Here is a 57,671-nt window from a genome sequence, read left to right on the forward strand (position 1 = left end):
AAAGGGTACCGGAATCATAGAGCTGAACGTCAAAGCGACCAGGCACTTTCTTTTCCAACTCTTCCTTGAAGACATGCATTGCTTTGGTATGCAGGTCCGAAGGAACCGAAGCCGTGGTGTATTTGATGGTGAGCTTGTCTTGAGCCACAGCAGGTGCAGCAATGAAAGTGCAGCAGAGGAGAGCAGCCGCGATACCACGTGAAATCATGTTTGTGTCCTCCCGAACATAGAATGGTCACACACCAGAACCCTCCAGCCCCGGTGTATAGGAATAGCTCCACGAGAAACTGTAGCGTGAAGAAATTTGTTTGACTAGCTGATATTAACACTTATTGTATCAGTTATCAAATCGAGTATACTACATTCGACTGAAATTTTTATGGGAGGCTGCACCTGATGTTGGAAAATTCCGACCTTAAGGGTGTCGTCGGCGCGGCGATTACGCCGTTCACCGAGGATTATGAAGTAGATATCGAACAACTGAAACGGCATTGCGATGCCCTGCTTGAAGCTGGGTGTGCCTATACGTCCGTTTTTGGAACAACAGGGGAAGGGCCCTCGTTGTCGGTGCGCCAAAAGCTTGAAGCGCTGCGCAAACTCGCCGACATGGGCGCGGATATGTCACGCCAGATCCCTGGCGTTATGACATCATCACTTGATGACGCTGTTTCCATGTATGTGGAAGCCCACAAGCTGGGATGTCGGGCGGCCCTCATTATTCCACCATTCTACTACCGCAGTGCCGGAGTAGAAGGCGTTGTGGATTATTATGAAGCCCTTGTCAAGAAAGCGGGCAACCCCGGCCTCGACATCGTTCTTTACAATTTCCCGCATTTCAGCGGCATTCCGTTCAGCGTTGAGCAGGTCAAGGCCGTTCAGAAACGCATCGGGTCTCTTGTGGTTGGCATTAAGGACTCCACGGGAGATCTGCCCGGTGGTCTTGAACTGATCAAGGCATTCCCTGAGCTTTCCATTTTCACCGGCAGCGACGCAATTCTGCGCGACATGGTGGAGGCCGGTGGCGCAGGCATGATCGGCGGCATGACAAACCCGTTTGCAAAGGACTGCGTGCAGCTGTATCTTGGTGGCGTTTCGGAAGGCTTCGTGAAACGCGCCACAATGCGTATTGAGACAGTGGACGGAAATGGTGGTCTGAATGTGCTGAAAGCTTTGATGGCCAAGGTTTATGGCAACCCTGCTTTCGCTCGCACCATGCCCCCTATGGAGCCCCTGTCTTCCGACAAGTTGGCAGCCATTGAAGCTGCATTGGCGGAGGCTGAAAAGGCTCTATAGAAACGCCGTGGTGAAAGGAAATTGAAGTGATAGCAGGTCGCGCGATGACAGAACACGCCGATACTTCTCGCAGTGTCAAGGAAACAGCCTATGAACTCTTTCAGGCTGCCCTCTTTGATGGCAAGTTGAAATCCGGTCAGCTTGTTAGCCAGAAGGATCTGGTCAAGCTAATGAATTTGTCGATTGGCGCATTGCGCGAACTGCTACCACGTCTGGAATCGGAAGGTCTTATAACCGTCGTTCCCCAGCGAGGAATCCAGATCACGGCCATTGATCTCCCGATGATACGCGATGCATTCCAGATGCGCGCGGCTCTAGAGCGCGAAGCGGTCATGCATGCGGTCAAGAAGATGCCGGATAGCGTTCTGGAAGAGCAGCGCCAAGCCCATCTCAACATTGTAAAAGCTGTGGAGACCGGGCTTTCCGAGGCCGTTTTGAAACGTGGGCAGCAGATCGACACTGATTTCCACAATATATTGATCCGCCTGACCAACAATGAGATTCTCATTCAGGCCTACAATATCAACGCAATCCGCATCAGGTTGATCCGCCACGATCGAATCAGCTTGACCGAACTGCTGTTGCCTCACACCTTCACCGACCACCTGGCTATTATTGACGCCATCGCCAAGCGCGACACAGCGGCTGCCATTGAGGCGATGGATATTCACATCTCTCATGCTCGACAGAGGGCGACGGAGCTTTAGGTGACTTTACCAATTATCGGGCAAGACGGATCGCTGCTTGCCACAAACCTGCGATGCCAGCATCTCGCGCGCGTGTCAGGGTTGAACAGCCGCCCGCCATTCTTCGGCTGGGCGCTTGAGTGTGCACATTCGGCTCAGAGCCCTTCGCACCAGACAGCATGGCGACTTGTTATCGGCCAATCTGAAAAGAGCGTGCGCGAAGGTGGCGACCTCTTCTGGGATTCGGGCAAATGCGTCGGGGAAGACAATTTCGTTTATGCCGATGAGACACTGATTTTCCCGCCAGACGCCCATCTTTGGTGGAGCGTTCAGGTTTGGGATCAAGACGACAAACCCGGTGCTTTGGCCGAACCGGCAGAGCTATTCACAGGTCTAGCGGAGGATCAGTGGCAGGCTCACTGGATCGGGCGCTATTTCGTGTTGCCTGCCGGACGGGATGTGCCGCAAGACAATCTGTACGACAATCGCTTTCAGGCGCGTCCCGCCGACTATTTGCGCCGCGAGATTGCCCTATCGGACCGCCCCGTGCGGGCAACTGCCTATCTTTCCGCGCTCGGCCTTTATGAATTCTATATCAATGGCGTACGCATCGGCGAAGATGTCATGGCCCCCGGCTGGACGGACTATCACACCCGTGTCGAATACCAGACCCACAATGTGACCGATCAGCTCAACGCCGGCGAAAACTGCCTTGGCGCCATTATCGGTGAAGGCTGGTATTCGGGCCGAATCGGACATAATCAGCGCCGCGCGGGCAACCATTATGGCGGACGCCCTGCTTTTCTGTGCCAGCTTCAACTGGAATATGCAGACGGACGCGTCGAGACGATCATTTCCGACGAACACTGGATGACCCGTCAGGGGCCGATTTGCTATTCCGATTTTCTGGCCGGAGAAATGGTTGACGCCCGATTGGAGCTGGATGACTGGTGTCAGTGCGGCATCGACACGACCTATTGGCAACCGGTGGAAGAAATCATTCCCGAACCGGGTCTGCCACAAATCGATGCGGCGCGCTGCCAACCAGCCCGAGAAGTCGCACGGTTAGAGCCCAAATCCCTGTTTGTTCAAGGCACGCAGACGACCATCTTTGACTTTGGCCAGAATCTGACAGGCTATGTCGAAATGCATGTGGAAGCCCCCGAAGGCACCCGCTTCCTGTTGCGCCATGGCGAGATGCTCGATGCAGAAGGCAGGCTCTATACTGAGAATCTGCGCTATGCCGTATCTGAGGACATTTATATTGCCAGCGGCAAGGGCAACGAGATTTTCCACCCCAAATTCACCTTCCACGGTTTCCAGTATGTGGAACTCACCGTCGAAGGAGAAACCTATGCTCAACCCGAGCTGACCGCAATCGCCATCCAGACGGACACGCCGGTTGTTGGCCAAATGAAAACCGGCCACCCGATGGTCAATCAGCTTTTGTCCAACATCTTCTGGAGCCAGAGAGACAATTTTCTCTCTGTTCCCACAGATTGCCCCCAGCGCGACGAGCGCTATGGCTGGGCGGCGGATGCGCAGGTTTTCTGGCGTACGGCCGGCTATTTCATGGATATCTCGGCCTTTCTGACCAAGTGGATGGAAGATCTGATCGACGGCCAGTCGGATGAGGGTGTCTTCCCCGACGTCGCGCCAACCAAACCGCTCAATCCTTATCGGCTGACGCCGCAGCCGGGCGCACCCGCTTGGGGGGATGCTCCGATCATCATGGGTTGGATGCATTACCAGCGCTATGGCGACAAGGACTTGCTGAATCGCTGCTGGCAGCCTTTCGTCAGCTGGATGGACTATATCGAGCGATGCAACCCCGATGGCATCCGCCGCAATCAGGTTCACAACAACTATGGTGACTGGCTCAGCGTTGGACCGGCGACAGATCGTGAGTTGGTCAACACAGCCTATTGGATCTATATCGCAGACCTGATGGTTGATATCGCGGCGGCACTGGAGCGAGAGGCCGTGCCATGGATCGCACTTGGCACGCGCTTGCGGGCAGCCTTTACAAAAGCCTTTCTGGCAGAAGATGGCCGATTGAAGGGCGACACGCAGACCGCCTACCTTCTCGCCCTTGATTTCGACATCTTACCTGAAGAAGCCAAAGAACGCGCAGCGCAGCGCCTGGTAGAGCTGATCGAGCAGGCTGGCGGACATCTGCAAACCGGCTTTCTGGGCGTGCGGCATCTTTGCCCTGTGCTCAGCGACAATGGCGCAGAGGAACTGGCCGTTTCGCTTCTGCTGAAAGACACATATCCAAGCTGGGGCTTTTCCATCAAGCACGGCGCCACATCCATTTGGGAACGCTGGGACGGCTGGACTGAGGAAAAAGGCTTCCAGAGCAAGGCCATGAACAGCTTCAACCACTATGCTTACGGCTCGGTTGGCGAATGGATCTGGTCGCGCCTTGCCGGCATTGACTGGAATAAAAGCGCGCCCGGCTACCGCTCTGTCGTCATGCGGCCAATTTTCGATAAACGCATCGGATTTGTTGAAGCAACGCACGATGCCCATACCGGCCGTATCACGAGCAACTGGCATTTTGAGGAGAATGAAATTCACTGGGAGGTTGCCCTGCCACCAAGCGTTAGCGCCAAGGTGACACTTCCCGGGGACATGACGTCCGATCTCGGTTCCGAGTTCACGCTGGAACCAGGTCATCATGTCATACGGGCTTACCCGCTATAAATTGAAATCAGCACTATAGATACCTTTCTAGGCCTTGGGGGCAAAGAAAGGGTCTGGGAGGACAATCTATGTATTATATCGGTATTGATGTCGGTTCTGCGAGCGCGCGAACCGGAGTGTATGACGCAACGGGCACCCGTCTTGCCTTTGCGACCCGTGCTATCAAACAGTTTCACCCCAAGGCCAATTTTGTCGAGCAATCATCGGACAATATTTGGTCGATGATTTGTGAAGCCACCAAGGAAGCCGTTGAGAAGGCAGGAATTGACGCCACGAAAGTACGCTCAATCGGCTTTGATGCGACCTGCTCACTGGTTGCGCTTGACAAAAACGGCTCCTCCATTTCGGTCTCCGAAAGTGGAGAAGCCGAGCAAGACATCATCATGTGGATGGACCACCGCTCTGATGTGGAAACCGCTGCAATCAATGCAACCGGCCACGACGCGCTCAAATATGTCGGCGGCGAGGTTTCCATCGAAATGGAGCTGCCCAAGATCTTGTGGCTGAAGACCAATTTCCCGGATCGCTATGATGCCGTCTGGCGTTTTTATGATCTGGCAGATTATCTGGTCTGGCGCTGCACTGAAGTGGATGCAGCCAGCACATGCACATTGACCTGCAAATGGAATTATCTGGCGCACGAAGGGCGTTTCCCCACCGATATGCTTGACGCTGTGGGCCTTGGCGATCTGACAGGCAAAGTCCCGACAGATGTTCTGCCGCTGGGCGATGCCGCTGGTACTTTGTGCAAAGCTGCCGCAGAGCAACTGGGCTTGCCTCAAGGCATTACCATAGCAGCTGGCATCATCGATGCCCATGCTGGCGGTCTGGCTCTCATTGGCGCCAAGCCCGAAGGCGGTCTGGCCCTTATTTCCGGTACGTCCAACTGCCACATGATCGTCAACCAGAATCCAGTCATGGTACCCGGCGTCTGGGGCCCCTATTTTGGCGCCATGCTGCCAGGCTTCTGGCTTGGCGAAGGGGGACAGAGCGCGGCCGGTTCTTTGGTTGAATGGACCATCCACCAGTGCGAGGCATGGCCTCAGCTACAGGAAGAAGCCAAAGCGGCTGACAAGCATCCGATTGCTTTGCTCAACGAGTGGGTCGCCGATCTTGAAGCCCGCGAAGCCAATCCGACCGCTGCCCTTCATGTTCTTGGTGACCATCATGGCAACCGCTCTCCACGCGCCAACCCGCATGCACGCGGTGTCGTCTCCGGCCTGACGCTGGAAACCGGCCGTGACCAGTTGGCCCGGCTCTATCTGGCCACCTTGCAGGCTGTTGCCTATGGCACGCGTCACATCATCGAGGAAATGAGCAAGGCCGGGCATACCATCACGACGCTTTATGTTTGTGGCGGGGCGACCAAAAACCCACTCTGGCTGAGAGAATATGCCAACATCACCGGCCGTGAAATCCAGATGGCCAGTGAAGAGGATGTTGTCACCCTCGGCGCCGCAATCCTAGGTGCTGTGGCATCAGGCGACTTTGAAACTATTCCGACCGCAAGCGCAGCCCTCGTCCAGCCGGGCGACAGCGTCAAGGCCGATCCATCTACTGCCGCTTTCCATGCGGCAAAATATCAAGTCTATCTCAATCTCTATGAAAACCGCGAACATCACAATGCGCTGATGGCTCCGGTCCTTTGATTTGCAATATTCGGGAGTTGAACCATGTTGAAATTGCCTGAACCGGCCGAGCTGATCACAGCTGGCGACAAGGAAATCCTCGTCGTCACCAACGCCGACCTGCGCGAAAGCGCCAACGTGCCTTGCTGGCCTGTTTACCAGAGCTTCTCCGAAGCGCTGGAAAAGGAGCTGAATGCGCAGGGCTACAAAATGAAGCGCGCTCACCCTTATCATGAAGACCGCAAACACGGCTTCATTTCTTCCCAGAAGGAAGGCTCCGAGCTGTTCTCCCGCATCGATCCGGACGCACCGCTGATCGTTCTGCTGACCGCTTGGCAATATTCCCATCACATCGCACCGTCGCTTTCCAAGCATCGCGGTCCGATCCTGTTGATGGCGAACTTCGATGGCACCTGGCCGGGTCTTGTTGGCATGCTCTGCATGGCTGGCACGCTGACCTCTCTTGGAGTTTCCTATTCCCGTCTGTGGTCGGAAAAATGCGAAGATGACTTCTTCAAGCAGGGTCTGGCCAGATGGCTAAAGGACGGCAAGCTTGATCAAGACACCAGCTATCTCAGCGACGTGACAGCCGATCATCCGCTGATGAAGAGCGAAGCCGGACAGGATGGCATCAAGGTTGGTGAATATATCCTCAAGCACAAGGCCATTCTTGGCCTGCATGACACCTTCTGCATGGGCATGATGAACGGCTTCTTCCCTGTGAAGGCCCTCTCCGACATCGGCATGCCGCTTGAATCCCTCTCCCAGTCGGCCCTCCTGGTCGAAATGGAAAAGGTTCCCGCCGAGCTGCGCGAAGCCTGCCTCAAATTCTATGAAGATCGCGGCATGCAGTTCCAGTGGGGCAGCGACAGCGCAACCGAGCTGACCCGAGAACAGGTGCTCGAACAGTGCGCCATGATGATCGCCATGGCACGCATCGTCACCCGCTTCGGTCTCACTGCGGTTGGTGTCCAATATCAGCAGGGTCTCAAGGATTGCTGTGCAGCTTCTGACTTTGCCGAAGGCGCCATCGGCTCCACCGAACGCTTCCCGATCCCGGACGAAGACGGCTCTATCATCTGCGAAGGTAAACCGATCCCGTGCATCAACGAAGTGGATATGGGCACCGCCATTCCACAGGCCATGCTGTTCCGTCTGCTCGATGCCATGGGGCTGCCATCCGAAACGACCCTGCATGATGTCCGCTGGGGCAGCGAATATGAAGGCACTTTCTACTGGGACTTCGAAATTTCCGGCGCTGTTCCGTTCGAGCATATCAAGGGCGGCATCGCTGGCTCCAAAGGCTATCGCCAGCCAGCCATGTTCTTCCCCAAGGGCGGTTCAACCATCGCCGGTCAAGGCAAGGCAGGCACCTTCGTTTGGGCGCGCGCCCATTATGAAGGCACCGATGTCTTCATGCATATCGGCACCGGCATGGCCCATGAACTACCAGAAGCCGAATGGACCCGCCGCAGTCAGGCAACCAACGCCGAATGGCCGCTGATGAACGCCACTCTTGACGGCTTGGGCCGGGATGATCTGATGGCTGGGCACCAGTCCAACCACATCACGATTGCCTATGTGCCGGAAGACAAACTGGCCTATGTTCTGAAGGCCTTTGTCGCCCAAGCCCTGACGCAAGGCATCAAGGTGAAGATCGCAGGCACTGCCAAAGACATGCTCTGATCGGTCAGATATTGCATAATCAAACAAAGCGGGAGACGTGGTCGGCACGTCTCCCGTTTTTTTGAAAGAACGAGTGCAAAACGCAATGAAGCCTTTGAAAAGGAGCTGACAACATGGCACCATTGATCTGCTAATCTTATGTAAAATCAATGGAAAATGGACTTTTATGTACTGCTTACCTCTGGTCAAATCCGGTAGCCTTGTGCTTGTTCTTTTGGCATCCTTCGTAACGGGTGCGCAGTCCGGCGCACTTGATCAGGGTGCACAGCTCTATGCAGACCGGTGCGCCAATTGTCATGGAGAACGAGGAGAGAAAAAGGCTCTGGGCCGGAGCCGCAAGTTAACCGATATGACAGCCGCCCAGATAGAAGAGACTTTGCAGCCCTATCAGTTGGGCTTACCTGCCAAGACTATGAAGGAGCGGATGAAGTCTGGACTGACAGGTGAGCAGATCGAAGCGCTGGCTGCATATGCGACTCAAAGGGAGCCCTAAGGCTCCCTCGTTTTGAGGCTTATAAGAGCCTTTGGACTTTCTGCTCCAGCTGTTCTCTGGTCAGCGGACCATAAATGACTTCTTGCAGAACACCCTTTCGATCAATCAAAAAGGATGTCGGTGCGGCCTGCACACCATATCGGGTAGAGGCAATCTTTAGCTGATCGGACAGCAGCGGATAGCTGACCTTGAGTCTTCGGTTGATATTTCTGATCACCTCAGGGCTCTGCCCGAAATTGACAGCAAAGACAGAGAAATCCTGATCCCCGATTGCGTGGTAGGCTTCATCAATAGCGGGCATCTCGGCCAGACAGGGGCCACAGCCTGCCCACCAGAAATTCACGAAAACCACCTTGCCTTCCAGAGAGGCCAGAGCCACCGGCTCTCCATCTGGTGTCATGGCTGAAATAGCGGGTGCGGGCGCGCCCACGCGCACAGGCTCGTTATCCTGACATCCCGCCAAAACCAGCAAACTCAACAATAATGCGGAAATGATGCGTGTCATGGTGATCTCAGCTCTCCAGATGCCCATGGCGCAGACGGATAGTCCTGTCGGCCATGGCTCCTATTTCAGGGTTATGGGTGACCAGCGCAATGGTTCGGCCATCCTTGTTGAGACGTTTGAAAAGATCGATAATCAACGCTTCGTTTTCTTCATCAAGGTTCCCCGTCGGCTCATCAGCAAAAATGATGGCGGGCTCGTTGACCAGAGCGCGCGCCACACAGACCCTTTGCTGCTCGCCGCCGGAAAGTTGCGAGGGCAGATGACTGGCGCGGCCGCCCAAGCCCACGGATTCCAAAATTGCCTGTGCCTCCCCCGCATCGGCGATGCTGTGATAATGCTGTGCCAGCATGACATTCTCTAGTGCGCTGAGATAGGGGATCAGATGGAATTGCTGGAAGACAAGGCCGATTTTCTCGCGTCGTACCACGGCGCGGTCTGCCTCGGACATGTCCGAGACATTGGTACCATCCAGCAGATAACGCCCTGCGGTGGGAACATCGAGGCAGGAAAGAATATTGAGCAGCGTCGTTTTGCCCGAACCGGACGGCCCCATGATGGAAACGAATTCGCCCTTGGAGATGGAGATATCGATCTGATCGAGCGCCTTCACGGTGTTGAAATGCTTGCTGAGCCCCTCGGTCTTGATGACGTGATCCTCCTGGACAGCAAAGTGCCCCGCGGAGGCCGTGGCAGGGGTCGTGTCTGACATCTGATCCATATTACTCTCCTTTGAGAACCAGCGCCGGTAGAATGCGCACCGCGCGCCTGATCGGAATAATCGCCGCGATCATGGCGGCTATTAGTGAGACCCCTAAAGTCAGTGGAATCACGATAAAGCGGACGGAAACCCAAGCGTTGAAAACGGTCTGCCCGAGAATCTGGGCAACGCCAAAGCCGAGCACCAGCCCCAGCATCACACCGATTAGCGCGATGAGCAGAGTTTCGGTAACGAACTGTTTGATAATGGCGCCATCATCAGCGCCAAGAGCCTTCTGCAGGCCGATCTCGCGATTGCGTTCGACCACCATCGCCGACAAGATGGCATTGACGCACAGGCTGGTGATGATCAGAATGATCCCGGCGACCAGTGCCATGAAGCCTTGAATCTTGTCCAGAATTTTACCATCGGACTGAGCGATCTTGCGGATCGGCTTGGCTTCCAGTTGTGGATGTGCCTGATTGATCTTTGTTGCCAGATCTTCGGCGCCCTTCCCTGTTGTCACGATGCTGAGCATCGCCAGATCAATGGTGTCAGGGCGATCCAGAAGGGCGCGTGCCACTGGCAAATTGACCAGTATCTGATTGTCCTGCGCTTCCCCTGTTTCTATAATACCCTTGACGCGCAGTGTAATCTGCTTGCCGCTGTCCCGACCGATCAGATCGAAACTGCTGCCTACGTCAAGTTCCATGGTGTCGGCCAACGTGCGTCCTATCATGGCGTTGCGATCGTCAAAGTCCACATTGATCCAGCTGCCTTCGAGTTGCCAGTTGGGATAGATCTTTTGCAATCCCTTGAAATTGACACCCGCCAGCACCGCATCACCAAGCTTCAGTTTGACAATGCCATAAAGAAACGGGCTGGCGCCGGTCAGTCTATCCGCATCGATGGAAGACAAGACGGCCTGATAGTCAGCTTCCGCGATGTGAGGCGGGTTGGCTTGATCGCTGGGACCGAGAAAGAAATTGGCCCCATAGGCGCGCAATTCATGGCTCATCTTTTCGGAGACATCGAAATAGAGGCTCGTGAGGGCGGTCACTACCGTAGCGCCAACCATGATAGAGGCAATGGCAACCAGCACCCTGCCCTTGCTCACAGCCAGCGATTTGAGCAGCATCAGCAGGCCAAATCCCAGCTTCGTCTTTTTATTTGCGGCCATAAAGCACCTCCACCGGCATCAGCCGGGCAATGGAACGAGACGGCACGATAGAGCCGACAAAGGCAATGGCAATTGACACCAGCAGCACCACGGGAATGATGATCGGATGGAACGCGAGGGCCGAGCCGAAGACCGTCCAGCCGACGATCTGCGACAAGCCAGACCCGAGCATGAGACCGAGCAGCCCCCCGATGAGCCCGATAAGCATCGCCTCGGATTGGAACAGGAGGAGGATTTGCCATTTCGCGGCTCCCAGTGCCTTCAACAGCCCAATCTCTGCGGCGCGTTCCATGACAGAGGTGTTGATGAGCGAGGAGACGCCCATCGCCGAGGAGACGAAGGCTGCCAGCGTGACCACAAGCATCAGCACCTGCAGTTTGCCAATGATTGCCCCTTCGGCATTGGCCACCTGCCAGACCGGATTGGCCGATGCATCAGGCAACGCCTCGTTGAGCTGGTGGGCAATGGAACTGACAAAGGCGCTGCAGTACCACACGTCATATTCAGAGCTAGACAGGGAATCCGGATCACGTTGTGCTTTGCGCGAGAGATTATTCTCCGGAATGGTCAAAGCGCTGACACTCACCCTCTGCACCTTGCCCTCAAGACCGGCAAAGCCTTGAACCACCGATAGTGGAGCAAGGATGGCGTCATCCTCTGTCTCGCCGGTTGACAGGATGCCTGTCACCGTCACGGTCAGTGGACCTGCGGATTCTTCATCCCTCTCAGCTGCGACCAGAGGCAGTTCATTACCGACCGCAAGATCCAGTCTTCTCGCCAGAGACTTGCCGACCAGAACCTCGTTTGCCGACTCGTCGTCAGGCCATGCACCGCTCACGTCCCAATAAGGGTGGGTCAGGGTCGCTCCGGTGCGATAGAGCTCGTCACTGGGTAGCGGAAAAGACTTGTCGAAATAGGTGCCGATCAATGGCAGGCGTGTGTCTTGGCCTTTAAGTTCTACCGGCACTTGCAAAAAGGGCGTGAAGCCGACGATATTGTTGCTCCAGAAAATATCCTTGATATTGGCTAGGTTCTTCTCCCGCAAATAGTCGCGGCCCTTGAGCGGATTGAAATCAATGCCGCCAATCTTGAGCGGAATGGATTCACTCTTGGGCACGATGGAAATATTGGAGCCGTAAGCCTTCAATTCCTTTGCCATCTTGTCGCCGACATCGACGGACAGATCCAAAAGGGTGGTAATCAGGCTGGCCGCAAGCGCAACGGTCATGATCGCTATGACCTTGCGTCTGCGCGCTTCGAGAAAAGATCGACGGATCATTCTGAAAAACATGGTGGTGTCCTCACAGCGTCACGCGACCCTGAGCGGGTCGAACTTGGGCTTTAAGGGATGCGGCATAGCTTTCGGGGGCTTCGCGAAATGTCTCGTAGGACTCCTTGGAGCCGAAGAAGAATGTCTTGCCCTTGAAATCATACTGGTAAGGCGCTTCAAGATTGATGAGCTTTTCCTTGGTGACGGGGTCGATGACCTCGATGGCGACCACTTCGGAGAAATAGCGCGCCCCGTGTTCCAGCTCGGATGCGGCGATGACGATGTCGCCCTGGTCTTCGCGATGTTGAAGCGGGATCGGATTGCAGCCTCCGGCCTTGCCGATGGATGGGATGAAGATGCGCACATTGCAGGCGACGCAAATGACGTCATTGCCCTTCTGGATATAACCCGCATCACCGCAGATCATGCAGGCGTCATAGACCACACCGATCTTTACATGCTGCTCGTCATAACGGTTGATCAGGAAGAAGCGCACCCGGTGGCCATCCTCGGCAATATAGGCATAGCGATGAAGGTTGCCGTCTTTGACCGCGTCAATGGCTATGTGGATTTCGCCCTGTTCATCGGGCACGGCATCCGCTGCGGCGGATAGAGTGGGCGGGCGCGAGGCGTAGAGATCCTGATAGATCAGACTGACGAAGCTAAACACGATAAGGGCAAGGCTACCTGCCAGCCACCGCAGCGCATTCAACCGCGCAGCCCTGTATTTGCGACAATCTGCCCTTGTCAGATCGGCTTTTGTTGTAGCGGTCGAGGTCTGGGGCCTTTTGGTGCCGGATAGCAAAAAGCCGACAGACAGAATGAAAAGCAGGGCAAGCAGCAGATAGGATTTGAACTGCGCGTAATTGGTCACCTTGGCGACAACGGAGACGCGCGCCGATGTGACGCCCAGAAGACCCATCTGCATGGCCCCAAGCAACGCCTCGCACAGCCAGATGATAGCAAACGCAAGGATGGAAACACAAAGAACCATAAAGACAAGCCGTCTTGAACGGCTGCCGATATGCGCGATGACGATGGGCAAGAAAATCATCAGGGCTGAGGCAACAACAACCGCAGCGCTGTTAAGAAAGAGTTCCGTGTTGAGCACAGACGTTGCCGTAAAGCTCTGATCTGCAAGCAGAACGCGCACGTCAAATGCGCCTTGCAGGGCAAGCATTGCGATCACATAGCGGATACCGAGCCGGACGAGCAAGGTCGGGCCAGTATCTGTGCTCTTATCTGGCCGCTTGTTTGCCCCCTTGGCCGAGGGCATAAGCAATAGCAGGCCGCTCACCAGCAAGGCGCTTACGCTCAAAAGCCTTAAAAGGGTGCGCACGCGTGGCTCGATCCCAATGGAAGCGGCGAGGCCATAAATCAGATAACCGGCCACAATAAGCAGGGCAGCAACCCAAAGGCTGCCCAATTGCTCCCGCTTACGCGAAGTTGGCTCCAGCAGCGAGAAAATCAGCGCTGCGAATACCGCAAGCGGCAGGAAGGCCTGAATGATGCTGACGAAATAGAGGGACATAATGCGTCGTGCCTTTGGACCTTTTGGATTGATCCGTTTGCCAATCCGTTGGCAATTGAGAAGAGAAACACCGGGTGTTCCTCTTCTTGATTGTTGGGTGATGACCGCTTCATTGAAGGGTCAACGATCTTGAGGGATCAGACGCCTATTTGAGAGGAACGAAATTGAACTCGTAATCCGCATCAAATGGCTGGAACCATTTGCCAACGCCGCTGTCTTCATCGGTGTGACGACCAAAGCCCTGACGGGATGGCGCGTCGATATGGAAGGTCAGCTTGTAGTTGCCTGCACCGGCCATCTTGACGTTGGAACCATAGTGCGGACCATCGATGGCGACCATCGGCATCAGGTTACCGGTCAATACCTTGCCGGTGTCTTCATTCTCAAGGCGGTAGGAAACCGTGAGGTAAGGCACCCATTCGCCGGCACCGAAGCCGTTCTCATTGCCTTTGGCAGCGTGGATGTCGGCTTCAAGATGAACGTCAGCCTGAGAGGCCGGCAGATCAATGCCGCGCGGTTCCATGTCGATCGGATTGAGATAAACAGCGGCGACTTCAAGCGTGTTGACTTCAACTGCTTCGCCAATCGGAAATTCCTTGAATTCAGCTTTGGCCGGAAGGGCTGCAAGCATGGTAATCACGGCTGCAGAAGCGAGAAGAGATGTCTTTTTCATAATCTTTCCTTTGGGTTCTTCGTTGGGTTCGGTTGGTTCAAAGTCAGAACAGACAGACGCCCCGAGGGGACGGTCTTTGCGCTCTGGTCCGTGCCGAAGGAAAATTCCAACGAGCAGCGCGGGTTGATTGGTTACAGTTTGGCCAGCTGTGCGACTGGTCAGGCCGCAAAGCTGGATCGGGTTTCTTGGTTTTCTCCCTAAGCGGTTAGATCCTTTGGCGGTTTGCGCGTCATCACGACCCATAGGCCGATGATGGCAGCCACCAACAGGACGGCTTGCGGTAGGGCTGTCTGCCAATAGGGGTAGATGCCCATGAGAGAAAATTCGGGAAGCCAGGACACGAGGGTCGGCTCGATGATCTTGCCTTCGACCAGCTCCATGATGCCCTTGCCCGTGAAGACGAAGGCCATGTAGTAGAGCAAGGCTCCGGTGAAGACAAAGAAGGGTTTGATCGCCAGACGCTGAGCACCAAAGCGGAAGGCGAAATACAGAACGCCAAGCAGCAGGCAGCCAAGCACGAAGCCGGCGATGATGGCAGGAATGCCAACCGCGTCACTCGCATCAAGCGCCAGCGCCTGATAGAAGAGCACGGTTTCTGCGCCCTCGCGATAGACCGCAAGGAAGCTGGCAAACCAGAGAGCTTTCATCGAGCCACTCTCGATGGAGCGATCAACAGTGCCCTTGATATACTGCATCCAGCGTTCGGCCTCTGCTTTGGAAAGGAGCCAGTAGCTCATGAAGAAGAGCACAAGGGCGGCCAGCAGCATGGTTGCCCCTTCAAGCAGTTCCTGCTTGTCGGCAGTGACATGGAAAACCAGTTTGAACAGGATAGCAGTCACAACGCTGAGCCCCAGGGCCACGGCAACGCTGTTGACGATGACGCCAAGCTTGTCACGATTGCCCGTCTTGATGAGGTAGGTCGCAATAGCCGTGACCACCAGCATGGCCTCGAAGCCTTCACGCAGAATGATGATCAACGAGTAGATGAACAGCGCCCACGGGCTGTCGCTGTCGGTCGAGAAGAGCCCGACTGCCGTGTCCAGATCGGTTCTCATTGCTTCGATTTCGGCTGTCAGCTCTGATTTGGAAGCCCCCGCTTTGATCAGGGCTGTCAGTTTGCTGAAATGGCCTTCCAAAGTGGTCTTGAGGCCAGCATCGCGAGCGCCGACAATCGTCTCCATGCCGGAGTCTTCAAAAATATCGAAATAGCTGTTCTGTATAGTCGCAGTCGCAGTGGCTTGATCTCCGGCCTCATAAAGCGAGGCGGCCTTGTTCACTGCGGCGATCACCTGATCGGCAACAGATGCCCAGTCACCTTCTATCTGCTCAGGTGCGGCGGCCGGATCTTCCACCATCTTGCTGCCATTGACGACAGGCAGGCCGGGCAAGACATCAGCGATATCATCATGCAGCACCGCAGCCGAGGCGCGCACCATGCGCGCAGGTTTACCATCCTTGACCAGTTCCATGATGCGGGTGAACTCGGCGTTGAAGGCGATATCCTGTGATTGACTGACATAGCGCCGCACCACCGTTTCCAGCAGACTGTTCTTGTAGCCTTCCCAATGCGCCTTGCGGATCAGCTCTTCTGCGGCCTGTTCATCCCCGCTCTGATAGGTGTCAGAGGCCTGTTGCAGGATAGAAAGGATGGTGTCATTGACATCTACCCAGAACGGGTCAGACACTTCTTCTGGTTTCCCTTGCGCGGAGGCCTCTGCGGCCTTGACCGCATCGGATACTTCGGCCCTGATGACAACGCCATCTTCCAGCGCAGGTAACGTCTTCCAGATGGCCGCGATCTGCTGATCAATCCGGCTGCTCACTGTTGCGACCGCCTCTCCATTCATGATCAGCTTGCGGATATCGCCGAATTCCGCTTCCAGTTCGTTGCTTCTCGCTGCGGAAATGTTGATACGGATGGGACCTTCAAGATTTTCAAACAACTCGAAATAGGCCTTTTGCACCGTTGTTTTGGCAAGATCCGCCTGTCCCTGCTGATATTCGCTTTCGGCCTGCCTCAGTACGGTTTCAATGCGCTGCATAAGGCTTTGATAGTCAGGGCCTTCATCAGCCCATGCAGGCAGCAGCATGGCCCATGCAACAAAAAGAATAGCGGCGGCTTTGAGGGCATTTCGCATTTTTATCAGTTCCGATTACCTGGATTGGGTACTCGTTTGCGAAATCAGATGGGGGCAATCTGAAGGGCTCAAAGGGAGAAGCCGGACAAGACAAAATTGGTAACGCAAATGAGTATCATTCTTAACTTCACGGTAACGTGATATTGTTGAGCTGAAAACTCAGCTTAAACAACATGTGCTATTTTGTCGCACCGCATTGACAAAAAGCCGCATCACTTTATGTATTTTTGCCTATTTTTGGCCGGAATTTTGCTATTCGGCGGTGGAAATCCTTTCAACTTTCGATCAAAGGTCCCTTCCCTGTCCGTTACGACCAGATCGATATCAGCGCACTTCTCATTTTAAAGCTGCGGTAGATGTGTTCGACGGGCTTTTTTGACGACATATTATTAGGAAAGTTTTGTTGATAGTAATTCATTATTTTCAACATTTATAACTCAATCAAATTGATCTATCTTTGCCTTAACGAAACGCCGCACCTTGCGGCCCTGATTGATGAGGACAAAATTATGATCGACCTTTCTTCCAATATCCTGAGCTTTGCTGGCGCTGGCTCTGTAACCGCGATCGCCCTTGCAGCCCTGCTGCTGCGTGTCTCCCTGGGTGGCCTCTTCCTGGCTCACGCCTATCTGAAATACTTCATCTTCACGCCCAAAGGTGCCGCCGGGTTCTTTGCTTCCCTTGGTGTGCCGGGTTGGTTTGCCTATTTGACCATCGCAGCCGAAACCCTTGGCGGCATTGCCCTGATCGTGGGCTTCCAGACGAGCCTTGTCGCACTTCTGCTCATTCCGACCCTTTTGGGGGCCACCATTCTGGCGCATGCCAAAAACGGCTTTTGGTTTACGAATGAAAATGGCGGTTGGGAATATCCTGCCTTCTGGACCATCGCGCTGTTTGTTCAGGTTCTTCTGGGAAGCGGAGCATTGGCTCTGACCGCCTGAACCGGTCTTTGACCGTCCCTTTCGCGTTCCCCTCAAGGCGCGTCGATCATACGGCCCCAGTGCTTGACTGTGCTGGGGCTGTATCTGTTTGTCCGCACCTCAAAGCTGTTCCGCTCTTGCCTTTTTGAAATAAGTCTCATTATATTCAAGCAGATTGCAGGAACCAGTCGCCCGTTTGGCCGAGCCTTTTTAAAAGGCATGCGAAAAGGGCTAAAAGAGGCTACTGGCTGTTGTTTTGCCCTCTCAATCGGCGTACACGCCCTCCCCAGCCTCCAATTGCGTGAATGCTGCCGCATCGCATTCCTTTTGATCAAAGCGGACAAGTTAAAGGCCTATTTCATTGAAACTGATTGCAAAATGGACCCTTTTGGTCATCCTTTCCTTCGGGCTCGCTGCCAGCCTAGAGTGGCTCGGGCTGCCCGCCGGGCTTCTTTTGGGGCCAATGATCATTGCCATACTTTTCGCGGTGAACGGGCATGCGCTCAAAAGCTCACGTCCGCTCTTTATTTTTGCTCAGGGGATCGTTGGTGTCATGATCGCCAGCAATCTGCCGCTCACCGTCTTTAGCGAAATCTATATGGACTGGTCGGCTTTTCTGTTCGGCACCATGGCGACCTTCATTGCCTCCTCCCTGCTGGGCTGGTCTCTGGCTCGCTCGGGTCTTCTGCCGGGAACCACTGCGATTTGGGGCTCTTCACCGGGTGGGGCCACGCTGATGACATTGATGTGCGAATCCTATGGCGCTGACATGCGGCTGGTCGCCTTCATGCAATATATGCGCGTGCTGGGCTGTGTCGCCTCGGCCTCCCTTGTTGCGATGTATCTGGGTGTGCCATCGTCGATGCACTCCGCCTTCGAGTTTCCCGAGCTGGCAAGCTGGATGACCGCCGTCCCTGCAATCATTGTTGCCTATGTCGCTTCGGCTCTCGGGGTCAGGTTCAACTTTCCCGGAGGCGGCATTCTGCTGCCCATGGTCGTGGGGATCATCATCAAATTCTTCCTGCCGATCTCTCTTACGCTCCCTTTGCCCGTGCTTGCCCTTAGCTACTCAATCATCGGATGGGGTATCGGTTTTCGCTTTTCAACGGAAACCCTACAGCATGCCGCGCGGGCTTTTCCCAGAGTGCTTGGCTCGGTGATCCTGCTGATCTTCATTTGTGCGGGTGTTGGCGCCATTCTTACGGTCGCAACCGGGATAGACCTGCTCACCGCCCTGTTGGCTACAAGTCCGGGAGGGCTTGACGCCATCGCGATCATTGCCACGTCCACCGATGTCAATGTGCCATTTGTATTGGCAATGCAAACCAGCCGTTATCTGGTGGTTGCCTTTGCGGCGCCGGTGCTGGCAAGATCCTTGTCAGCCAGAAGCAATATGGCCTGACGATCCTGCCCAATTGGGTTCACCAATCAGGCATTTTGGATCTGTTCGGGGGCAAAAGGCTCCAGCAAGCCGTGATAGGGTTTTGCTACAGGCGGGGCATAGACACCGCCTTTTGACGTTGCAAGCCCAAGGGTCGTCAGAGCTTCGGCCTGCTTGACGGCGGCAGCAACCCCATCGATGACTGGCAACCCAAACTCGGCCTGAAGGCTTGCGGCCAGTTCGGCCATGCCTGCGCATCCCAGAATGATCGCTTCGGCCCGATCCTCAAGGATCGAGGTGGCAATCTCGCTGCGCAATCTGTCTCGGGCATTTGAATTGGGGTCTTCCAGCGAGAGTACGGGAATGTCTGCGGCGCGCACCTTGCAGCGCTCTGCATGACCGTAACGGCGCACAAGATCCTCAATGGGAATGCGGGAGCGTTCCATGGTCGTGATGATGGAATAGCGTTGGGCAATGAAGGAGGCGAGCGCAAGAGCAGACTGACAGATACCCAGAACAGGTATGCCCGCCATGGCCCGCGCGGCATCCAGACCGGTATCGTCAAAACAGGCGATAATGGCCGCCTCGGCCCCCTGCCCTTCGGCTCTGGACAGTTGCTGCAACAGCCCCGGCACGGCAAGCGCTTCATCATAATAACCCTCGATCGAAACCGGCCCCATTTCAGATGTCTGTGGCGTAATTTCAGTGCCAACCGCTGCCACACCGCGGGCGGCTGACGCTATTGTTTCGGTCATGGAGCGGGTTGTGTTGGGGTTGATAACGCTCAGTTTCATATGGCCTCCGTCATTTCCGTCTGGAGCGACGGTTCATGTAGAAAATGAAGCCGAGCGTCGAGGCGATGATCAGCAGCGAGAATAGGGTTGTCACAGTTCCAAGGGCATAAAGCACCGGCGTGGTCACGTTTGTGGTCATGCCAAAAATTTCCAGGGGAAGCGTGTTGTAGGTGCCCGACGTCATCAAGGTGCGAGCGAATTCGTCATAGGAGAGCGTGAAGCCGAACAGGCCGACGCCGATCAGGCTGGGCGCGATCATCGGCAGCAGCACATGGACGAAACTTTGCCATGGTGTGGCACCAAGATCCCGCGCGGCTTCTTCATATTCGGGAGAGAAGCGGTTGAAAACGGCAAACATGATCAACACACCGAAGGGCAACGTCCATGTAAGATGCGCACCAAACCCCGAGCTATACCAGGCAGGCTGGAAACCGAACTGCTGGAACAACACCCCGATACCGAGCGAGATGATGATGGAAGGAACCACCAGACTGGCAATGGCCAGATAGAATAGCGCCGTCGCACCGCGGAACTTGCGCCGGAAGGCAAGCCCCGCCAACAGGGAGACGACAACGGTAACCACCATCACCATCAGCCCGAGCGTGAAGGAACGCGCAAAGGAGCCACCGAAATCCCCCACAGCCTGTGTTTCGAACAGATTGAAGAACCAGTGCAGCGACACACCGTTAAGCGGAAAGGTCAGGCCGCCATTCGGCCCCTGAAAAGACAGGATGAACACTGCCGACAGGGGACCATAGAGGAACAAGACGAACAGACAGAAGAATGCCAGAAGGATATAGAATTCACGACCGCGTTTTTCGCTAACCATCTCAGAGCTCCTTGCGAATGTCGACGATGCGCAGGATACCTGCGACCATGATCAGCACCAGCGTCAAGAGAATGACGGCATTGGCGGCGGCGGCGGGATATTGCAGCAGGGACATCTCGTTTTTCATCATCAAGGCTACCGAGGCGCTCTGGCCACCGGACATCACCTGCACCGTGATGAAATCGGCCATGACAAGGGTAACGACAAAAATCGTACCGATGGCCATGCCGGGTTTTGCCAACGGAATGATGACATTGGTCAGAATTTGCCAGCCCGACGCGCCAGCGTCTCGGGCCGCTTCTACCAAGGAGCGATCAATGCGCATCATGGTATTGAAGATCGGAACCACCATGAACAGGCTGTAGAGGTGAACCATGGCCAGAACAACCGCGAAATCGGAATAAAGCAGCCACTCGATGGGGGCCGGTCTCAGGCCGAGATCAACGAGTGCCGTGTTAATCAGCCCATTGCGTCCCAGAACCGGTATCCATGAAATCATGCGTATGATGTTGGACGTGAGAAATGGCACCGTGCAGATCAGAAACAACACGGTCTGTATCGTAGCTGTCTTTACATGGAAAGCCAGAAAATAGGCCACCCAGAAACCAATGACCAGAGTGACTGCCCAGACCATCGCGGCATATCTGAGGGTGTTGAGATATGTCTTCCAGGTCACCCAGGAGCCAAGCGTTTCGCCATAGTTGAAGGTGACAAAATCGGGATACATGCGAGCAAAGTCATAATCCCAGAAGCTCACCACCGCGATCATGATGATCGGTAACAGGAGAAAGGCGCCCAGAATGAGCGCCAGGGGAAGCGCCTGCAGATAGGCAGACAGTGATGCGATCGAAAACGATCGAACCGGAGAAATGGCTTTTGGTGCGTTGGCTTCAGCGTCACTCATCTTTGCCTGCTTCCTGTTGCTGCTTCAAGATATCTATTCAACCTCCCCCCGGTGCGAAACCGGGAAGAGGCCTATTGGGCCGTTGAGGGATTTTCGGCCGGCAATTCCGCTTATCAGGATGCGATAAACTCATTCCAGCGACGCACCATGTAGCGATCTTCATCCATCACGGAGTTCCAGCAGGCAACACTGCCCATGCGTTCTTCGAATGAACCGCCATCGCGCACAGCACCGGCTTTTTCCATGATCTTGCCCTCTGGCGAGAGGATGTCTTTCTGGGCTGGCTTGCCTTCAATCCAGTAGCCCCATTCGTCATCAGACATGAATTTCTTGGCCGTCTCCATACAGGCGGAATAATAGCCCTGACGGTTGAGATAGCCGCCGACCCAGCCGGATGTGTACCAGTTGATATATTCATAGGCAGCATCAAGCTCGGCACCGGAGAGGTGTGCGGCAAGCCCCAGACCACCACCCCATGAGCGGTACCCTTCCTTGAGTGGTTGATAGACGCACGGAATGCCCTTGGACCGAACAGCGGCAACCGCTGGTGACCACATGGACTGGATGACCACTTCGCCGGACGCCATCAGGTTGACGGATTCATCGAAGGACTTCCAGAAGGCGCGGAACTGACCATCCTGCTTCACCTTGATCATGAAATCGATAGTCTTGTCGATTTCTTCCTTGGTCATGTTGCCCTTGTCGGCATAGGTGATTTCGCCGGCTGCTTCCATGATCATGGCAGCATCCATGATGCCGATGGATGGAATATTCAGAATAGAGGTCTTACCCTTGAAGGCCGGATCGAGAATGTCGGCCCAGGTGGTGATGTCGCGACCGACCAGATCCGGGCGAATGCCCAGCGTGTCGGCGTTATAGATGGTGGGAACCATCGTGAACCATTCGGTCTCGCCGCTTGCGAAAGTCTTGGAATCGGGGCCTTCCACGAAGCCGACCGTGTGAGGCGCGGTGCCCTGTGCGATTTCGCTGTCCGGGGTCAATTTACCGGTTTTGAAAAGCGGTACGATCTGATCATAGTAGGTAAGCTTGTTGGTATCCATCGGCTGGATCACACCCGCCGGGAAGACTTTCTTCAAAATCCAGTATTCGATATCGGCGATATCATAGGAATTGGGCTGGGTCACTGCTCGTTGGGCGGCAGAATCGGAATCCAGAGCCGTCATTTCCAGCGTAATACCGAGATCTTCCTTACATTTCTGGGCGATGGCGTTGATGTTGGACACGCCGGTGCCGATCTGGCGCAGGGTGATCGGATTTTGCGCCCAGATGGTTGGGAAGCCGGTGATGGCACCCGAACCGATGGCAGCACCAGCAGCCGCGGCTCCGGTTTTAAGAAGGCTTCGACGGCTGATGCCGGATGGTTTTTTGCTTTTCTCAGACATGATGTTCTCCCGTATAGATCCCTGTGAGGTGATTGTTTTCGTGATTGCTATGGTGATTATTTAGATGCTTTGACTTCGCCGAGGACGACTGTCTCTGTTTCCGCCCACGAAAGATGAACCGCATCGCCGGTCTTGACCGGTTTTGCGAAATAGTCTGCGTCCCTGAGGACGATGGTGAAGGTCTCGATTCCGGCGCCTTGCACCGAAAGTTTGACCATTGCGCCAAGGTCTTCGACATTGGTCACAAAGCCGGAAAATCCGAAGCCGGGTGTTTCTTCATCCGCCAATCGAACATGGTCGGTCCGGATGGCGATGGATGCTGTTTCCTGGGATGCGTCCTGCGCGCCGAGACCGATGAAATGACTTCCGCCTGCGGTTTCGATGGTGATGCGATCGCCGTCACGGTTGATGAGACGACCGGTGATCACATTGTGATTGCCCATGAAGCGCGCCACGAAGGGCGTGGCCGGTTTCTCAAAAATCTCACGAGGCGAAGCCGCCTGTTCGATCCGCCCGTCATTCATCACCACAATCAGGTCCGCCAGCGCCATTGCTTCTTCCTGGGAATGGGTCACATGAACGAAGGTCATGCCAAGGGAGGCCTGCAGGCTTTTCAACTCGGCGCGCATCTGGATCTTGAGGAAGGGGTCAAGCGCGGAAAGAGGCTCATCAAGCAACAGGGCCTGAGGCTTCGTTATCAGGGCACGGGCAAGCGCGACGCGCTGTTGCTGGCCACCGGATAGCTGCGCCGGTCTGCGATCTGCATAGGCTTCCAGCTGCATGCGTTCGAGCATCTCGCGGGCTTCGGCCCGGCGTTTTTCCTTCTCGACGCCCTTCATCTTGAGGCTAAAGGCGACGTTGTCAACCAGATCGAGATGGGGAAACAGCGCATAGGACTGGAACATCATCGCCGTGCCGCGCTTTGCCGGAGGCAGGTCGTTTACGACCTTGTTGGCGAACACTACGTCGCCATCGCTGATGGCTTCATGCCCTGCGATCATGCGCAAGGTGGTCGACTTGCCACAGCCGGAGGGGCCCAGCAGACAAGAATAGGATCCCGCCGCAATCTTGAGACTGATCCGGTCCACTGCAGCGGTCGTGCCATAATATTTTGTCACAGACGCCAGTTCGATTTCAGCAGCACTTGTCATGGTCACTCCTCGTTAAGCACACAACAAGGAAGAGCAAATGCCGTGCCAAACTGCCTTTTCTGGCTAACAAGTCGGAATCATAAGGCTTTTTCCTCATGGCCGATTTTCTGCCTGCATTTTTGACTGCCTATGCATATAACGCATGCATAAATATTACTCATTTGAATGCACAAATAACAGGCTATTGTATTCAATCAAATGTGTTATTGTATACAATGTTATTGGTTGGCTATTTGGCAAAGAGATGGTATCGCCATGTCAGGCCTTTTAACCCGCCACGGCCATGCCTTTAAAGGCACCAGCAGACTTTTCAGAATTGAACGAGATCATGAAGACGCCCAGACAGACAGACAGCGATGCCAGCCATGAGGACCGCGCCAAAGCCATTCGGGACACGTTGCGCGATGCCATCGTCGACAGACGGCTTTCTCCCGGGGCCAAGCTTTCCGAAGCAGAAGTGGGCTCCCTTTATAGTGTGAGCCGAACGATTGCCCGCTCAGCCCTTCAGATGCTCGCATTCGAGGGGCTTGTAACCAGCGAACGCAACAAGGGGGCCTTTGTGTCCAACCCTTCCCCGGAGGAAGCGCGCCAGATCTTCACATCGCGCCGTCTGATCGAGACCGGCATTCTGCAATCGGCCGCCGAGAATATGTCTGCGGAGGATTTTGCCGCCTTTCGCGAACAGTTGAAGAAAGAGGCGCTCCTGAAGGAAGATCACGGAGCCAAAGCCCGACGCGAGGAAATCAAGGTGTCGGGCGATTTCCACCTGATGCTTGCCGAAGTAGCGGGCAATGCCATTCTCAAGAAATTCATGGAAGAGCTAATCGGACGCTCCTCCCTCGTCATCGCGCTTTATGGCAAGACCGGTACATCCAGCTGTGGCAGCGATGATCATTTCGGCATTCTGGAAGCGCTGGAAGCTGGCAATCTCGATCAGGCAACCAAGATGATGTTGCACCATATCAACCATATCGAGGCAGATCTCGACCTGCGCCCGCAATCTTCCCTGTCTCTAAAGGATGCGCTTCAGCTCTAGTCCTCCCTTGCTCTCCTTTTTCCTGTGGTTGCACTACGGGCATGAGCTCACAGCGCCAGTGGGCTTCAATCAAATCGCTCCCTATTCTCCTGCATAGTGTGGAGTGCGCCGCTCAATCCACGCATCCAGTCCTTCCAGCACATCCTTTGTGGTGCACATTCGCGCAAATTGCTCCCGTTCTATCTGCAGCCCTTCATCAATCGCTGCGTTTAGCCCTCTGGTAACCGCTGCAATGATGCGTGATGCGGCGAGCGGAGAATGACGCAAGATCCGGTTTGCAAGATCAAACGCGGTAGGGAGAAGCGCTTCATGCGAAACAACCTTGTTCACGAGCCCTAACGCCAAGGCCTGATCAGGGGTGAAAGCGTCGCCAGTCAGCAACAGTTCAAGCGCCCGTTTGCGTCCGGCGAGACGGGGCAAACGCTGCGTGCCCCCGAACGTGGGAGGGATGCCGATGTTGATTTCAGGCTTGGCAAAAAGCGCCTGTGCGGATGCGACTGCAAGATGAGCCGCTTCCGTGATTTCGCAGCCCCCACCAAAGGCAATGCCATTGACCGCCACGATCACAGGTTTTGGAAAGGCCTCCAGACGGGCCGTCATGGCCTGACCTCGGCGGCAAAATTCGCGTACCGCTTCCTCGACACCGGACCGGATGCTTTGGGTGAATTCATGGATATCCCCTCCAGCGGAAAAGGCCCGCTCACCAGCTCCGGTCAGGATAACCGCACCGATAGAGCTATCCGCTTCTATTTGATCCAGAAGAACCATCAGACGGTCATTTGTCGCATAATTAAGCGCATTCAGTTTTTCAGGGCGATTGAGCGTAAGCAGGGCAACGGCGTCTCTTTGCTCAAAGAGTATGGTGGGTTCGGCTTGCATGATGTCTCTCCTCTCGATGTTGACAGACAGGCTAACGGAGGACATTCTTCAGGCAAACTCACTAGTCAGTATACATGCGTATTTCCAGAGAGAGGTCGACCGGATGCCTTCCCCTGCAAAACCTGCCCGTGAACGCATAATCGATGCTGCAAACCGTCTTTTCTATCAGGAAGGTATTCGTGCCGTCAGCGTTGATGCTGTCGCGGAAAAGGCTGGCACCACCAAGAAAACACTCTACTACCATTTCAAGAGCAAGGATGACCTGATCACGGCCTATCTCACGTCGCGTGATCAGCCCAATCTTGCGCTTTACGAGGCGTGGTACAAGGCAGCAAGCGGAGAAGCCGGCGACAAGGTGGAGGCGATTTTCCTCCAGCTTGCCCAATCAGCCCGACATCCGAAATGGAGGGGATGCGGTTTCCTGCGCACGGCAGCCGAGTTGGCAAATCTTCCCGGTCATCCGGCTATGAAGGTGGGAGCGGCCCACAAGAAAAAGTTCGAAGTCTGGCTGGCCGGCCAACTTGCTGACGCACAGACGCCTGCGCCAGCAGCGATCGCACGTCAGATTGTCCTTTTGCTCGAAGGGGCCTTTTCCATCATGCTGATCCACAAAGATCCGGCCTATATCGAGGAAGCTGGCCGGGCTGCGCGCGCCCTCGTCATGGCTGCACGCGCCTGAAGTCTGGGATATCACCTGTCTTGAAATCACATGGTGATTTTTGCCTTGACCTTCCCCCTAGGGGAAACTTTATAAGGAAAGTGAACAGACCGGGATTTGCCCGGACCGCGAATTTAACACTGAAGCGAACCTCTTGATATGTATCGCCAAATGCAAAGCATCCTTGCTGCTGTGCTCTTGCTGGTCGGGCTTTTTGCCGGAGCAGGACAAACAGCTGCGTTTGAGCATTTGCAGCCGGTTTCCTGCAGTGAAGCCGCCGTTGAGCTTGGCGCCGTGGTGGCCCAGATTCCCGGATGTGGAAAGGGTATGCTGCATCAATCATGCGCTTCAGATGGTGTCTGTTCCTTCCTGCTTTTAAAAAATGCAATCAGCGTTCTGGACCCCGTTGCGCCCATAATCCCCTATCCGGTTGCGTTCTCTGGGCTTTACGGTTCGCGCACACCGCCAGATACTCCTCCTCCGATTGTCTTGTATTGATACCGCCTTGCCGAGCTTTGGCTGACGCTACAGGTGCGTTCACCGAAAGGCTCCGTGCAGGCACTTCTTCTCAAATAGCGGTTGCTCCTTATGGCGACCGATAGAAACCGGTTGCTGTCTTCTGCCCAAAACAGACGCATTCCAGCCGGCTAGTTCAAGACAACGCATTTAACGGAGATGATCCATGCGTAATTTTCTGTTCGCTTCTGCGGCTGCTGCCGCTCTTACCGTCAGCACGAGCATGGCCTTTGCCAACCCTGCCCATCACACGGGTGATCCAGCACCAGCCCAAGGCTCCATGATGTCAGAGGGCATGATGTCTGGTGCCATGACGTCTGGCGGAATGATGGGAAGAGGCATGATGATGCATCCCGACATGATGATCGTCATGCTTGACACAGACGGAGACGGATCTCTGTCTCTGGAAGAGTTCCAGAGCATGCATGAACGCATGTTTACCTATATGGACAAGAACAAGGACGGCAAACTCGAAGCCTCGGAATTGGCAAACCATCATGGTGATGGAATGCCCATGTCTAGCGATGCCAACTGAAAGGCAAGAGAGAAGGAACGAACATCATGTTGAAACTGAACGGTAAAGCATCGCTCTCAACGATTGCCGGGCTTGGCGTTGCTGCCTTTCTTGTAAGCGCTCCGGTTGCCATGAGTGCACAACCCGAGATCCCTGCTGGTGCGGGCATTTCTTCCTGGGTGGAAAATGGCGCTGGTGGACGGTATCTGCTGCAAGTGCAGAAAGGTGCCATGCCTCAAGCCGGGAAATCAGTCGTCGGCACTGTGCTAAGCGACAGCGATTGTGCTCCTGATGAAGAGGGCATCAACCATTGCCGCAACGAAATCCAGCTGTCTAACGGCAGTATCCTGACCGGAATCGATAATCACCGCATGAGTGTCAATCCATGCCTCAGCCCGGATGACAGGGTGACCGTTTCCAAGTTCAGCGATGGCTGGGCTCTCATTCTGACAGAAGAAGCGCAGGCATCGAATTAAGCCTTAGCTTCCATAGGAAAAAGAGAGGTCGCTGTGACTATGCGGCCTCTTGTTTGCAATGGCTGGCGTGAGTGCTGCCTTTGTGATCTCCCTTTCTTTGAATCCACGATTTTGCAGGCTGGCCGACCCTAGAGCCGCCCGCGACAGGTGAATGTAATGACTGCGAATGCCCGTAACACAGTATCCCGATCTCTTCTGACACGCCTGATGCCCAAAACGGGCCATGGATGGATGATGGCCATCTGCTGCACGCTGATGGTCGCCTCGGCGGCATCGATATTCATGGAATCCGGTCATGATCCATCCTCAAGCAATCGCCTGCTTACCTTGTTGCCCATTATCGGGTGCCTCGTGATGCATTTTGTCATGCACCGCTTCATGGGCGATCACTGCGACCACGCCAAGACACAAACATCCGACCAGAGCAAATCGGGGCATTGATCCCACACGCTCAAACCATTCCTTGACAGCATAGTTGGAACCTTTCATCCGCCCCGCCATAGAAATATTAAAGCCATGTTCAAAAAAGGGAATGATCGATAAGGGGAAACGAACGGGACAGCACCTACGAAGAGGCATCCATATCGCTCAGCGGGGCAGTTGCCATGGGAACCGGCGTCATGATCGGCGCAGGTATTTTCGCCCTCACCGGTCAGATCGCAGAACTGGCCGGACCCCTCTTCCCCTTGGCTTTCATTGCAGGGGCCATCATTACGGGATTAAGTGCGCACTCCTATGTAAAGATGTCCAACACTTGGCCCTCCTCGGGCGGCATCGCGATGATCCTGAGCAAATGCTATGGACCGGGAGCCATCACGGGTGGGGCTGCCCTGCTGATGGCGCTCAGTATGGTTATTGCCGAGAGCCTCGTTACCCGAACCGTCGCGACTTATCTGCTTCAACCATCTGATATTACGAGCGGCCCACTCGTGCCTGTTCTGGCGGTTGGGGGCATCCTGTTTGCATTTCTCGTCAATATAGCTGGCAACCGCTCGATCGGCATGTTCTCCATTGCCATGGCGGTTTTGAAAATTGGCGGCATCGCCCTGTTTGGTATCGCAGCTCTTTGGTCGAGCGGATTTTCCTTTTCAGAAGCGCTGCAGGGAAACAAGGATTTCGGCTATACAGGCCTGATTGCCTCTGTGGCGCTCGCGATTTTGTCCTTCAAGGGCTTTACAACCATCACCAATAGCGGCGCAGAAATCACAAAGCCGCATCGCAATGTCGGCCGGGCCATCGCCATTGCCATCATGCTTTGTGTAGCGATTTATCTGCTTGTTGCCTTCGGTGTCGGATCAAGCCTTTCAATTGACGAAATCATCAGAGCCCGAGACTATTCTCTCGCCAAGGCGGCCCAACCGGCGCTTGGTCAGATCGGCTTCATGCTGACAGTCGTCCTCGCCGTCGTTGCCACCGCGTCAGCCGTTCTTGCCAGTGTCTTTGCAGTGTCTTTGCAGTGTCCCGTATGCTTGCGATGCTCACCGAAATGAAACTGATCCCGCATGGCCATTTCGGAATGCCCAGCCCGATCCAGAAGCATACCCTCGTCTATACTGTGGTCATCGCTGCCATATTGGCTGTCTTTTTCGATCTGAGCCGGATCGCTTCGCTGGGCGTGTATTTCTATCTCATCATGGAAATGATCATCCACTGGGGCGTGTTCCGCTATCGCCGTGAGGAGACAGGCGCCAATCCAGCAATCCTGATATCTGCTCTGGTGGCGGACGCGGTGGTTCTGATTGCATTTATCGCGATGAAACTTCAGTCAGATCCGATCATTGTGGCCACAGGCATTGGCAGTGCGGTCCTCTTGATGGGGCTTGAGCGCATCTATCTGCACACATGGTTTGCAGAGCTTGAGGATGCCCATTAGGCTCTTGTGGCCCCTTGGCCGGTCGTCAGGCACAGATGGTTTACAGGGTGGCCCCTTTTAAAAGGCCACCCTCCCTATCCCACTCAGAAGCGGGTAACCACCGTAGCTCCGATTGATTGGAAGCTGTCCATGGTTGTGAGCGCCTCGGGTGCTTCGGCAAGGCTGATCTCCTTTCCGACCAGACGAGCCGGATCGAGCTTGCCTGATTGAACCATGGCCAGCATCGCATCATAGCGATGGGCCTGCATGCCGTGAGAGCCCAGAATCTCCAGCTCCTGACCAATGATCTTGGCCATAGGAACCGAAGGGGTGGCATGATCTGCCAGCATCAGGCCAACTTGCACATGCTTGCCGCGCCGCCGCAAATTCTGGATCGAGTTGAAGCATGTCACCGGATTTCCCAGCGCATCAAGGGAGACATGAACACCCCCCTTTGAAATATCCATGACCGCCTCGGTGACATCAGCCACCGAAGTGCTGTTGATGGCGGCAACGGCTCCCATCTCTTTTGCCAAAGCCAGCTTTTTGTCATCGATATCGACCGCAATGACATTGGCGCCTACGGCGTTGGCGATCATTACGGCAGACAGGCCCACCCCGCCGCAACCATGCACGGCGAGCCACTGGCCTGCCGATGTTTTGCCCTGATCCACGACTGCGCGGAAGGATGTGGCAAAGCGGCAGCCAAGGCTGGCTGCAGTGGCAAAGCTCATGTCTTCGGGCAGAGCGATGACATTGAGGTCGGCCTGATGAATGGCGACATATTCGGCAAAGGAGCCCCAATGGGTAAAGCCGGGCTGCTCCTGATGGCTGCAGACCTGCTGGTTGCCGGAGTGACAGTCCGGACAGGCACCACAACCGCAAATGAAGGGCACCGTCACCCGATCACCAATCTTCCAGTTGCGCACATCCTTGCCAACGGCGGCGACAACGCCAGCCAATTCATGTCCGGGCACATGGGGCAGCTCGATATCCGGATCATGCCCCATCCAGCCATGCCAATCGCTGCGGCAGACGCCGGTTGCTTCCACCTTGGTGACAATGCCATGAGGCTCCGGGGTCGGGTCGGTCAGGGTCACGATTTTCGGGGTTTCACAAAATTGCTCATACAGCACAGCTTTCATCGCCGAACATCCTCTGCAGTAAAGTATCTTTCTGTCACTTTACGCATTTTTTGCGCAAGAGCCTTGCCATTCTTGTTTTCTCCCGCGAATATCAGAGCAGAATCCTCCACAAAAACCAACATTAGTAAAAGAGTCTGCTCATGATCGATATGGACAAGGTGAATGTAGAAATTCTCGAACAGCTTCAGAGCGACGGGCGTCTATCCAACGCCAAACTCGCAGAGCATCTGCACATGAGCGAAACACCCTGCTGGCGGCGCCTTAAAAAGCTGGAAGAGAGCGGTGTGATAGAGAGTTATCAGGCCAATCTCAATCGCCGGAAAATCGGGCTTGGTGTCATGGCCTTTGTCCAACTGCGCTGTTCGGATCACAGTCAAGACGCAACACGCGAGTTCCAGCGCATCATCGAGGATAGCCCGAATATCCTCTCCTGCCACAACACAACGGGAGATGACGATTTTCTGCTGGTTATTGTTGCCAGGGATCTGGACGACTATAGCGCCTTTGTCGACAGCGTCTTGCGCAAGCTACCCGGTGTAGCGAGCATACGCTCCAACCTGTCTTTGCGAGAGATGAAGGCGTCAAGCAGACTCCCTATCCTGCTGTGATCGGAAAAGGTGAGGACTCGATTGCGCGGCAAGAACGAAAAATGGCTGCCTCTTCGCCTGAAATGGTGCAAAAGCAGGCTCAGCAGAAGCTTGGTAAATTAATCATAAAATTCAATTCAGTTTGTAGGAGCCTCGGAAAAAGGGTAAATATACTTATAATTTGAAAGTCCCAGTCATATTTCAGTCTGTATTTTTTAAAGGCCGTCCCATGAGCAAGATGCAATATCGACCAGAAATCGACGGCATCCGGGCCATAGCTGTTCTGTCCGTTGTCGTCTTCCATTCAGGCCTAGGGTTTCTGAAAGGGGGCTTTCTGGGCGTCGATCTCTTTTTTGTCATCAGTGGCTTCCTCATCACGCGAATCCTGATCAGTGATCTGGAGAGCGGCAATTTCAGCATCATCACCTTTTATGAGAGGCGCATCCGGCGCATTCTGCCTGCCCTGTTTGTCACGCTTGCACTCAGCTTTATGGCTGCGTGGTATTTGATGAGCCCGATCCATATGGAAGGCTTTTCCCGCAGCCTCGTTGCAGTGGCAACATTTTGTTCCAACATCCTGTTTTGGCAGGAATCCGGCTACTTCGATACGGCAGCCGAACTTCGCCCCCTGCTGCATACATGGAGCCTCGCGGTTGAAGAGCAATTCTACATTTTCTTCCCGCTCTTCCTGATGATCGCATGGCGCTTTGGCAAAAAGGCCACTTTGTTATTGCTGGCTCTGGCCTTTGTCGCCAGCCTCTGCATCGCTCACTGGGGCGTCATGAACAAGCCTGTCGCCGCCTTCTACCTGATGCCGACGCGCGCCTGGGAACTGTTGGTTGGCGTCTTTGCCGCCTTTATGGCGCTGCATATGGAGAAAAGGCAGATTACTCAGCCCCTTCTGATGCGCAATCTGTTGAGCGGTATCGGGCTCGCGGCTGTTGTCGGCTCCATCCTGTTTTTTGATCCACAAACAGCCATTCCGAGTTTCCCAGCTCTGGTGCCGACGGTTGGTACCGCTCTTCTCATTCTCTTTGCAACCAGAGGAACACTGGTCAATCGCCTTTTGCGCATCCGGATACTGGTCGGCATTGGCCTGATCAGCTACAGCGCCTATCTGTTTCACCAGCCTCTACTGGCTTTTGCCCGCTATCGCAGTCTGCATGAGCTGAGCAGCACGGTGTCTGTTTTTCTGTGCGTCTCGACCTTTATCTGGGCCTATCTTAGCTGGCGCTATATCGAGCAGCCATTTCGAAACCGCAAGGTTGTTGTTCGCAGAGCCGTCTTTCCGCTGGGCGCGGCCACGACCGCCATGCTCATCGTCTCGGGCGTCTGGAACATTCGCAATGACGGAGTCAACGCGAACAATGACACAACGATCGCATCAGCCAGTATTTATGACGCCTGCCACTTTCACCATCAGGCGACCAATCTAAGCATGGACTATTGCCGGGCGTCTTTGGACTTCAACAAATACTATGTGCTGGTTGGCGACAGCCACGCCATGGCCTTCTTTGTGGAACTCAAAAAGACCCTCGCGCAAGAGGGATATGGCCTGATTGCCTTTACAAAAAACACTCTCTACCCGATTGCGGGCACCTATCGGGAAGGCATGCCGGATAGTGAAAGCCGTATGGCCTTTCTTGATAGCGCCTATGACTTCGCCACGCATGATCCGCATGTTGAGGGGGTCTATGTGGCCGCGCGATGGGCTTCTCACATTGAGGGGGGCGCGTTCAAGCGGCCCGACGGTCTGATGGATGATCATCCCTTCTCCCATACCCGCATTGCCGGAGCATCCAAAACAGATCTCACATCACAACCTGACCTGCTGACCTATTCAGCGAAATTCCTCGCCAAAGTGGCCAACTACCGGCCCGTGACCCTGTTTGGCCCTGTGCCGGAAGTCGGGGTTGATGTGCCAAGAGCGCTATTACTCGACCGATCCGTGCTGAATTATCCCGTCTCCTGGTATGATGACAGGGAAAAAAATGCGCTTGAATTGCTGCGCATGGCACGCAAGGAGAGCCCGAATATCTCGATTGTCGATGTGCGGAACGTCTTTTGTCGAAATGACGCTGGCGTTTGTATTCAGGAACAGAATGGCCATTCGCTTTATGTTGATGATGACCATGTGAGCCTTACCGGGGCCAAACTCGTCATGTCCGAGATCTCCAAACAACTGAACAAAGAGCAGACGCTGTCTCAAGCGGAGCCCGATCAAACCATAACGGTGGGTGCCAAAGCTCAGGGTAGCTAAGCCAGACAAATTGGGCATATCCTGCGTCGTTTGTGTCAATGCACCTTTGTAATTATTTTACAAAGGTGCAGGCATTTGCTTTTCATATATTTTCCGAAAATTCCGCGCAATTGAGAACAATCCACAACCGTTCTTAAAATTATCGAACAACATGTTCCTTCATTTTTCAAAAAATGGATATTTCTCTCCAACAGAGGGAAAATACGAAGCTTTGGTGCATCATTTCTTCTTTCCTGCGTTCGAGGAGGGGGACTGGCTCTGGAAATGCTTCATGAGCAGGAATATATATGCTAATATAACACTCAATAAAGGAATGCACATTTCTTAACTCCTGCCAAGATAGGAACAGAAAATGAGATATTTGAGCCACAACGAAATCAACCACGCCCTTGTACGCGGCCATTTTGAGCGCTCAAAACAATTCCACTCCCTGCTGTCCCGTTTGTTTAGAACACACGAGACATCTCCAGCACAGCGCTCTTCCAAACGTCACACACCGGTTAAATCACACACCGTTTCTGCATGATTGAAATCGAGCGCGTGTCGGGCCTCGTGCCGACATGATTGAATAAAAGGGGTGACCGCTTTACCGCTCGGTCGCCCTTTTTCTTTTTGCGGTGTTATGTCCCCCTCTTCTCCTCCCGACCTTTCCTTTACAATCAGCGCGCCCTTTAGCGCACTCAGAATTGTTTTGACTGTCCTTTGGCGTAATAAGCAGCAAAATTGACCAGTCCAGAATGTGTAGAGCCTCCTTTTTGCTAAAATTGGTATGTATTTTTCTGAATTATTCCAAGTAGACATCTAGTCTGGAATCGTTTTTACTATAAAAGTATTTTGCGTAATTCTTTCAATATATTAACAAAAGGTTTACGTATGTATTCCAGCAATCGACGCTGCGTTTCTGCTAAAAGGTTCATCATCAAGACGGCTCTTGCAAGCTTGATGATGGGGGCATCAACGCTCGTTACTGGGGCATGTACGTTGACCTCCAGCTATCAGTCTGTGACCACCACAGGCTCATATGGTCACAGCGCATCAGACATTTCCTGCGACGTATTTATTCTTTGGACGATTGTGAACACCCCCTATATCCTGCAAAGCACGGGCGGCACGGGATATAAGGGCGAGGACCACTCTGACGCCAACCATTTTGGCACTTATGGCCAGACAGGCGGCAACGGGGGCGATATTTCCCTACCCTTTTCTGCCACTGATACCATCTATGCCAATGGTCTTGACCTGCCCTCTGGGGACTCACTCTTCAGCCTTGTTTCCACGGCCGGTAAAGGGGGCACAGGCGGCACGGGGCGCACCTATTCCTATGGGCGCAACGGCGGCGCGGGCGGGCGCGGCGGAGACATCACCAGCAGCGTCGCTGGAACATTATTGGCCAGCGGAGACGATGTGAATGTCGTTTATGCCCTTTCGCAAGGGGGCGATGGCGGCACCGGCTTTGGTGGCACAGAAAAGAAGATGTTTTACAAGCATTGGGGGTCCGGTGGCGATGGTGGTGTTGGTGGAACGATCACCATCACCTCGACGGCCTCCATGACGGCTGACGGTCACCTTGCGACAGGCATCCGCGCCTTAAGCCAGGGCGGCGATGGGGGCCAACCGGGATATATTTCGGGCGATCACAATGGCGGAAGCGGTGGCAATGGAGGCGACGGCGGCAACGTATCCGTTACCAATTCTGGCACAATGACCATTACCGGCCATAGTGGCGCGGGTATTCGCGCCTTTTCCTTTGGGGGCGATGGCAATGACGGCCATAATGAAGCCGGGGAATATCACTATGGCGGCTATGGCGGAGATGGAGGAAACGGTGGCTCCGTCACCGTCGTTAACAGCGGTGATATATCTTCGAGCGGAGACAAGCCGCGTGGCATTGATGCTCTTTCAACAGGGGGCGAGGCTGGCACAGGCGGAACCGGTCATGTGGGTGGCTATGGCGGTACTGGCGGATCGGCAGGGACAGTATCTGTCACCAACAGCGCAACAATATCGATTACAGGTGATGACGGTGCTGCGATTTTTGCCCGCAGCATGGGCTATAGCGGCAATGATGGCGGCGAAGGCCACCCCGCGTCAGATGGCCGAAATGGCGGTGATGGCGGCGAAGTTTCTGTCGAAAACCAGGGGGCGTTGATCGTCTCGGGAGACGACGCCTACGGTATTTTCGCGCAAAGTCTGGGAGGCAATGGGGGCGACGGTGGCCATGGTGAAGGCAAAAGCTATGCGGGCGATGGCGGAAATGGCGGCCATGCGGGCAATGTCTCGGTCACCAACTCCGGCAGCATCAACACCTCCGGCACTGGCGGCTTTGGCATCAAGGCGATCAGCGAAGGGGGAACAGCTGGCGATGGCGGCTCCGGTCATCATGGTGGTGATGGGGGCGATGGAGGCAGCACCGGCGGCTCCAAGGGAGAAATTTCGGTCACAAACTCCGGCACCATCCAGACCAACGGCACCGCTGCGGATGGCATCGTTGCCATTTCCAATCCGGGCATTGGCGGGAATGGCGGCGTACGCAGCGGAGAAGGCGGCGACGGTGGTGATGCCGGGAGCATCGATATCACTGTCAACAATACCATTGAAACATCCGGAATTTTCTCAAGTGGCGTTTTTGCCACCAGTATCGGCGGCAATGGCGAAGACGGTGGTAGCGACAAGGTCGGCAGCAGCAGCGCTCATGGCGGTGATGGTGGCTCGGCCGGCCATGGCGGCGACGTCACATTCAACGCATCAGGCCCAGCATCAGGCACCGTGCTTGACAGCCAGACCTTCAATATCCTGACCACTGGCGATCTCTCCGCCGGGGTTCATATGCAGTCCATCGGGGGCAATGGTGGACGCGGCGGCGATGCCGAGGCGAGCGGTTTTTTCTCAGCAGTTGCTGTGGGCGGTGATGGCGGACCGGGAGGCAATGCGGGGCATCTGGGTGCAGAGTTGAGTGACAGCGCCATCATCAAGACCACCGGCAACTGGTCGGACGGCCTCATCTTGCAATCCATCGGCGGCGGGGGCGGCATGGCAGGCAGCGCCAGCGCCAGTTCTCTGCTCGACTCCACCGCAGTGGGTGGGCAAGGCGGCAACGGAGGTGATGGTGGCACCATTCAGGTGGAAATGCATGACAGCACCATCCTGACCCAAGGCAACAATTCGACAGCGGTTCTGGCTCAATCCATTGGCGGAGGTGGCGGCGCTGGCGGTCAGGCTTTTGCCAGCGCGACAGGCTTTGGTCTTTCCTCTGCCACAGCGATTGGTGGTAAGGGTGGCTCGGGCGGTGACGGTGACCACATCTATATTGTCAACGGCAGCGGCAACAGCATTGTTACGGGCCTCGCGGATGATGCGCTTGCTGGCACCAATTCGGTCGGCATCATCGCCCAATCCATCGGCGGAGGCGGAGGCAATGGCGGGTCGGCAGCTTCGGTGAGCCTGTCTGTTGGCGTCGGCACACCCAGTTTTTCAAACTCGGTAGCCGTTGGTGGCGCGGGTGGCTCCGGTGGGCGCGGGGGCTCGGTCACCGTGGCCAATGACGGCGCCATCCAGACTTACGGGGCCAACGCCTCAGGTATTCTGGCGCAGTCCATCGGCGGCGGCGGCGGCAATGGAGGCGATGCGAAGTCGCTCAATGCCTCCATTTCTGAAGATGCTTCCATCACTCGCACCAAAACGGTTGGCGGCTCTGGTGGTGATGGCGGACACAGCGACACCGTTGAGCTCGCCATGTCTGGCAGCATCGCAACGGCAGGCGACAATGCGGCGGGTGCAATTCTGCAATCCATTGGCGGTGGCGGTGGCAACGGAGGGTCGGCAGGCGCCATCACCCTGACCGGCTCGGCAGGCACCAGCCTCTCGGATACCCACATTGTTGGCGGTTCGGGCGGCAGTGGCGGGGATGGCGGACAGATCACCGTCAAGGCTTACGAAAGCGGCGGCAGCAATGCCACCATCACGACCTCAGGCGAAAATGCATCCGGCCTCATTCTCCAATCCATCGGCGGCGGCGGCGGCAATGGGGGCGATGCGACCAATCTGGCGATTTCAGCAGCGGCAGACGCGACAATCTCGCGCCACCAGACAGTGGGTGGCAAAGGGGGCGACGGGGGGCATGGGGATGATATCGTCATGACCAGCAACAATTTTGGCCCCGAACAGATCGATATCCAGACAGCGGGCGGCAATGCCCACGGCATTCTGGCGCAATCCATCGGCGGGGGTGGCGGAAATGGCGGGGACAGCCTGTCCGTTGCTGGTGCCTTTACGGAGGGCGGCGGCTCCTATCAGCTTTCCAGCACAGTGGGTGGCAAAGGGGGAGCGGGCGGACGCGCCGGAACCATATCCATCGAGAATGCAGGCTCCATTCTAACCACGGGCGATGCAGCCTTTGGCATGTTGGTCCAGTCCGTCGGCGGTGGCGGCGGAAATGGTGGCAATTCCACCTCCATGGCCATTTCAACAGAAAAGGGCGACATCAATGCCGATCAAACCATAGGCGGCAGCGGAGCCATTGGCGGTGACGGCGGGGTCGACGGCAAGACCAACAGCGTCACCAATTATGGCACCATCATCACAACCGGTAACCGTTCATCTGGCATCGTAGCCCAATCCATCGGTGGTGGTGGCGGCAATGGCGGCCACGTAACCTCTTTTGATCTGACCGTCCCCAGCGGAGACGATGAAGAAGGCTCAGAAGAGGGCGAAGGTGGAGAAGAAGAGGGCTCTGAATCAGATCCCGTCATGGACAGCCTCAAGGGGCAGGTTCTGGAAGCTGCCGGTCTTACGGGCACCACGCTTTTGGGCGGAAGCGGCGGAGCTGGAGGCGATGGCATGACTGTCATCATCTCCAACGAAAACGGAATTTCAACCTCGGGCTACAATGCCCACGGCATGGTCGCTCAATCCATCGGCGGCGGTGGCGGCACCGCAGGCACGGTCACGTCCTTTTCTGCTGATCTTACCCAAGATCCAAGCTCTTATGCGGATGATCGCGTTGCTGGCGCTTTCCGCACGATTAAACTCAGCCAAACGCATGGGGCCCATGCGGGCGCAAACGGATCAGGCGGCTTTGCCACCATTGCAGCCAAAGCAGGCAGCATCACGCAAACAACCGGAGATCTCTCCATCGGCATGCTCGCCCAGACCATCGGCGGCGGCGGTGGCGATGGCGGTTTCATTGAGGCTGCGGACGCAACGCTCAACGAGGACGACCTCCCGGATACATGGGCAGCCCTGACAAGCCACTATGATCTGACCTCCCGGCTGGGCACAAGCGAATCCTTCTTGTTCTTTGTCGATATCATTCCCGGCGGGCGTGTGCGCGGCGATGCCAAAGCCTATGTCGAGGATGGTGCGATCGTGATCACCCATGGCACCGCCTCCCCCGGCGTTGTCACGCAGGCCATCGGCAATGGTGGCGGTACCTATTCCTCGGGCATTTTCAGCAGCTATCTGGCGGGCGCGGGTTCCGAATATACAGCAACCTATTCCCTAGGCACGGCAGCCACGGATAGCGCGGGCCATGGCGCAATTTCCGATTTGGTTGTCAGCGATGCCACCTCGCACATTACAACCAACGGTGATCTCAGTCACGGGGCCCTTGTCCAGTCCATTGGCGGGGGTGGTGGACTCGTGTCCTCTGTCATCGGAGATACGGTCTCCTTCTCTTCCCAGAGTCTGGAATTCATTCTTGGCTCTGAGGTGAAGCTGGACAAAGACGAAAATTATGGCGCAAAGGCCGAGGCCACCCTCAATGACGGCACGATCACGACGGCGGGCACCTTCTCCTCTGGCGTTGTTGCCCAATCCATCGGCGGTGGCGGCGGTCAGGCCCTGGCTCAGCTGGGGCAAGTGGACAGCGCAACAACCAGTCTGACCGCCCGTCTTGGCAAGAATAATGCGGTTGGCGGGTTCAGCAGCGAAGCGCGCATTGCCAATCATGCAACCATCTCCAGCTCGGGAGATGGCTCTCACGCCCTGGTGGCCCAGTCAATTGGCGGCGGGGGCGGCATGGTTTCAGTGACCAATCTGGCCAGTGCGGCGGTTGCAACACCTTATATTTTCTATGGCAGCTCCAAGAGCCCTTCAAGTGCCAATGGAGAAACGGCCAGCATTACCAACTGGGGCGACATCACCACTACCGGGCAACAATCTTACGGCATTCTGGCTCAATCCATCGGTGGGGGTGGGGGCCTTGTCAGTCTGGACGCTGGCGACAGCGTGCATTTGCACAGCTATGTGTCTGATCAATCTGCTGGAACCGCTTATGTGAATTTGGTCGATGGCGCAAGCATCACGACCCACGGCGATGGCTCGCATGGCATCTTCGCCCAATCATCGACAAGTGGCGGTTTGCTCAATTTGCTTGGCGATACGACCATCACAGATTACACCGCACAGACGTCTTCAGGCTATGACAAAAATGATGATAGCGGCCACGGCGGCACAGTGGAGATTTATGCAGACGGCACCATCGCAACCACCGGCGCCTATGCCCACGGCATTTTTGCCGCCAGTACAGCAGGCTCGACGATTCTGTCGCAGAGCAGCGATGGACTGGCGATTTATGGCAACCACGGCCTGGCCAATTCAGGCGCGGTCTCGATTGAACAATCCGGCTCCATTGTGGTGAGTGGCGAAGGGTCTGTGGGCCTATATACCCTTGCCAACAACTGGAACACGGATGACAGCATCAAAGTCACCAGCAATGGGGCCATATCAGCCAGCGGTGAAGGAGGGGCCGCGATCCGCTTGCGCAACGTTCCAAGGGACAACACCTCCGGGAGCGGCGGTAACGGTGCCCACACGACAACCAGTCTTGATATTCAATCCGACGCGACCATTCTTGCTCTGGACAGCAGCACCGCCACGAGCGCCATCGAGGCAATTGATGATCATGGTCGTTTCACCATTGATATTGCAGGCACAGTGGGAGCTGTCGAGGCGGATGGAAGTTCGGCCCAGACCTATGATGCCAAGCAGCATGCCATCAAGACCTCTGGCTATGGCACCATTACTGTTGAGTATGGCGGGTTGGTGCGCGGCATGATCGCAGCTGAAGAAGCAGGACGGCTGGTCCTTCACAACAAGGGTGATATTGATGGCGCGGCCAGCAAGCTTGCCGTCTATGACAGCTATTCCGGCTCACGCCATTTCCTTGAAATCGATCCGGGCGCCGCGACTGGTGCGATGATCGAGGCCGACCACATCAATGTGCTTGAGGGCACCTTCAATCCTTATTTGAGCAGCTTCAGTTCGTTTTCCGGCGATGTAACCATTGTTGATCTGGCAAAGGCCCCCTCGGGATCTCTGCTTGATCATGTGGTGGATACACCGGTGCTCACCTTCTCCAAGCAGTTGTCCGATAGCGGACGCGAGGTCGTTCTGACCGGGGTCAAGGCCAGCTTCCTTGATGCGGGATTGAGCGGCAACAGTCTGACAATTGCACAGACCATGGATGCCAAGGTGCAGGACTGGATGCAAGGCGGGACCATCGATGATCAGAGCCTTTATGACTTCTTGCTCTTCACGGCAAAACAGACCTCCACCGAAGCGGTAAGCGACATGTTGGCCAATTCACTGGATGCCACCAAGCATTTCGGTCAGACCATCGGCCAGCATGACAATGGCGTCGCCCATCTGAGCAACTTGCACAGTTGCGGCACAAGCGAAGGCTCTTATGCAGCCATCAGCGAAGCCGAATGCAACTGGTTCAAGATCAATCACAACACCAGCCTCAGCTTTTCAGACGATCGCAAGGCCAATATGACGGGTCTGTCATTGGGGCGTCAGGTTGCCTTTGGCGATGTGTGGCGGCTTGGCATTGGGGCAAATGTCAATTTCAATGACATGAGCAGTACGACCCTGAGCAGCAGCGGCACCTCCTATCATGCAGGCGGCGTGGTGAAATACACCGAGGGGCCATGGCTGGCAACAGCAGGGCTTTCCGCCTCCTACAGCACCGCTTCGAGCAGCCGCATCGTACCAACCGGGGCGCGTGCCCTGTCAGACCAGAAGAGCTTTGGTCTGTCGGCGCGTCTGCGTGCAGGACGTGAGCTGGAGCTGGGGCCACTCTTCTTCATGCCGCTGGTGGATCTGGACATGTCGTGGATTCACGATTTCGGCTATGAGGAAACGGACGGCGGTGCCTTCAATATCAAGGTGGAGGAGGACAACCACTTCCTGTTCGACCTCCATCCCCATATTCGTTTTGGCACCGCGTTCAAGAGCGAAGGGGCAAACGCCACCATCCGGCCCTATATGGATGCCGGTGTGCGCTTCGGGCTCAATGATGATACGCTCACCCAGAGTTTCACTTCATCGGCGATCAGCAATGCAGCGCAGAAATTGACGGTTGATCGCGATGACATGCAGGCAACGTTGGGCGCCGGTTTTCAGGCCTTTATCGGGGACACCCTTGAAGCCAAGGTTGAGTATGAAGGACGTTTTAGCGATGAGGGGCGCGGCCATGCCGTCAGCATGAAGCTGGGCTGGTCTTTCTAGGCTCTCTCTGCCCCACGCAAGGACGTCGCCGGAGTGCCTAATCAGTGCTCTGAGGCCCAAAATTACAGAACCGCAAAGTGACAGGCGCTTTGCGGTTCTGCTTTAGGCAGGAATGGATTTATTCAATCGGTTCAGTGGGGGAGATCAAACCGTCTCGGCCCATTCCACGCCATCGGGGAAGGCAAACCGCTCTTGGGAATCTGCCTTGAGTGTTGCGCCATAGCCGGGCATGCTGCCCGGGAAGTAGCGACCATTCTTGACGGTCAGCGGCTCTTCGAAATTCTCGTGCAAATGATCGACATATTCCAGAACGCGGTTTTCGAGACTTCCGCTCACTGCGATATAATCGAACAGCACGATATTCAGCGAATATTGGCACAGGCCAACGCCGCCACCATGCGGGCAAACCGGTACGTCATATTTGGCCGCCATCAGCAACACGGCCAGCACTTCGTTAACGCCACCAAGACGCGCCGGATCGAGCTGGCAGAAGTCGAAGGCTTCGGCCTGGAAGAACTGCTTGAACATGACACGGTTATGCGCATGTTCACCGGTTGCCACGCCAATATTGCCGATGCTGTCCCTGATTGCCTTGTGGCCGAGGATATCATCCGGGCTTGTCGGCTCTTCGATCCAGAGCGGATCGAACTCGGCAAGACGACGCATATTGGCAATCGCTTCTTCAACGCCCCAGATCTGGTTGGCATCCATCATCAGATGACGATCCCAGCCCAGTTCTTCGCGCAGAATGCGGGCGCGCTCGACATCCTGTTCGATGTCCGCACCAACCTTCTGTTTGAGGTGGGTCCAGCCCCCTTCAACAGCTTCACGAGCCAGACGGCGCATCTTTTCTTCAGAATAGCCAAGCCAGCCAGCCGCAGTTGAATAGGCCGGGAAGCCCTTCTCGTGCATTTCGGCTTCGCGGGCAGCTTTACCTGCTTCCTTGCGTTTGAGCATGGCAAGGGCTTCATGCGGAGTGATGGCATCTTCGATGTAAGTGAAGTCCACGCAACGCACCAGCTCTTCAGGCGTCATGTCAGCCAACAGCTTCCAGACCGGTTTTCCTTCGGATTTGGCCCACATGTCCCATAGGGCATTGACCAGAGCAGCCGTTGCCAGATGAACAAGTCCCTTTTCAGGGCCAAGCCAGCGCAATTGGGAATCCCCGGCGACCAGCTCATGCCAGAAAGTGCCGAAATCCTTTGTGATATCGCCCAGTTCCTTGCCGATGACAAAAGATTTGGCAAGGGTTTCGGCTGCAGCCACAACCAGATTGTTGCCTCGACCGTTGGTGAAGGTCAGGCCATGACCGGAAAGAGCCTCGCCCTTGTCCGTCTTGAGGATCACATAGGTTGCCGAATAGTCCGGCGCTTCATTCATCGCATCAGAACCGTCCAGATTTCTGGACGTTGGAAAGCGGATGTCTTTTACGACGACATCAGTAATCTTTACCATTTATAATTTCTCCTGTGTGGGGTCTGGAGGGAAATGAAGCGGCAGGCTGTCAGCTCCGTTTCAAAGCATTGATCGCCTCGATGAAGGCGGCAGCATTGGAACCAACCTGATCGACGGGCATACCCGCCTTGTAGAGTGCGCTGCCCAGGCCGAAACCTGCGGCTCCTGCAGCCCAATAGTCTGCCATCGTGTCAGGCGCGATGCCGCCCACCGGCAGGATGCGCGTGGATTTGGGCAGAACGGCCAGCATGGCCTTGACCACTGCAGGAGCCGCACTTTCTGCGGGGAAGAGTTTGAGGGCGTCCGCACCAGCATCAAGCGCAGCAAAAGCTTCAGTTGGTGTTGCAATGCCGGGGACGCAATAAAGACCAAGAGACTTGGCATAAGAAATTACTTTGGTGTTGCAGTGAGGCATGACAATCAGCTTGCCCCCCGCAGCAGCTACACTATCGACCGCATCGGTGCTCAAAACCGTACCGGCGCCAATCAATGCGCGGCGGCCAAGGCTTTCCTGCAGGATCGAAATGCTTTCAAAGGGGCGCGGCGAATTGAGTGGAACCTCAATGATGCTAAAGCCGGCATCGACCAGTGTCTGACCCATACCAAGGGCTTCTTCGGGAGCCAGACCGCGCAAAATGGCAACAAGAGGGCATTGCCCGACAAACTGTTCAAAGTTCATGGATCACACTTTCACAGAGAATTGGGGAAGAGTAGACCTCGCTCCAGGAGAGAGCGAGGTCCGGATGGTTATCGACCCAGTAGGCTGAAGATGCCAATCGAGACGGGTGGTATGTAGGATATGATCAAGAGGAGAACGATCATGATCGCAACGAAAGGTATGATACCTCGTACCACGGTGCCGAGCTGGGCGTTGCCGACCCTTGCCGCCACGAACAGGTTGATACCCAAAGGTGGAGTGATGAACCCGATTGCCAGGTTGACCACCATGATGATGCCGAAGTGGATCGGATCAACACCCATGGAGGTTGCCACAGGGAACAGGATCGGAGACAGCACCAGAATGGCTGGCGTGGTATCCATGACACAGCCAACGAACAGCAGAAGCACGTTGATGATCATGAGAATGATGATCGGGTTGTCCGAAATCGTCGTCATCAGGTCTGCCACCTGAACCGGGATCTGCTCGATGGTCAGGATCTTGGCAAAGGCGGTTGCACAGCCCAGAATAACCATCGTCGTACCCGTTGTGGAACAGGAGCGCGCAACGGTCTTGAGCAACTGCGAGAAGCTGATTTCACGATAGAAGACCAGACCGCAGAGCAAGGCATAAACCGCAGCAACTGCAGCCGCTTCCGTCGGGGTGAAGATGCCCGCATAGATGCCGCCAAGAATGATGACCGGGTTCAAGAGAGCCCATTTGGCTTCCCACATCAGTTTTGCAGCGACACGACAATCAAAATTGCCCTCAATGCCTGCAATTCCGGCTTTCTTGGCATAGATGTAGCTCCAGCCCATCAGCGCAAAGCCGATCAGAAAGCCCGGAACGATACCAGCCATGAACATGTTGGAAATGGACGTCCCCGTCGCAACGCCGAAGATAACCATCGGGATGGAGGGAGGGATGATAACCCCGATCGATCCGGCAGTTGCGACGAGAGCCAGAGTGAAGGATTTTGAATAGCCTTTTTCCAGCATGGTCGGAATGACCATGGAGCCAACAGCGGCCACAGTGGCCGGGCCCGAACCGGAAACGGCTGCAAAGAACATGCAGACAGCGACAGTGACGATGGCAAGACCACCGGTCACACGACCGAAGAACACGTTGGCAACGTCAAGGATGCGGCGGGAAACACCACCTGCGCCCATCAGGTCACCGGCTAGAATAAACAGCGGGATCGCCATGATCGGAAAGCTATCCGTACCGGCAATCAACTGCTGGGAAATATAGTTGGGCGAAAGAGCTTCTGCAGCAAGCGCAGCTGCGGCCGAGGCCAGACCGATGGCAATGCCGACAGGGACATTGAGGATGAGGAACAGGACTAGGCTTGTAAAGAGAACTGTAGCAACCATGCCTTAGAACTCCTCGATGTTGGATTTATCAGGATTGCGAAGGCGCCAGATAATGGTCTGGACCTGCCGAATGGCTGTCAGGAAGAATCCGACGCCGGGCGCGGCATAGATCATCCACAAGGGGATCGCCAGAGCGGTTGAACGCTGGTCAAGCATCATCTGCTTGAGCACCAGTTCGTAGGTGGTCTTGACGATGAACAGGGCGAAAGCCAGAAACAGAAGGTCACCCAGAATGACAACCCACCGCTGCCAGGATTGGGGGAAGAGTCCCAGCGCTGCGTCGATCTTGATATGCTTCATTTCACGCGCGCTGTAGCTGATCATCAAATAGATCAACCAGATAAAGACATATCGCGCCAGTTCTTCGGACCAGGACAGAGATTCCCCCATCACATACCGCATGAAAACCTGCACCGCGATAAGGGCGGTCATGAAGAGCAGGAGAAAGACGCTGATTGAAATTTCGAAATACTTGTCCAAAAAGCGTAGAATGGTCATCTACTTGGTCCCTTTCGAGTACCGAATTCAGTGGCCGCAAAACACATGTTGCATGGAAGGTCTTTCCCGCTTCGGGACCGGCATTGATGGCAACATATGGACGAGGACTGGCATGGCCAGTCCTCGCAATTAGCGGCTGATGAGGCTTATTTCTTCAGCAAAGCATCCATGTATTCAGGATGATCCATTTTGGATTTGACGAGATCATAGATGTTGGCATCAATAATCTTTTTCTGCCACATTGCTTTCTGATCAGGGGTCAGCTCGGTAACAGTCACACCGTCGTTCTTGATTCTGACGAGGATTTCTTTTTCCAGTTCCTGGGAGCGGTTACGCTGGAACGTGGTGGTCTCTTTCGCAGCAGACGTGATGGCGTCCTGCTCTTCTTTGCTCAGAGAGTTGAATTTATCCAAGTTCATGAAAACGATGTACGGGGTATAAACATGCTGGGTCAGAGACACGTTGCTCTGAACTTCCTGGAAGCGGTTGCCGTCGATGATACCCAGTGGGTTTTCCTGACCGTCAACAGTGCCCTGCTGCAGAGCGGTGAACAGTTCGGAGAAAGCCATCGGGGTCGGGTTGGCACCAAGAGCGCGCCATGCAGCCAGATGCACGTCATTTTCCATGGTGCGGATTTTCATGCCGTCCAGATCGGAAGGTTCAGCAACAGCCTGTTTGCTGTTGGTGAAGTTACGGAAGCCGTTTTCCCAGAAAGCAAGACCTTTGAGGCCTTTTTTCTCAAGGGTTTTCAGGATGGCCTGACCGGTTTCACCGTCCAGCTTTGCATATGCATCTTCAGGGCTCAGGAAAAGGAACGGAGCGTCGAATGCATACAGATCCGGGAACAGGGTAGCCAGCGGAGACGTGGAGCTTACACCGATATCGATATCACCAAAGATGGTGCTTTCGGTGATGACGCGGTCGTTGCCCAGCTGGTTGTCCGGGAAGTGTTTCACTTCCAGAGACCCGTTGGTTTTTTCTTCAACGATGCGTTTGAACTCAACGCCAGCGTCTTTACCCGATACGGATGTTACGTTGGAGAAACGAAGGGTTTCAGCAACAGCTGGTGAAACGATTGTGCCGACAGCCAATACTGCTGCAAGCGTAAGTGTTTTAATGGACATTTCTTCCTCCTGTGGTAAATGTCTCGAAGTTTATCGCGAAATTATACAAATTGACGTCCGGTTCAAAGTTGGACCAAACCCCAATTAATACTTTCCCCTTTGGCGAAACGAACAGCTTCTTCTGCAACTTTACGTTTCAATTCCAGGGCAGCATCTTCCGAATACCAAGCCATGTGCGGGGTCAACTGACAGTTTTCCAATGCGCGCAGAGGGCTACTTTCCGGCAACGGTTCGATTTCTGTGGTGTCGAGGGCAGCACCGGCAACCTTGCCGGATTTAAGCGCAACAGCCAGAGCGTCTTCATCGATCAGACCACCGCGTGCGGTGTTGACCATATAGACGCCATCTTTCATGCGGCTGATGGCTGCTTCATCGATCATATGATAGTTTTCATCGGTGACCGGGCAGAAGAGAGCAAAAATGTCTGCCTGTGTAATCACATCATCAAGGGTTCCAGCCTTGATGAAATCTGAACCATCGGCTGCGTTTGGCGTGTAGAATTTGTCATATCCAACGATGTTGAAGCCAAGGTCATGCATCTTCTTGGCATAGAGGCGACCAATACGGCCAAGACCAACAACACCAACGGTGGTTTCGGAGAAACGGCGGATCGGAGAGGCAACCGTGAAGTCCCAGACGCCTGCATGCACAGCCTTGTCCATCTTCGGCACTTTGCGGATGACCGAAAGGCTCAGAGCGATTGCATGGTCGGAGACCTCATGCATGCCATAGTCAGGCACGTTACAAACCTGCACGCCAGCTTCCTTCGCTGCAGCCAGATCCACATTGTTCACGCCAACACCGTAACGGATGATCTGCTTGAGATCGGGCAGGGCGTCAAAAACGCGTTTGGTGAATGGTGCATACTGGTTCAGAGCGATGTTATAGCCCTTGATCTGGTTGATCAGGTCATCTTCGGTTTTGCATTCCAGCAGGTCGAATTCCATACCTGCCTTGGCAAAAACATCCCGCTCCATATTCTGATCAGCATGATCAAGATCGGTAATGACGATTTTCATTTGAGAACTCCTTCGGTTAGCGGCCCAGATAGCCGCCGTCTACCGGTAATGTGACACCGTGCACGTAGTCCGATGCGGGGGAGGCCAGGAACACGAGGGGACCTTTCATGTCCTCTCCATTGCCCCAGCGTTTAGCCGGAATACGTGCGGTGATTTCTGCGTTTCGGCCTTCATCGGCCAGAAGAGCGGTATTCATGTCCGTGGCCATATAACCCGGAGCCAATGCGTTGACATTGATGCCCTTGCTTGCCCATTCGTTGGACAGGGCTTTGGTCAACTGCATCACGCCACCTTTGGATGCGGCATAGGCAGGAACCGTGAAGCCACCAAAGAAGGAAAGCAGAGAGGCAATATTGATGATCTTGCCCTTGCCTTTTGACAGCATGACATTGGCTGCGCGCTGGCAGAAGTCGAACACGGCGTTGAGGTTGACCTCAAGAACCCACTGCCAGTCTTCCAGAGGGAATTCCTCGGAAGCATGACGGCTCTGAACGCCGGCGCAGTTAACCAGAATGTCCAGCTCTCCGCCCAGCATGCTGACGGCCTTGTCAAAGCCTTCCGCGCGGGAGGCCGCATCGGCAAGGTCGATGGCGAGGCCATGGCATTTGGCGCCGTCCTTGTTGAGGGTGGCTGCCACTTCGGCAGCCTTTTCACTTGACCCAACAATCAGGACTTCGGCGCCCGCTTCCAGCAGGCCTTCGGCCATGCCGAGCCCGAGGCCACGGGTGCCACCGGTTACAATGGCTTTTTTTCCGGATAGATCCAGCTTGTACATATTGCTTTCCTCAGGCTCAGGCTTGGCAGTCAACAAGGATCTTGACGGTGCGCAGAGAAGGATCTGCGACCATGTCGAAAATCTTGTCGCTTTCGCTCAGCGGAATGACCTGTGAGATGACTTTTTCCAAATCCTCGGCCATGTTGGCCAGAAGTGGAACGGAGTCAGCGAATTCGCGCATGGTGTAAACGCGGCTGCCAACCATGGTCTGTTCCTTGAAGTTCAGATCCATGAGATCAACGGCATGCGGAGCCTTGTGAACGCCGGTCATGCAGATGGTGCCACCAACGCGCGTCAGCTTGGTCACTTCAAGTGCGGCGCTTTCAACACCGGAACATTCAAAGACGATATCCACGCCAACATTGTCGGTTGCCTTGTTGACATGGTCGATCAAGTTGGTATCGCGAACGTTGACTGCATCGAAGCCGAATTCCTTGCAGAGAGCCAAGCGGCCTTCATCAATATCGGAGATGATGATCTGGGCTGCACCGGAATGCTTCAGCAGAATGGCGGTGAGAATACCGATCGGGCCAGCGCCCATCACAACGCAGCGATCAAGGGTCTTGAAGTTGGCTTGATGCAGCGTGCGCACAACAACAGCCAGAGGCTCAGCCAGGGCTGCTAGCTTATCGGAGATCCCTTCTGGCACCTTGACCAGAACGTCTTCGTCAACCCAGCAATGGTCAGCCATGGCGCCATCGGTGTCGATGCCCAGCAGATGCAGGGTCTGACAAACATGAGGCGTGCCGTTTTTGCAAGGGTAGCATTCGCCGCAAGAGATCAGCGGATAAGCCGTTACATGATCGCCAACAGCAAATTTGCTGCCTCCAGGCGCAGTTTCGACGATGCCGACAAACTCATGCCCGAGAATAAGCGGCGCTTTCGCTCTTGGATGCTTGCCGGAATAAATGCCGATGTCACTGCCGCAAAGACCGCAGTAGAGCATCTTCACTTTTACAGCGCCTTCACGCGCCTGTGGTTCAGGAACGTCCCTGACCTCAACTTTATTGGGGCCGGCATATACAAGTGCTTTCATCTTCTTGCCCTTCAATATTTACATGTCAGATCTGCTATAGCAGATCAGTTTGTTAAACCGCTGATACCAGTCGTCCGCTTTAAATCAGGCCACTTGTTTCTGCGAAATTCCAAAGCCCGATATGCGCCGTGTTGTCGAACTGCGCGGTGCATTCAAGGCCGAAGCTGGCCAGAGCCCGTTTGTAGAGATCACACAGGGCACCATCACCGATCATGATCAGTGGCAAAGAGGCATCGTCCTGCAATTCACGGGTGGCCGAGGTCAATTCATTACCGATCAACAGACCGGACATATAGTTGCTGAGCGCTTCCTTGGGCATGCGTTCGGTCAGGCCCATAGTGCGCGTGGCAAAAAGCTGATGCGTCAGATCCCCTGCCCCGCCATGCTTGGCGACAGAAAGGCCAAGATCGAACGCCTTGTCGGCTTCTTCCTTGGATGCCTTCTCTTCCGGCATAAGGCGCCCCAGAATGGAGTGATCACACAGGACGGCGAAAATTTCACCCGTCATATAGGTAGAGAAGCTTTCCAGCTTGCCGCCATTCATCGTAACCCATTTGGAGTGGGTGCCTGGCAACAGAATGCGGGAAGCCTGCCACCAGTCATCATGATCAATCAGCGCGCCGGCGATCTGGATTTCTTCGCCGCGGATCACGTCCGGAGCAAGATCCGGATCATCAAGCAGAACGCCCGGAACGATATGAAGCGTGCCACCATCGGGCAAGGTCGCCTGACCGGCCTTCTTGGCCAGATCGCTCAGATCGGCAGGGCACCGCACATAAGGCGCCTCGGACCAACCCTGAGCAGATCCAACCATACCACCGGTCACCACCGAAACATCCGGATATTGCTTGCGCCAATCGCCACAAATGCTCTCAAACGCGACCTCATATCCCTTTACACCACCAGGCTCTGGAAGATGCTGAATGCCATACGGGCTGTGCCGCTGGTCCAGAACTTTGCCGTCTTCCATCAAATAGGCACGCAAACTGGACGTGCCCCAATCAAGTGCGATCAAGAGACTCATTTTTCATTACTCCAACCGAGTTCCCGAGAAATCTTCTGAGCACATCTCACAATCACCGGCCCGAGCAGATTGATCCGCTCCCGAGGCATGAAATTGAGCGTGCTGGAAATGGAAATGGAAGCAACAGCCCTGTTGCCATCGGCAAAGACGGGCGCTGCTACGCAGCGAATGCCGATTTCGTTCTCTTCATCATCAAACGTATAGCCCCGCTCCCTGGAGAGCGATAGATCGGAAAAGAACTCAGAATAGCCTTTAAGCTCGGGCCATCCCTCCTTCAGATGTGTCTGGCTTGACGTGAAGTCGTAGAATTCCTTCCACTCCTCCTCGTCCATTGTCATCAGGATGGCCTTGCCAAGGCCGGTAAATGCCATGGGCATGGTCAGCCCGACACGTGACCGCATCTGGAAACCGCGGCTGCCGTTGATCTTGTCCAGGTAGATGATAGCACCATCATTGGTTGGCACGGCAAGGTGAATGGTATCAAGCACCTGTGCGGACAAGGCTTCCAGAAACGGACGGGCGATACCCGCCAGCGGGCGCTGCTCACGAGCACGATCACCAAGATCGACCAGGCGCGCACCAAGAAAATAGCCTTTTTCGGGAATGTGGTAGAGGTAGCCCTCGGTCACCAGATTGTGGATCATGCGCGTAATCGTGCTACGCGGAACCTGCAATCTGTCTGACAGACCTTTGACGCTCGTCACTCCGTCGCCAACCAGCTCCAGAATGGACAGTCCTCTCAGCAATGTTTGCGTCCCAGCCATAAGAGTCCGTTTCCCGAACTCGCCATAATCGGCTGGTCCTCCCAAATGAGCCATATTTTCCTCCTGGGCCGATCCTATGAAGAGATTTTTGTTTCGTCAAATATTAAATCTAACATTCAGTATCTGGTACACCAGTTTGTAAAAATGCTAGATGTTTTCCCGTATTTTTGGGCAAAAACCTAGTCAAAAGAGGCATGTTTTCGGTGGAAAATGACTCCAACACCGGTCTCTGGCGATTGAGATTTGCCAACCAAAAGCCCTTGAAGGACAAAAAAACACCTACACTTTTGGCCAATGACGAGGGGCAGAGCCGGCTTTGAACAAAGGCGGGTTGACGCTTGGTGATTGGTGACGCGGTCTTGCAAGAGATGATGAGATCGGATACGCATCAGACCGAATGACCAAATGTCGCATCCTCAACAATATTGTACTTTTCGAGATCTCAATCTAATCATAACGATGCACCGAGGGAGGCTCTCAGAGCGATGCGCGCACGCATTTTGTCTTCGACCGACGGCTCATGTCGACCACGAAATCTTCGCATTCCGCACGCACGGTCAGCCCCTTAGTCTACCCATCATGAGACTCGCAGCCAGGCCCAGATAAGCCATTACAATAAAAGCAGAAAACATTGAGGCGAATGAATGTTTACGCGGCCAATCACACCCTTGAATACATGCGTCGGCCGCAATGGGTCTGAAGAATATCGCGACAAATTGGCGCATATTTTTCTTGCCTCTCACGCTCCTACAGCGTCTCATTTTACCCAATTATTTGCCAACAGTGCGCGAGATTTCAACGCAGCCAAGAGGACAGGCAGGCGCCTCGGCCTACCAGAGCAGACTGTTGGTCCAATTCAATACGGCATTAAGTTATTTTCCACTAACTTTATGCCCGTCTATCCCGGATCCAATCAACAGGATGGCGTAGCTCTCAAAACATCGCTCTGCGAGAGCGGACACACCGCCACACCGAGAGAGCTTGCTCCCTCATTTACGCATCCCTATTCGCCCTCAGGGCGCATGTCACAAGAAACAAACAGGCACCAATCAAATATGCTTTCTGGCTTCCCTGAGGCCAGGCGAGCAGAGCAAGGAGTAAACGCATGACAGAGCAGCTTAAGATTGCCTCCATTGGCGAGTGCATGATCGAACTGTCGCCGGCAAAGGGCGTCGAGGGATTTGCCGAAGGCACAAAGGTCTTCCGTCAGGCTTTCGCCGGCGACACCTTTAATACTGCCACCTATCTGGTGCGGCAATTTTCTCCCAAGGCAGAGGTCTCTTATATTACCGGCCTTGGTTCGGACATGCAAAGCCAGAGCATGCGTGAGAAATTTGCCAGCGAAGGCATCAAGGTGGATCATATCACCCTCGTTGAAGGCAAGAATCCCGGTCTTTATATGATCGAGAATGATGAAACCGGCGAACGTTTCTTCCATTACTGGCGCAATGATGCCGCTGCCAAGCTGATGTTTGGCGGCTGGTCTGTCGAGAAGATTGCCGAGCTGCTTGGCGACTTCAATATGGTCTATTTCTCTGGCATCACGCTGGCTATTCTGGACGACACCCAGCGCGACAATCTGCTCGCAGCTCTGGCTTCTCTCAAAGGCAAAGTGAAGGTAGCGTTTGACCCCAACTTCCGCCCTGCCCTGTGGCCAGACAGAGATAAATGCCGCGCAGTCTTCAGCAAGGCTGCTGGCGTTACCGACTATGCTCTGGTGGGCTGCGAAGACCACGCCGCTCTCTGGGAAGAAAGCGACGCTGACAAGATTGCCGACGCATGGCGCGGCTGGGGTGCTGGCGAAGCCATCATCAAGGGCGGCGACAACAGCTGCATCATCGTCAATGACGAAGGCCGCATGGAAGTTGCCCCTCCGGCCAAACTGAAGCCGGTCGATACCACGGGAGCAGGCGATTCCTTTGCTGCCGGCTATATCGGCATGCGCATTCAAGACAAAAGCGTTGATGAAGCAGCCCGCATGGCCCACGCCATTGCAGCCAAGGTCATCATGCATCCGGGTGGCGCTATCGACAAAGCTGTCTGGAGCCCGGTTCAAGAAGGCGAATACTGACACAATCCTTCTGGTTCGGCCCTGCGCCGGACCAGTCCGTACGCTGAACACCGCAGAATCCAAAGCAGGATATGCGGCTCATATTCTATCTCACAACAGGATAAAACCATGTCCGCTTACGTTCGCACTGTAATCACTCCGCTTGAAACCGTAACTCTTACGGCCGAAATGATGCCAGCTTCCCTGCCGGAAGCTTATGCCCGTGTTAAATCTGTCGTTGAAAAAGACGCTGGCTATGGCGCAGCCTGGAAAGTGGGTGGCTCTACCCCTCCGGCCCAGAAGGCCCTTGGCATCGACGAAATTTTCTTTGCGCCCATGCATGAAAAGGAAATCGTAGCGGCTGATAAACTGGTACCGGGCTTCAAGACCCTGAGCATCACTTCCGAAGGTGAAATTGCCCTGCGCATTTCAGCCAAAGCAGAAAGCTATCTTGAAAAAGGCATGGATGCAGTGGCTGCGGCTCCTCTTGCCGATCTGTTTGATGTCTGGTGCGTCAGCTCCGAAATGCCATCGGGAGCCCTCACCAATGGCGGCGACTTTGGTGTTCCGGCTATCGTCTCCGACCGTTGTGGCTCCGGCTGCTTGGTGCTTGGCCCTGAACATGCTTATACAGCTGACACCAAATGGAATGGCGAAGTCATGAAAACCGAACAAAACGGTACCGTCATCGCAGAGGGAACCACGTCTGATCTGGTTGGCCCTGCCGATGAAGTTGCCCGTGATTTCATCGTTGTTGCCGTGAAATACGGCTTCCGTCCAAAAGCCGGTCAGTGGATTTCTACCGGCGGTATCATTCCTTGCAAACCGCTTGAAGAAAATGCCGACATCAAGATCTATTATGATGGCAAGGTCGAGCTGGCCTTCAAAACCGGTTACGACGCTGCATAAGCGCGCCTTGATGGCCCACCATAGCGTTGGGTGATATGCATGACATATTGACCAACGCGATCAAAAAGAAAGGCCGTTCTCAAGGGTTGGGAACGGCCTTTTCTTTATCTGGAAATCTCGACAAAACACCAAGCGCTCAAACAGCCTTTGATTGAGTGATATCGGAAACATCTCGACTGAAAGTGCGGTGATAGCGTCCGATATGGAAATCAAGAATGCTGATAGCTGCTTCGATCTTGCCTTCGCGCAGAACTTCGATCATTTCGCCGTGTTCTTCAAAACTTTTGGTGGTCTGGATGCGGTCTCGCCCCAGATAGGTGCGGATTGCTGAAACCTTGGCTTCAATCAGGCGATAGCTATCCGAGAGATACTGATTGTCACAAAGCTCGAACATGGCTCTGTGGAACTGCACATCAAGATCGAGATAGTGAGAGCGCTTGTCTATTCTCTTGGCTTCTTCCATCTTCTCCCAGATGCTGGCCAATTCGGCAACGAGGCCATCACGGTTGCGTTCAAAAGCCAAACGCAAGGCAGCTGTTTCCAAAATGTAGCGATATTCGGAAAAGCGCTCCAGATCGGTTCCACTCAAGGTGAAAACAAAAGTGCCCTTTTGAGGGATCACATCGACCAGACCTTCCACTTTCATCTGAGCCAAGGCATGGCGGATAGGTGTTTTGCTGATATTCAACCGATCAGCAAGCTTTTGCTCCGACAAGGCTTCACCGAGAGCGAACTCGCCCTCACTGATAGCGGCTCTTAGTTTTTCCGTCGCAATATCGGATAGGGACGGCGGCCTTTCGATTTCTTCCAATTGTGTTCCACTCAGTTTCAAGAGTTTTTCTAAATTGAGAATTCCGATTCTATCGTTGGTATCAAGTATACCACACACCAGCCAGATGCAAGCTATGGTTTTACCGACAAGATCTCAAATAGTTCTGCCAGGATTTCTCTCATCTCCTTAGCCTCGGGTCTTGAGAAGGGCATGACGCAACCAATCATGCCCCTGCCCTTTACTTCCATTCATGCGCATGATCGCAAAGGCCACTCTTATATGGCTTGTTTCTGCCAGTTTCAAATAGCATAAACTGGTAAATTTCTCACCACTTGCGTTTCCGGGTGCCATCGCGGATTTTTCAGCACCCCTTCGCAGTGATGCGAAAAATGCGCATGGATGTGCTCACATTAGCATCATATAATTGTATCACTTTCACCGAAAGCTACGCCAAGCCAAGCCGTGTTACTGCTGGCTAAGAAGCTAGCCCAGCTCTCTGGTGCATGACAATGGAGCAAAGCGACCTATTTGAGGCTTTGAAGTCGCTCTTCTCTGGCAACCGCATGGGAAAATGCCGAGGCTTTTTCAATCAGGGCACGTTCCGGGCGGATGCCGGTATAAAGTTCGAACTGTTCAACGGCCTGCAACACGATGACCTCTGCACCGGATATGCATGTCTTGCCATGCTTTTCTGCGGTCTGCATCAGGGGTGTTTCAGCGGGCATAGCCACCACGTCAAATACATAGTCGGATGCCTTGATGATCTCTTCGTCAAAGGCCAGCATTTCAGCTTCTGGCCCCTGCATGCCCATGGGGGTCACATTGATGATGAGCGGCGCTGTCAGGCCGTCTGTCGTCGGAGCCCAGTCAAAGCCATAAAGATCGGCAAGCGCAGGGCCGGTCTTTTCGTTGCGCGCAACGATGGTGCCTTTCTCATGGCCACTATTCTTAAGGGCTGCTGCCACCGCCTTTGCCATTCCACCTGACCCGCGCAGAAGAAACGGCGTTGACGGATCAATCTTTGCTGCGGCGAGAAGATCATAGATGGCGATATAATCGGTGTTGTAGCCGGTCAAGTGCCCATCATCATTGACGATGGTATTGACGCTATCAATAGCACTGGCGGAATCCTCCAATGCATCAAGCAGAGGGATCACGTCTTCCTTGAAGGGCATGGAGATGGCGCAGCCCCGGATGCCGAGCGCACGCACGCCACCGATGGCAGCTGGCAGGTCTGTTGTCGAGAAGGCTTTGTAGACGAAATCAAGTCCTAGTTCTTCATACATCTTGTTATGAAAGCGCGTGCCGAACGGGCTGGGTCGGGCAGACAGCGACATGCACAGGCGGGTTTTGGGACCAATTAGGGGTTTTTGCGTCGATGTCATCAAAAATGCCTTTCTCAATATCCGGTGCGAGAGGGAACCATGTCCCGGCAGACTGACTATAAGGCGCCCTGTGGGGATGAGACAAGCTTGCCATTTTTCAGGAACCACGCGGGACAAACAAAAAGCACGCCCGAGATACGGGCGTGCCAGTCTGATACTATTGATGCCGGATCAGTAGAGGGGGACTTTTGTGAGGATCCGGCATCTCTTTTCTTATTCGGCAGCCACTGTCTGAGGCACCTCATTCACCGGGCGCTTGAGGATAACCAGAAGCGCTGTGGTAACGGCGGTGCCGATGAGGATGGACAGGATATACATAGGCAGGTTGCTAACTGCATTCGGAATGGCCAGCACGAAGGCACCACCATGAGGCGCGCGCAAACCGCAACCGAAATACATGGACAGAGCACCGGTCAGAGCGGACCCAACCATGATGGACGGGATCACACGCAGAGGGTCTTTGGCTGCGTAAGGGATCGCGCCTTCGGTGATGAAGGACAGGCCCAGAACGAAGGCTGCCTTACCGGCCT

At 54.8% G+C, this 57,671-nt stretch carries 49 protein-coding genes (2 of these 49 cut by a window edge); 21 read left to right on the forward strand and 28 right to left on the reverse strand.

All coding sequences use genetic code 11. From position 1 onward, the window contains the following. On the reverse strand, window positions 1-208 hold the 5' portion of the coding sequence (locus tag ACKPCT_RS14830; protein WP_319567287.1) for a sialic acid TRAP transporter substrate-binding protein SiaP. 782 nt of this gene lie to the left of the window's left edge; the window shows 208 of its 990 coding nt (coding positions 1-208); it begins with the start codon at window positions 206-208; the stop codon falls past the left edge of the window. Window positions 209-396: 188 nt separating this feature from the next. Between ACKPCT_RS14830 and ACKPCT_RS14835 the strand changes: the two genes are divergently transcribed. The 6 genes from ACKPCT_RS14835 (at window position 397) to ACKPCT_RS14860 (ending at window position 8,492) form a co-directional block, all read left to right on the forward strand. Continuing rightward, window positions 397-1,293, forward strand: coding sequence for a dihydrodipicolinate synthase family protein (locus tag ACKPCT_RS14835; protein ID WP_319567288.1), 897 nt, complete (start codon window positions 397-399; stop codon window positions 1,291-1,293). A 26-nt stretch (window positions 1,294-1,319) separates the two neighbouring features. Further along, entirely contained in the window at window positions 1,320-2,000 is a 681-nt protein-coding gene (locus ACKPCT_RS14840; protein WP_244544599.1) for a GntR family transcriptional regulator, read from the forward strand. Beyond that, entirely contained in the window at window positions 2,001-4,685 is a 2,685-nt protein-coding gene (locus ACKPCT_RS14845) for a family 78 glycoside hydrolase catalytic domain (protein ID WP_319567289.1), read from the forward strand. It begins immediately after the preceding gene. 68 nt (window positions 4,686-4,753) lie between these two features. After that, complete coding sequence (locus tag ACKPCT_RS14850; RefSeq protein WP_319567290.1) at window positions 4,754-6,334, forward strand: FGGY-family carbohydrate kinase; 1,581 nt, start codon at window positions 4,754-4,756, stop codon at window positions 6,332-6,334. A gap of 24 nt (window positions 6,335-6,358) precedes the next feature. Further along, the gene (locus tag ACKPCT_RS14855; RefSeq protein WP_319567291.1) at window positions 6,359-7,999 is read left to right on the forward strand and encodes a signal transduction protein; all 1,641 of its coding nucleotides are present in this window, start codon (window positions 6,359-6,361) and stop codon (window positions 7,997-7,999) included. A 166-nt stretch (window positions 8,000-8,165) separates the two neighbouring features. Beyond that, entirely contained in the window at window positions 8,166-8,492 is a 327-nt protein-coding gene (locus tag ACKPCT_RS14860; RefSeq protein ID WP_090069653.1) for a c-type cytochrome, read from the forward strand. A gap of 19 nt (window positions 8,493-8,511) precedes the next feature. Here ACKPCT_RS14860 and ACKPCT_RS14865 read toward each other — a convergent pair whose 3' ends face one another. From ACKPCT_RS14865 to ACKPCT_RS14895, 7 genes are all read right to left on the reverse strand, one after another. After that, window positions 8,512-8,997 (reverse strand): TlpA family protein disulfide reductase, encoded by a 486-nt coding sequence (locus ACKPCT_RS14865; protein ID WP_175527926.1) that lies wholly within the window; start codon window positions 8,995-8,997, stop codon window positions 8,512-8,514. Between the two features lie 7 nt (window positions 8,998-9,004). Then, window positions 9,005-9,715, reverse strand: a complete 711-nt coding sequence (locus tag ACKPCT_RS14870; protein WP_244544598.1) for an ABC transporter ATP-binding protein — start codon at window positions 9,713-9,715, stop codon at window positions 9,005-9,007. A gap of 1 nt (window position 9,716) precedes the next feature. Continuing rightward, the gene (locus ACKPCT_RS14875) at window positions 9,717-10,874 is read right to left on the reverse strand and encodes an ABC transporter permease (protein WP_090069649.1); all 1,158 of its coding nucleotides are present in this window, start codon (window positions 10,872-10,874) and stop codon (window positions 9,717-9,719) included. Continuing rightward, window positions 10,861-12,165 carry an ABC transporter permease gene (locus ACKPCT_RS14880; RefSeq protein WP_319567292.1) on the reverse strand — a complete coding sequence of 435 codons (1,305 nt, stop codon included), beginning with the start codon at window positions 12,163-12,165 and terminating at the stop codon, window positions 10,861-10,863. The genes ACKPCT_RS14875 and ACKPCT_RS14880 overlap by 14 nt, the downstream gene beginning before the upstream one ends. 10 nt (window positions 12,166-12,175) lie before the next feature. Continuing rightward, the gene (locus tag ACKPCT_RS14885; RefSeq protein WP_319567293.1) at window positions 12,176-13,675 is read right to left on the reverse strand and encodes a Fe-S-containing protein; all 1,500 of its coding nucleotides are present in this window, start codon (window positions 13,673-13,675) and stop codon (window positions 12,176-12,178) included. 145 nt (window positions 13,676-13,820) lie between these two features. Beyond that, entirely contained in the window at window positions 13,821-14,348 is a 528-nt protein-coding gene (locus ACKPCT_RS14890) for an iron transporter (protein WP_090069641.1), read from the reverse strand. A gap of 197 nt (window positions 14,349-14,545) precedes the next feature. Then, on the reverse strand, window positions 14,546-16,486 hold the full coding sequence (locus ACKPCT_RS14895) for an FTR1 family iron permease (RefSeq protein ID WP_319567294.1): 1,941 nt from the start codon (window positions 16,484-16,486) through the stop codon (window positions 14,546-14,548). A gap of 509 nt (window positions 16,487-16,995) precedes the next feature. Between ACKPCT_RS14895 and ACKPCT_RS14900 the strand changes: the two genes are divergently transcribed. Continuing rightward, window positions 16,996-17,427 (forward strand): DoxX family protein, encoded by a 432-nt coding sequence (locus tag ACKPCT_RS14900; RefSeq protein WP_090070381.1) that lies wholly within the window; start codon window positions 16,996-16,998, stop codon window positions 17,425-17,427. 340 nt (window positions 17,428-17,767) lie between these two features. Next, window positions 17,768-18,808, forward strand: a complete 1,041-nt coding sequence (locus tag ACKPCT_RS14905) for an AbrB family transcriptional regulator (RefSeq protein WP_319567295.1) — start codon at window positions 17,768-17,770, stop codon at window positions 18,806-18,808. 26 nt (window positions 18,809-18,834) lie between these two features. Here the strand turns inward: ACKPCT_RS14905 and ACKPCT_RS14910 are convergent, their stop codons facing one another. From ACKPCT_RS14910 to ACKPCT_RS14930, 5 genes are all read right to left on the reverse strand, one after another. Continuing rightward, the gene (locus ACKPCT_RS14910; protein ID WP_319567296.1) at window positions 18,835-19,581 is read right to left on the reverse strand and encodes an aspartate/glutamate racemase family protein; all 747 of its coding nucleotides are present in this window, start codon (window positions 19,579-19,581) and stop codon (window positions 18,835-18,837) included. 10 nt (window positions 19,582-19,591) lie between these two features. Beyond that, on the reverse strand, window positions 19,592-20,410 hold the full coding sequence (locus ACKPCT_RS14915; protein WP_090069634.1) for an ABC transporter permease: 819 nt from the start codon (window positions 20,408-20,410) through the stop codon (window positions 19,592-19,594). Between the two features lies 1 nt (window position 20,411). Beyond that, window positions 20,412-21,314, reverse strand: a complete 903-nt coding sequence (locus ACKPCT_RS14920) for an ABC transporter permease (protein ID WP_319567297.1) — start codon at window positions 21,312-21,314, stop codon at window positions 20,412-20,414. 113 nt (window positions 21,315-21,427) lie between these two features. Next, entirely contained in the window at window positions 21,428-22,717 is a 1,290-nt protein-coding gene (locus ACKPCT_RS14925) for an ABC transporter substrate-binding protein (protein WP_090069630.1), read from the reverse strand. 56 nt (window positions 22,718-22,773) lie between these two features. Beyond that, window positions 22,774-23,868, reverse strand: a complete 1,095-nt coding sequence (locus ACKPCT_RS14930) for an ABC transporter ATP-binding protein (RefSeq protein WP_319567298.1) — start codon at window positions 23,866-23,868, stop codon at window positions 22,774-22,776. Between the two features lie 328 nt (window positions 23,869-24,196). Here ACKPCT_RS14930 and ACKPCT_RS14935 point away from each other — a divergent pair, with 328 nt between their 5' ends. Continuing rightward, window positions 24,197-24,904 (forward strand): GntR family transcriptional regulator, encoded by a 708-nt coding sequence (locus tag ACKPCT_RS14935; RefSeq protein WP_090069626.1) that lies wholly within the window; start codon window positions 24,197-24,199, stop codon window positions 24,902-24,904. 81 nt (window positions 24,905-24,985) lie between these two features. Here the strand turns inward: ACKPCT_RS14935 and ACKPCT_RS14940 are convergent, their stop codons facing one another. Further along, window positions 24,986-25,783, reverse strand: coding sequence for a crotonase/enoyl-CoA hydratase family protein (locus tag ACKPCT_RS14940; RefSeq protein WP_090070379.1), 798 nt, complete (start codon window positions 25,781-25,783; stop codon window positions 24,986-24,988). 103 nt (window positions 25,784-25,886) lie between these two features. On the opposite strand from ACKPCT_RS14940, the gene ACKPCT_RS14945 reads away from it, so the two are divergent. The 7 genes from ACKPCT_RS14945 (at window position 25,887) to ACKPCT_RS14975 (ending at window position 29,820) form a co-directional block, all read left to right on the forward strand. Continuing rightward, window positions 25,887-26,462: a TetR/AcrR family transcriptional regulator gene (locus tag ACKPCT_RS14945; RefSeq protein WP_090069624.1), complete on the forward strand. Its 576-nt coding sequence runs from the start codon at window positions 25,887-25,889 to the stop codon at window positions 26,460-26,462. Between the two features lie 150 nt (window positions 26,463-26,612). Continuing rightward, window positions 26,613-26,939, forward strand: a complete 327-nt coding sequence (locus ACKPCT_RS14950; RefSeq protein WP_319567299.1) for a hypothetical protein — start codon at window positions 26,613-26,615, stop codon at window positions 26,937-26,939. A 184-nt stretch (window positions 26,940-27,123) separates the two neighbouring features. Then, the gene (locus ACKPCT_RS14955; protein WP_090069620.1) at window positions 27,124-27,492 is read left to right on the forward strand and encodes a hypothetical protein; all 369 of its coding nucleotides are present in this window, start codon (window positions 27,124-27,126) and stop codon (window positions 27,490-27,492) included. Window positions 27,493-27,518: 26 nt separating this feature from the next. Continuing rightward, a complete protein-coding gene (locus ACKPCT_RS14960; RefSeq protein WP_090069618.1) occupies window positions 27,519-27,947 on the forward strand; it encodes a hypothetical protein in 429 nt (142 codons plus the stop codon). Between the two features lie 156 nt (window positions 27,948-28,103). Then, window positions 28,104-28,388: a hypothetical protein gene (locus ACKPCT_RS14965; RefSeq protein ID WP_090069616.1), complete on the forward strand. Its 285-nt coding sequence runs from the start codon at window positions 28,104-28,106 to the stop codon at window positions 28,386-28,388. A 164-nt stretch (window positions 28,389-28,552) separates the two neighbouring features. Beyond that, window positions 28,553-29,437, forward strand: a complete 885-nt coding sequence (locus ACKPCT_RS14970; protein WP_324292346.1) for an APC family permease — start codon at window positions 28,553-28,555, stop codon at window positions 29,435-29,437. Further along, window positions 29,413-29,820 carry a hypothetical protein gene (locus ACKPCT_RS14975; RefSeq protein ID WP_324292347.1) on the forward strand — a complete coding sequence of 136 codons (408 nt, stop codon included), beginning with the start codon at window positions 29,413-29,415 and terminating at the stop codon, window positions 29,818-29,820. The genes ACKPCT_RS14970 and ACKPCT_RS14975 overlap by 25 nt, the downstream gene beginning before the upstream one ends. Window positions 29,821-29,903: 83 nt before the next feature. On the opposite strand, the gene ACKPCT_RS14980 is transcribed toward ACKPCT_RS14975, so the two are convergent. Continuing rightward, window positions 29,904-30,944, reverse strand: coding sequence for a zinc-dependent alcohol dehydrogenase family protein (locus ACKPCT_RS14980; protein ID WP_319567300.1), 1,041 nt, complete (start codon window positions 30,942-30,944; stop codon window positions 29,904-29,906). 140 nt (window positions 30,945-31,084) lie between these two features. Here ACKPCT_RS14980 and ACKPCT_RS14985 point away from each other — a divergent pair, with 140 nt between their 5' ends. From ACKPCT_RS14985 to ACKPCT_RS14995, 3 genes are all read left to right on the forward strand, one after another. Then, window positions 31,085-31,552 (forward strand): Lrp/AsnC family transcriptional regulator, encoded by a 468-nt coding sequence (locus ACKPCT_RS14985; protein ID WP_090069609.1) that lies wholly within the window; start codon window positions 31,085-31,087, stop codon window positions 31,550-31,552. A 208-nt stretch (window positions 31,553-31,760) separates the two neighbouring features. Beyond that, window positions 31,761-33,791 carry an acyltransferase family protein gene (locus ACKPCT_RS14990; protein WP_319567301.1) on the forward strand — a complete coding sequence of 677 codons (2,031 nt, stop codon included), beginning with the start codon at window positions 31,761-31,763 and terminating at the stop codon, window positions 33,789-33,791. An 873-nt stretch (window positions 33,792-34,664) separates the two neighbouring features. Then, window positions 34,665-42,299: an autotransporter outer membrane beta-barrel domain-containing protein gene (locus ACKPCT_RS14995; RefSeq protein WP_319567302.1), complete on the forward strand. Its 7,635-nt coding sequence runs from the start codon at window positions 34,665-34,667 to the stop codon at window positions 42,297-42,299. Window positions 42,300-42,443: 144 nt separating this feature from the next. Here the strand turns inward: ACKPCT_RS14995 and ACKPCT_RS15000 are convergent, their stop codons facing one another. The 10 genes from ACKPCT_RS15000 to ACKPCT_RS15045 form a co-directional block, all read right to left on the reverse strand. Further along, complete coding sequence (locus tag ACKPCT_RS15000) at window positions 42,444-43,754, reverse strand: enolase C-terminal domain-like protein (RefSeq protein ID WP_090069604.1); 1,311 nt, start codon at window positions 43,752-43,754, stop codon at window positions 42,444-42,446. A 49-nt stretch (window positions 43,755-43,803) separates the two neighbouring features. Further along, complete coding sequence (locus ACKPCT_RS15005) at window positions 43,804-44,433, reverse strand: 2-dehydro-3-deoxy-6-phosphogalactonate aldolase (RefSeq protein ID WP_319567303.1); 630 nt, start codon at window positions 44,431-44,433, stop codon at window positions 43,804-43,806. Window positions 44,434-44,501: 68 nt separating this feature from the next. Beyond that, the gene (locus ACKPCT_RS15010) at window positions 44,502-45,785 is read right to left on the reverse strand and encodes a TRAP transporter large permease (RefSeq protein ID WP_090069599.1); all 1,284 of its coding nucleotides are present in this window, start codon (window positions 45,783-45,785) and stop codon (window positions 44,502-44,504) included. A gap of 3 nt (window positions 45,786-45,788) precedes the next feature. Continuing rightward, on the reverse strand, window positions 45,789-46,283 hold the full coding sequence (locus ACKPCT_RS15015) for a TRAP transporter small permease (protein WP_090069597.1): 495 nt from the start codon (window positions 46,281-46,283) through the stop codon (window positions 45,789-45,791). Window positions 46,284-46,429: 146 nt separating this feature from the next. Continuing rightward, on the reverse strand, window positions 46,430-47,407 hold the full coding sequence (locus ACKPCT_RS15020; RefSeq protein WP_090069595.1) for a DctP family TRAP transporter solute-binding subunit: 978 nt from the start codon (window positions 47,405-47,407) through the stop codon (window positions 46,430-46,432). Window positions 47,408-47,469: 62 nt separating this feature from the next. Continuing rightward, window positions 47,470-48,426, reverse strand: coding sequence for a C-terminal binding protein (locus ACKPCT_RS15025; RefSeq protein ID WP_319567304.1), 957 nt, complete (start codon window positions 48,424-48,426; stop codon window positions 47,470-47,472). 16 nt (window positions 48,427-48,442) lie between these two features. After that, window positions 48,443-49,201 carry an SDR family NAD(P)-dependent oxidoreductase gene (locus ACKPCT_RS15030; RefSeq protein ID WP_090070376.1) on the reverse strand — a complete coding sequence of 253 codons (759 nt, stop codon included), beginning with the start codon at window positions 49,199-49,201 and terminating at the stop codon, window positions 48,443-48,445. Window positions 49,202-49,217: 16 nt separating this feature from the next. After that, window positions 49,218-50,237, reverse strand: coding sequence for a zinc-dependent alcohol dehydrogenase (locus ACKPCT_RS15035; protein ID WP_090069591.1), 1,020 nt, complete (start codon window positions 50,235-50,237; stop codon window positions 49,218-49,220). Window positions 50,238-50,316: 79 nt separating this feature from the next. Further along, the gene (locus ACKPCT_RS15040) at window positions 50,317-51,261 is read right to left on the reverse strand and encodes a 2-dehydro-3-deoxygalactonokinase (RefSeq protein WP_090069589.1); all 945 of its coding nucleotides are present in this window, start codon (window positions 51,259-51,261) and stop codon (window positions 50,317-50,319) included. Continuing rightward, the gene (locus ACKPCT_RS15045; RefSeq protein WP_090069586.1) at window positions 51,258-52,079 is read right to left on the reverse strand and encodes an IclR family transcriptional regulator; all 822 of its coding nucleotides are present in this window, start codon (window positions 52,077-52,079) and stop codon (window positions 51,258-51,260) included. Before ACKPCT_RS15045 ends, ACKPCT_RS15040 begins: the two co-directional genes overlap by 4 nt. 1,051 nt (window positions 52,080-53,130) lie before the next feature. Here ACKPCT_RS15045 and ACKPCT_RS15050 point away from each other — a divergent pair. Next, window positions 53,131-54,096: a sugar kinase gene (locus tag ACKPCT_RS15050; RefSeq protein ID WP_319567305.1), complete on the forward strand. Its 966-nt coding sequence runs from the start codon at window positions 53,131-53,133 to the stop codon at window positions 54,094-54,096. Between the two features lie 108 nt (window positions 54,097-54,204). After that, window positions 54,205-54,984 carry a hypothetical protein gene (locus tag ACKPCT_RS15055; RefSeq protein WP_090069582.1) on the forward strand — a complete coding sequence of 260 codons (780 nt, stop codon included), beginning with the start codon at window positions 54,205-54,207 and terminating at the stop codon, window positions 54,982-54,984. 136 nt (window positions 54,985-55,120) lie between these two features. Here ACKPCT_RS15055 and ACKPCT_RS15060 read toward each other — a convergent pair whose 3' ends face one another. From ACKPCT_RS15060 to ACKPCT_RS15070, 3 genes are all read right to left on the reverse strand, one after another. After that, window positions 55,121-55,816, reverse strand: a complete 696-nt coding sequence (locus tag ACKPCT_RS15060; protein ID WP_139229202.1) for a GntR family transcriptional regulator — start codon at window positions 55,814-55,816, stop codon at window positions 55,121-55,123. A gap of 464 nt (window positions 55,817-56,280) precedes the next feature. Then, on the reverse strand, window positions 56,281-57,141 hold the full coding sequence (locus tag ACKPCT_RS15065) for a shikimate 5-dehydrogenase (protein WP_090069577.1): 861 nt from the start codon (window positions 57,139-57,141) through the stop codon (window positions 56,281-56,283). Window positions 57,142-57,354: 213 nt separating this feature from the next. Continuing rightward, window positions 57,355-57,671: the 3' portion of a PTS fructose-like transporter subunit IIB gene (locus tag ACKPCT_RS15070; protein WP_319567306.1), read on the reverse strand. Its footprint extends 1,477 nt past the window's final position; the window shows 317 of its 1,794 coding nt (coding positions 1,478-1,794); the start codon falls outside the window, past its right edge; it ends in the stop codon at window positions 57,355-57,357.

Origin of the sequence: Cohaesibacter marisflavi (assembly GCF_963665895.2) — a bacterium.
Classification (GTDB): Bacteria; Pseudomonadota; Alphaproteobacteria; order Rhizobiales; family Cohaesibacteraceae; genus Cohaesibacter; species Cohaesibacter marisflavi.

What these genes read in the sequence shown, in the direction of transcription:
- ACKPCT_RS14835 (WP_319567288.1), top strand. Translation starts at nt 397, where the DNA reads ATGTTGGAAAATTCCGACCTTAAGGGTGTCGTCGGCGCGGCGATTACG.
- ACKPCT_RS14850 (WP_319567290.1), top strand. Translation starts at nt 4,754, where the DNA reads ATGTATTATATCGGTATTGATGTCGGTTCTGCGAGCGCGCGAACCGGA.
- ACKPCT_RS14855 (WP_319567291.1), top strand. Translation starts at nt 6,359, where the DNA reads ATGTTGAAATTGCCTGAACCGGCCGAGCTGATCACAGCTGGCGACAAG.
- ACKPCT_RS14860 (WP_090069653.1), top strand. Translation starts at nt 8,166, where the DNA reads ATGTACTGCTTACCTCTGGTCAAATCCGGTAGCCTTGTGCTTGTTCTT.
- ACKPCT_RS14865 (WP_175527926.1), bottom strand. Translation starts at nt 8,997, where the DNA reads ATGACACGCATCATTTCCGCATTATTGTTGAGTTTGCTGGTTTTGGCG.
- ACKPCT_RS14870 (WP_244544598.1), bottom strand. Translation starts at nt 9,715, where the DNA reads ATGGATCAGATGTCAGACACGACCCCTGCCACGGCCTCCGCGGGGCAC.
- ACKPCT_RS14875 (WP_090069649.1), bottom strand. Translation starts at nt 10,874, where the DNA reads ATGGCCGCAAATAAAAAGACGAAGCTGGGATTTGGCCTGCTGATGCTG.
- ACKPCT_RS14880 (WP_319567292.1), bottom strand. Translation starts at nt 12,165, where the DNA reads ATGTTTTTCAGAATGATCCGTCGATCTTTTCTCGAAGCGCGCAGACGC.
- ACKPCT_RS14885 (WP_319567293.1), bottom strand. Translation starts at nt 13,675, where the DNA reads ATGTCCCTCTATTTCGTCAGCATCATTCAGGCCTTCCTGCCGCTTGCG.
- ACKPCT_RS14890 (WP_090069641.1), bottom strand. Translation starts at nt 14,348, where the DNA reads ATGAAAAAGACATCTCTTCTCGCTTCTGCAGCCGTGATTACCATGCTT.
- ACKPCT_RS14895 (WP_319567294.1), bottom strand. Translation starts at nt 16,486, where the DNA reads ATGCGAAATGCCCTCAAAGCCGCCGCTATTCTTTTTGTTGCATGGGCC.
- ACKPCT_RS14900 (WP_090070381.1), top strand. Translation starts at nt 16,996, where the DNA reads ATGATCGACCTTTCTTCCAATATCCTGAGCTTTGCTGGCGCTGGCTCT.
- ACKPCT_RS14910 (WP_319567296.1), bottom strand. Translation starts at nt 19,581, where the DNA reads ATGAAACTGAGCGTTATCAACCCCAACACAACCCGCTCCATGACCGAA.
- ACKPCT_RS14915 (WP_090069634.1), bottom strand. Translation starts at nt 20,410, where the DNA reads ATGGTTAGCGAAAAACGCGGTCGTGAATTCTATATCCTTCTGGCATTC.
- ACKPCT_RS14920 (WP_319567297.1), bottom strand. Translation starts at nt 21,314, where the DNA reads ATGAGTGACGCTGAAGCCAACGCACCAAAAGCCATTTCTCCGGTTCGA.
- ACKPCT_RS14925 (WP_090069630.1), bottom strand. Translation starts at nt 22,717, where the DNA reads ATGTCTGAGAAAAGCAAAAAACCATCCGGCATCAGCCGTCGAAGCCTT.
- ACKPCT_RS14930 (WP_319567298.1), bottom strand. Translation starts at nt 23,868, where the DNA reads ATGACAAGTGCTGCTGAAATCGAACTGGCGTCTGTGACAAAATATTAT.
- ACKPCT_RS14935 (WP_090069626.1), top strand. Translation starts at nt 24,197, where the DNA reads ATGAAGACGCCCAGACAGACAGACAGCGATGCCAGCCATGAGGACCGC.
- ACKPCT_RS14940 (WP_090070379.1), bottom strand. Translation starts at nt 25,783, where the DNA reads ATGCAAGCCGAACCCACCATACTCTTTGAGCAAAGAGACGCCGTTGCC.
- ACKPCT_RS14945 (WP_090069624.1), top strand. Translation starts at nt 25,887, where the DNA reads ATGCCTTCCCCTGCAAAACCTGCCCGTGAACGCATAATCGATGCTGCA.
- ACKPCT_RS14950 (WP_319567299.1), top strand. Translation starts at nt 26,613, where the DNA reads ATGCAAAGCATCCTTGCTGCTGTGCTCTTGCTGGTCGGGCTTTTTGCC.
- ACKPCT_RS14955 (WP_090069620.1), top strand. Translation starts at nt 27,124, where the DNA reads ATGCGTAATTTTCTGTTCGCTTCTGCGGCTGCTGCCGCTCTTACCGTC.
- ACKPCT_RS14960 (WP_090069618.1), top strand. Translation starts at nt 27,519, where the DNA reads ATGTTGAAACTGAACGGTAAAGCATCGCTCTCAACGATTGCCGGGCTT.
- ACKPCT_RS14965 (WP_090069616.1), top strand. Translation starts at nt 28,104, where the DNA reads ATGACTGCGAATGCCCGTAACACAGTATCCCGATCTCTTCTGACACGC.
- ACKPCT_RS14970 (WP_324292346.1), top strand. Translation starts at nt 28,553, where the DNA reads ATGGGAACCGGCGTCATGATCGGCGCAGGTATTTTCGCCCTCACCGGT.
- ACKPCT_RS14975 (WP_324292347.1), top strand. Translation starts at nt 29,413, where the DNA reads ATGCTTGCGATGCTCACCGAAATGAAACTGATCCCGCATGGCCATTTC.
- ACKPCT_RS14980 (WP_319567300.1), bottom strand. Translation starts at nt 30,944, where the DNA reads ATGAAAGCTGTGCTGTATGAGCAATTTTGTGAAACCCCGAAAATCGTG.
- ACKPCT_RS14985 (WP_090069609.1), top strand. Translation starts at nt 31,085, where the DNA reads ATGATCGATATGGACAAGGTGAATGTAGAAATTCTCGAACAGCTTCAG.
- ACKPCT_RS14990 (WP_319567301.1), top strand. Translation starts at nt 31,761, where the DNA reads ATGAGCAAGATGCAATATCGACCAGAAATCGACGGCATCCGGGCCATA.
- ACKPCT_RS14995 (WP_319567302.1), top strand. Translation starts at nt 34,665, where the DNA reads ATGTATTCCAGCAATCGACGCTGCGTTTCTGCTAAAAGGTTCATCATC.
- ACKPCT_RS15000 (WP_090069604.1), bottom strand. Translation starts at nt 43,754, where the DNA reads ATGGTAAAGATTACTGATGTCGTCGTAAAAGACATCCGCTTTCCAACG.
- ACKPCT_RS15005 (WP_319567303.1), bottom strand. Translation starts at nt 44,433, where the DNA reads ATGAACTTTGAACAGTTTGTCGGGCAATGCCCTCTTGTTGCCATTTTG.
- ACKPCT_RS15010 (WP_090069599.1), bottom strand. Translation starts at nt 45,785, where the DNA reads ATGGTTGCTACAGTTCTCTTTACAAGCCTAGTCCTGTTCCTCATCCTC.
- ACKPCT_RS15015 (WP_090069597.1), bottom strand. Translation starts at nt 46,283, where the DNA reads ATGACCATTCTACGCTTTTTGGACAAGTATTTCGAAATTTCAATCAGC.
- ACKPCT_RS15020 (WP_090069595.1), bottom strand. Translation starts at nt 47,407, where the DNA reads ATGTCCATTAAAACACTTACGCTTGCAGCAGTATTGGCTGTCGGCACA.
- ACKPCT_RS15025 (WP_319567304.1), bottom strand. Translation starts at nt 48,426, where the DNA reads ATGAAAATCGTCATTACCGATCTTGATCATGCTGATCAGAATATGGAG.
- ACKPCT_RS15030 (WP_090070376.1), bottom strand. Translation starts at nt 49,201, where the DNA reads ATGTACAAGCTGGATCTATCCGGAAAAAAAGCCATTGTAACCGGTGGC.
- ACKPCT_RS15035 (WP_090069591.1), bottom strand. Translation starts at nt 50,237, where the DNA reads ATGAAAGCACTTGTATATGCCGGCCCCAATAAAGTTGAGGTCAGGGAC.
- ACKPCT_RS15040 (WP_090069589.1), bottom strand. Translation starts at nt 51,261, where the DNA reads ATGAGTCTCTTGATCGCACTTGATTGGGGCACGTCCAGTTTGCGTGCC.
- ACKPCT_RS15045 (WP_090069586.1), bottom strand. Translation starts at nt 52,079, where the DNA reads ATGGCTCATTTGGGAGGACCAGCCGATTATGGCGAGTTCGGGAAACGG.
- ACKPCT_RS15050 (WP_319567305.1), top strand. Translation starts at nt 53,131, where the DNA reads ATGACAGAGCAGCTTAAGATTGCCTCCATTGGCGAGTGCATGATCGAA.
- ACKPCT_RS15055 (WP_090069582.1), top strand. Translation starts at nt 54,205, where the DNA reads ATGTCCGCTTACGTTCGCACTGTAATCACTCCGCTTGAAACCGTAACT.
- ACKPCT_RS15065 (WP_090069577.1), bottom strand. Translation starts at nt 57,141, where the DNA reads ATGACATCGACGCAAAAACCCCTAATTGGTCCCAAAACCCGCCTGTGC.